40 protein-coding genes and 1 pseudogene are annotated in these 48,775 nt (G+C 42.3%); 8 read left to right on the top strand and 33 right to left on the bottom strand.

Annotated features, from left to right (window positions below):
- Positions 1-180 precede the first annotated feature (180 nt).
- From ABH897_RS26855 to ABH897_RS26815, 9 genes are all read right to left on the bottom strand, one after another.
- Complete coding sequence (locus ABH897_RS26855; RefSeq protein ID WP_283656229.1) at positions 181-1,305, bottom strand: glycoside hydrolase family 32 protein; 1,125 nt, start codon at positions 1,303-1,305, stop codon at positions 181-183.
- Positions 1,302-1,589 (bottom strand): glycoside hydrolase family protein, encoded by a 288-nt coding sequence (locus ABH897_RS26850; protein ID WP_283656228.1) that lies wholly within the window; start codon positions 1,587-1,589, stop codon positions 1,302-1,304. Before ABH897_RS26850 ends, ABH897_RS26855 begins: the two co-directional genes overlap by 4 nt.
- A 261-nt stretch (positions 1,590-1,850) precedes the next feature.
- A complete protein-coding gene (locus ABH897_RS26845) occupies positions 1,851-4,319 on the bottom strand; it encodes a glycoside hydrolase family 3 N-terminal domain-containing protein (protein ID WP_283655301.1) in 2,469 nt (822 codons plus the stop codon).
- Positions 4,316-6,868: a beta-glucosidase BglX gene (gene bglX / locus ABH897_RS26840; RefSeq protein WP_404520712.1), complete on the bottom strand. Its 2,553-nt coding sequence runs from the start codon at positions 6,866-6,868 to the stop codon at positions 4,316-4,318. Before bglX ends, ABH897_RS26845 begins: the two co-directional genes overlap by 4 nt.
- A gap of 322 nt (positions 6,869-7,190) precedes the next feature.
- Positions 7,191-8,783, bottom strand: coding sequence for a DUF3502 domain-containing protein (locus ABH897_RS26835; protein ID WP_283655299.1), 1,593 nt, complete (start codon positions 8,781-8,783; stop codon positions 7,191-7,193).
- Positions 8,784-8,874: 91 nt separating this feature from the next.
- The gene (locus ABH897_RS26830; RefSeq protein ID WP_283655298.1) at positions 8,875-9,759 is read right to left on the bottom strand and encodes a carbohydrate ABC transporter permease; all 885 of its coding nucleotides are present in this window, start codon (positions 9,757-9,759) and stop codon (positions 8,875-8,877) included.
- 28 nt (positions 9,760-9,787) lie between these two features.
- The gene (locus tag ABH897_RS26825; protein ID WP_283655297.1) at positions 9,788-10,753 is read right to left on the bottom strand and encodes an ABC transporter permease; all 966 of its coding nucleotides are present in this window, start codon (positions 10,751-10,753) and stop codon (positions 9,788-9,790) included.
- A gap of 111 nt (positions 10,754-10,864) precedes the next feature.
- Positions 10,865-12,655, bottom strand: a complete 1,791-nt coding sequence (locus ABH897_RS26820) for a sensor histidine kinase (protein WP_404592932.1) — start codon at positions 12,653-12,655, stop codon at positions 10,865-10,867.
- The gene (locus ABH897_RS26815) at positions 12,652-14,247 is read right to left on the bottom strand and encodes a response regulator transcription factor (protein WP_404592931.1); all 1,596 of its coding nucleotides are present in this window, start codon (positions 14,245-14,247) and stop codon (positions 12,652-12,654) included. Before ABH897_RS26815 ends, ABH897_RS26820 begins: the two co-directional genes overlap by 4 nt.
- 524 nt (positions 14,248-14,771) lie before the next feature.
- Here ABH897_RS26815 and ABH897_RS26810 point away from each other — a divergent pair.
- On the top strand, positions 14,772-17,084 hold the full coding sequence (locus ABH897_RS26810; protein WP_404592930.1) for a GH36-type glycosyl hydrolase domain-containing protein: 2,313 nt from the start codon (positions 14,772-14,774) through the stop codon (positions 17,082-17,084).
- Between the two features lie 252 nt (positions 17,085-17,336).
- On the opposite strand, the gene ABH897_RS26805 is transcribed toward ABH897_RS26810, so the two are convergent.
- The 8 genes from ABH897_RS26805 to ABH897_RS26770 all read right to left on the bottom strand — a co-directional run bounded on the left by ABH897_RS26805 (position 17,337) and on the right by ABH897_RS26770 (position 24,545).
- Positions 17,337-17,594: a hypothetical protein gene (locus tag ABH897_RS26805; protein ID WP_283655293.1), complete on the bottom strand. Its 258-nt coding sequence runs from the start codon at positions 17,592-17,594 to the stop codon at positions 17,337-17,339.
- 327 nt (positions 17,595-17,921) lie between these two features.
- Positions 17,922-18,395 carry a PTS sugar transporter subunit IIA gene (locus ABH897_RS26800; protein ID WP_044647955.1) on the bottom strand — a complete coding sequence of 158 codons (474 nt, stop codon included), beginning with the start codon at positions 18,393-18,395 and terminating at the stop codon, positions 17,922-17,924.
- A gap of 48 nt (positions 18,396-18,443) precedes the next feature.
- Positions 18,444-20,501: a BglG family transcription antiterminator gene (locus ABH897_RS26795; protein ID WP_404520717.1), complete on the bottom strand. Its 2,058-nt coding sequence runs from the start codon at positions 20,499-20,501 to the stop codon at positions 18,444-18,446.
- Positions 20,502-20,663: 162 nt separating this feature from the next.
- Positions 20,664-21,227 carry a 6-phospho-3-hexuloisomerase gene (gene hxlB, locus ABH897_RS26790; RefSeq protein ID WP_025722481.1) on the bottom strand — a complete coding sequence of 188 codons (564 nt, stop codon included), beginning with the start codon at positions 21,225-21,227 and terminating at the stop codon, positions 20,664-20,666.
- Positions 21,228-21,237: 10 nt separating this feature from the next.
- Entirely contained in the window at positions 21,238-22,290 is a 1,053-nt protein-coding gene (locus ABH897_RS26785) for a galactitol-1-phosphate 5-dehydrogenase (protein WP_023988788.1), read from the bottom strand.
- A complete protein-coding gene (rpe, locus tag ABH897_RS26780) occupies positions 22,287-22,952 on the bottom strand; it encodes a ribulose-phosphate 3-epimerase (protein WP_023988789.1) in 666 nt (221 codons plus the stop codon). Before rpe ends, ABH897_RS26785 begins: the two co-directional genes overlap by 4 nt.
- Positions 22,953-22,974: 22 nt before the next feature.
- On the bottom strand, positions 22,975-24,228 hold the full coding sequence (locus tag ABH897_RS26775; RefSeq protein WP_044647959.1) for a PTS transporter subunit IIC: 1,254 nt from the start codon (positions 24,226-24,228) through the stop codon (positions 22,975-22,977).
- 14 nt (positions 24,229-24,242) lie between these two features.
- Positions 24,243-24,545: a PTS sugar transporter subunit IIB gene (locus ABH897_RS26770; RefSeq protein ID WP_049828419.1), complete on the bottom strand. Its 303-nt coding sequence runs from the start codon at positions 24,543-24,545 to the stop codon at positions 24,243-24,245.
- 270 nt (positions 24,546-24,815) lie between these two features.
- Here ABH897_RS26770 and ABH897_RS26765 point away from each other — a divergent pair, with 270 nt between their 5' ends.
- The 3 genes from ABH897_RS26765 to ABH897_RS26755 all read left to right on the top strand — a co-directional run bounded on the left by ABH897_RS26765 (position 24,816) and on the right by ABH897_RS26755 (position 27,764).
- Positions 24,816-25,091: a hypothetical protein gene (locus tag ABH897_RS26765; RefSeq protein ID WP_404529596.1), complete on the top strand. Its 276-nt coding sequence runs from the start codon at positions 24,816-24,818 to the stop codon at positions 25,089-25,091.
- A 1,027-nt stretch (positions 25,092-26,118) separates the two neighbouring features.
- Positions 26,119-27,027, top strand: coding sequence for an arginase family protein (locus tag ABH897_RS26760; protein WP_283655289.1), 909 nt, complete (start codon positions 26,119-26,121; stop codon positions 27,025-27,027).
- Positions 27,028-27,173: 146 nt separating this feature from the next.
- The gene (locus ABH897_RS26755; protein ID WP_283655288.1) at positions 27,174-27,764 is read left to right on the top strand and encodes a TetR/AcrR family transcriptional regulator; all 591 of its coding nucleotides are present in this window, start codon (positions 27,174-27,176) and stop codon (positions 27,762-27,764) included.
- Positions 27,765-27,843: 79 nt separating this feature from the next.
- Here the strand turns inward: ABH897_RS26755 and ABH897_RS26750 are convergent, their stop codons facing one another.
- Entirely contained in the window at positions 27,844-28,566 is a 723-nt protein-coding gene (locus tag ABH897_RS26750) for a DsbA family oxidoreductase (RefSeq protein ID WP_044647961.1), read from the bottom strand.
- 43 nt (positions 28,567-28,609) lie between these two features.
- A complete protein-coding gene (locus ABH897_RS26745; RefSeq protein WP_283655287.1) occupies positions 28,610-29,257 on the bottom strand; it encodes an NAD(P)-dependent oxidoreductase in 648 nt (215 codons plus the stop codon).
- Between the two features lie 126 nt (positions 29,258-29,383).
- Here ABH897_RS26745 and ABH897_RS26740 point away from each other — a divergent pair, with 126 nt between their 5' ends.
- From ABH897_RS26740 to ABH897_RS26730, 3 genes and pseudogenes are all read left to right on the top strand, one after another.
- The gene (locus ABH897_RS26740) at positions 29,384-30,040 is read left to right on the top strand and encodes a TetR/AcrR family transcriptional regulator (RefSeq protein ID WP_404559640.1); all 657 of its coding nucleotides are present in this window, start codon (positions 29,384-29,386) and stop codon (positions 30,038-30,040) included.
- Positions 30,041-30,207: 167 nt separating this feature from the next.
- Positions 30,208-30,426, top strand: coding sequence for a hypothetical protein (locus tag ABH897_RS26735; RefSeq protein ID WP_283655285.1), 219 nt, complete (start codon positions 30,208-30,210; stop codon positions 30,424-30,426).
- Positions 30,375-30,500: pseudogene (locus ABH897_RS26730) on the top strand (transposase); the annotation flags it as partial. The gene ABH897_RS26735 and the pseudogene ABH897_RS26730, both read left to right, overlap by 52 nt.
- Positions 30,501-30,996: 496 nt before the next feature.
- Here ABH897_RS26730 and ABH897_RS27575 read toward each other — a convergent pair.
- The 7 genes from ABH897_RS27575 to ABH897_RS26690 all read right to left on the bottom strand — a co-directional run bounded on the left by ABH897_RS27575 (position 30,997) and on the right by ABH897_RS26690 (position 41,189).
- A complete protein-coding gene (locus ABH897_RS27575) occupies positions 30,997-34,590 on the bottom strand; it encodes a GH32 C-terminal domain-containing protein (RefSeq protein ID WP_483874961.1) in 3,594 nt (1,197 codons plus the stop codon).
- Positions 34,591-34,770: 180 nt separating this feature from the next.
- On the bottom strand, positions 34,771-35,595 hold the full coding sequence (gene manZ, locus ABH897_RS26715) for a PTS mannose transporter subunit IID (RefSeq protein ID WP_283655284.1): 825 nt from the start codon (positions 35,593-35,595) through the stop codon (positions 34,771-34,773).
- A 28-nt stretch (positions 35,596-35,623) separates the two neighbouring features.
- Positions 35,624-36,394: a PTS mannose/fructose/sorbose transporter subunit IIC gene (locus ABH897_RS26710; RefSeq protein WP_044647965.1), complete on the bottom strand. Its 771-nt coding sequence runs from the start codon at positions 36,392-36,394 to the stop codon at positions 35,624-35,626.
- Positions 36,395-36,433: 39 nt separating this feature from the next.
- Entirely contained in the window at positions 36,434-36,916 is a 483-nt protein-coding gene (locus ABH897_RS26705) for a mannose/fructose/sorbose PTS transporter subunit IIB (protein ID WP_044647966.1), read from the bottom strand.
- A 1-nt stretch (position 36,917) separates the two neighbouring features.
- Complete coding sequence (locus ABH897_RS26700) at positions 36,918-37,337, bottom strand: PTS sugar transporter subunit IIA (protein WP_404592929.1); 420 nt, start codon at positions 37,335-37,337, stop codon at positions 36,918-36,920.
- 200 nt (positions 37,338-37,537) lie between these two features.
- Positions 37,538-40,318, bottom strand: a complete 2,781-nt coding sequence (locus ABH897_RS26695; RefSeq protein WP_404581462.1) for a sigma-54-dependent transcriptional regulator — start codon at positions 40,316-40,318, stop codon at positions 37,538-37,540.
- Positions 40,319-40,367: 49 nt separating this feature from the next.
- The gene (locus tag ABH897_RS26690; RefSeq protein ID WP_404581463.1) at positions 40,368-41,189 is read right to left on the bottom strand and encodes a Cof-type HAD-IIB family hydrolase; all 822 of its coding nucleotides are present in this window, start codon (positions 41,187-41,189) and stop codon (positions 40,368-40,370) included.
- A gap of 277 nt (positions 41,190-41,466) precedes the next feature.
- Here ABH897_RS26690 and rpoN point away from each other — a divergent pair, with 277 nt between their 5' ends.
- Positions 41,467-42,849 (top strand): RNA polymerase factor sigma-54, encoded by a 1,383-nt coding sequence (rpoN, locus tag ABH897_RS26685; protein ID WP_404581464.1) that lies wholly within the window; start codon positions 41,467-41,469, stop codon positions 42,847-42,849.
- A gap of 555 nt (positions 42,850-43,404) precedes the next feature.
- Here the strand turns inward: rpoN and ABH897_RS26680 are convergent.
- The 7 genes from ABH897_RS26680 to ABH897_RS26650 form a co-directional block, all read right to left on the bottom strand.
- The gene (locus tag ABH897_RS26680; protein ID WP_404581465.1) at positions 43,405-44,373 is read right to left on the bottom strand and encodes a LacI family DNA-binding transcriptional regulator; all 969 of its coding nucleotides are present in this window, start codon (positions 44,371-44,373) and stop codon (positions 43,405-43,407) included.
- Positions 44,374-45,255: 882 nt separating this feature from the next.
- Positions 45,256-45,906 (bottom strand): FMN-dependent NADH-azoreductase, encoded by a 651-nt coding sequence (locus ABH897_RS26675; protein ID WP_404520729.1) that lies wholly within the window; start codon positions 45,904-45,906, stop codon positions 45,256-45,258.
- Positions 45,907-46,466: 560 nt separating this feature from the next.
- Entirely contained in the window at positions 46,467-46,898 is a 432-nt protein-coding gene (locus ABH897_RS26670; protein WP_044647973.1) for an RrF2 family transcriptional regulator, read from the bottom strand.
- 202 nt (positions 46,899-47,100) lie between these two features.
- Entirely contained in the window at positions 47,101-47,256 is a 156-nt protein-coding gene (locus ABH897_RS26665; protein ID WP_404529598.1) for a hypothetical protein, read from the bottom strand.
- A gap of 133 nt (positions 47,257-47,389) precedes the next feature.
- Complete coding sequence (locus ABH897_RS26660) at positions 47,390-47,707, bottom strand: integrase core domain-containing protein (protein WP_404575685.1); 318 nt, start codon at positions 47,705-47,707, stop codon at positions 47,390-47,392.
- 122 nt (positions 47,708-47,829) lie between these two features.
- Positions 47,830-48,273, bottom strand: coding sequence for an IS3 family transposase (locus ABH897_RS26655; RefSeq protein WP_404529599.1), 444 nt, complete (start codon positions 48,271-48,273; stop codon positions 47,830-47,832).
- The gene (locus ABH897_RS26650) at positions 48,270-48,584 is read right to left on the bottom strand and encodes a transposase (protein WP_404581467.1); all 315 of its coding nucleotides are present in this window, start codon (positions 48,582-48,584) and stop codon (positions 48,270-48,272) included. The genes ABH897_RS26655 and ABH897_RS26650 overlap by 4 nt, the downstream gene beginning before the upstream one ends.
- Between the last annotated feature and the right edge of the window lie 191 nt (positions 48,585-48,775).

Genomic DNA, 48,775 nt, shown 5'->3' with positions numbered 1-48,775 from the left:
GGTGTGAACCGATCGGGTGTTACGTGTCAAGGCAGAAAAATGTTACTTTAATTAGTTTTGGGGACCAAGTTCAGATATTGATGCACGCAGCCGGGCTGTAACACTTCGTCAAATCAAGCCGCTGCTTAACGAGTTCTGTCGTGAGATAATTTTAATTTGAATGATAACGGTAACTAAAGTCTAAACAGTCTCATTTCCCCAAATGCTTACTAGATCATTGATCTGAAGCGACTCGACCCTTAGTTCTCCACCAATGGCGTAGAGTTCTAGACCCTTACTTTCGAAATCCGGGAAAATCATGTCTGAAATGATTGTTTTTCCATGATTTCCGAAGACTTCAACACTTGACCAATCCAGATAAATGCTCAACTGTATCCTCTCATGCTCTGGCTTCATAGTGGCCTTGTGTATTGCTGTGAAATCGGAATGAAAATCAGTGGCGCTCGACTTCGTCCGATCGACGAACAATTCCTCATTCGAGATATTATATCCGATAATCGTCTCCTGATTGGCGGACTTCCGTACTTTAAACCCGAATTCCACAGCAGTACCGATTTCAAATTCTACAATAATTTCTGCCTTGGCTGCGGAAATATCAGACAACACGTTCATACCTGGCTTAATCATCAAATCTTGCAGAGACAAAATCGGTTTTCTTAGCTGACTTAATTCATTTATGGGTGTTTGGATTAATTGAAGTCCCTCTGGATAAGTCCTAAGCTGTAGCTCACGAGGAATTGACATCTTGCCACGCCATTCCTCTGAAGGTAGCGTGGTACCATAACGCCAATTGTTCATCCAGCCGATCCAAATCTTTCGTCCGTCCTCGTTCGGAATGCCATTCCAGGTCACAGCCGCGTAAAAGTCTGATCCGTAGTCTACCCATTTAATAGCATCGAAAGTTTCCAGCGCTTCATCCAGAGTAAATGTCTTACCGTCAAAGTTGCCAATGAAATACATCATGCCAGAACCCCCTGCCGGTGGTTCCGGATCGTCTGGATTCACACCATTTCTATCCCCCACGCTTAGCATTAGTATCCACTTCGTGGTATTCTCATCCCCATCTACTCGGATTCGAAATACATCAGGACATTCAAATATCCCTCGGTGTATACACGGAATGTCGGAACCGAACTCGCTTGCAAACGACCATTCTTTCAGGTTTGGAGATGTGTAAAATTCTACACGTTCTCTTACAGCAAGGACCATGATCCACATCGACGATTCATCATGCCAAAACACCTTCGGATCACGAAAATCTAGCGTTTCCGTTGGGAATAAGACCGGATTACCTTCATATTTTATCCAGGTTCGACCTTTGTCCTTGCTATAAGCAATGGCTTGCCGGGTTGAGCCCTGTTGCCCTCATTCGTATAAATTGCAACCAATCCTGATCCTTCTTCGTTGAAAAATCCGCTTGTATTGTTCTTACCCACCACCGCACTTCCCGAGAAGATCGCTCCGTCCTCTCCAGGCGGAATTGTCGGTGGGAGTTCGTCCCAATGTACTAGATCCTTGCTTACCGCATGCCCCCAATGCATGCGGCCAAAGTCAGGCTGCGTATCATGGGGCGTATGCTGGTAGAACAGGTGGTACTCTCCTTCATATTAAACCAAGCCGTTGGGATCGTTCATCCAATTTTTCTCAGGTGAATAATGGAATTGAGGCCTGTATGTCTCCCTATAATAACTGTTTCGTGATCCTTTTCTGCTGCTACTGTCGTCCGTTAGGTACATGTCTTTAATGGTATCAACTCTCCTCTGAATATCTGTTTCAGCCTTGATCTATAAGATATCGGTCGTAATAGGAAGCATTCGTGCAATCGCCGGCCTCCATTATCTTCAGACGTATTAATTAATAATTACTTGCGAGGCAAATGCCTTTCTGTCTACAATAAGTTTTTCTCCGGCAATTTCAAAGGATCCTTGTAAGCGAATATCCTGGGAGGAAGCCCCGATAAACACTTCCATCATCCCTGGTTCAACCACTTGCTCCATGTTCAGGTCATGGAATGCCAGTTGTTTCATATTTACCTTGAAGGTAATATCCTTCGTTTCATTAGGATCTAGGGTTACTTTTACAAATCCAACAAGCTGCTTAACGGGTCGGGCGACACTGCCAACACTATCTCTTATATAGACTTGAACCACCTCGTCTCCCGCATATGAACCTGTATTCTGCAGCTTGAAACTCAGATTCAATTCTCCATTGGGCTGAACGGTGCGGTTCCAATTCAATTCACTGTATTCAAATTTCGTATAACTCAAACCGTGTCCAAACGGATATAGCGGGGTAGTCTTATCGTGCCCGATATATTCCGCCCAATCATTAATGTCGACATAGAGCGGCAATCTGCTGTTGTACATCGGAATCTGCCCGACCTCTCTTACAATGGTCACCGGCAGCTTTCCACTCGGGTTCCTTCGACCGGCAAGGATATTCACAATGGCTTTCGCACCGAACTGTGCCGGCAGCCAGGAATATAGCACCGCCTTACTGTGCTCGCTAATCGAAGGCGTGGCCAGAGGCCGACCATCTACGATAATTGAGATAACAGGTTTGTTCAGCTTAAATACTTCGTCCATCATTTCCAATTGCGGTTGCTCAAGCTGGATATTGATATTATCCCTGTTTTCTCCGCAGGTCGCCTGAGGATCAATCATGCTTTCCTTGCCGCCTAATACAGCAATCACAATATCTGCTTCCTGAACAGCTGCCTTTACGGCTTCGATTCCCCCATCTATAGCCTCAAAAATAGTGCAGCCTTTGGCATACAGGATCTGATCCAACCCAAACTCTTCTTCCATGACTTCCTTTATCGATTTGCAATCCGGATAGTATTTCCGGGCAAATTCTTCTGTCGTGTCATATACTTTGTTGGCGTTGCTGCCTGAGCTCAAGCTTTGCTTGATCATATTGATAATTTTCACTTTTTGCTCTGGAGTGGGCTTATCATCAAATTCTAGTCCTAAAGCTTTATAGGTCTCCTTGTGTTCGGAAATCGCGCCGGCATAAATCATTTTCAAAAAATTATCCTCTTCGGATTTGTCGAAGTCACTGCTTTGAGTACTCGCCGAATTCACAGAGGAATATCCTCCGAAAAAGTTCGTTCTTTCGTCTGCGGTAGGGCCGATAAGCGCGATTTTCAGCTTCTTTTGGAGCGGTAAAAAGTTGTCTTCATTTTTAACCAGTACGATGGATTTCTCAGCAATTTCCTGTGATAATTCCGCAGGTTCAACTTTGGAAATTTCCGCAAAGAAATCACCGATTTCAAAAGGATTCTCAAATAGACCCATTTTGAACTTGGTTTCCAGCACCCGTCTGACAGAACGGTCAATATAGAACTCTTCCAATTCTCCGGATTCGACCGCTTCCACTAAGTACTTATAACAATTGTTATTTGGCTGCTCCACATCCATGCCGGCACGAAGGGCCAGAACTGCAGTTTCTTTCTGATCCTTGGCCACCCGATATCGTGAAAACGCATGGTTTATGCTGCCATAATCCGCGACCACCAAGCCATCGAAACCCATTTTGTCTCTTAGTACGTCTGTCAGCAGCCATTTTGAAGTGGACACGGCCTGCTCATTCAAGATGCCGTAGCTGTTCATCACAGCCAGCAACCGGGCATCATGGATGGCCGCCTCAAAAGGAAAACAATAGGTATCGAATAATTTTCTGTCCGCGATTTGCTGTTCTCCACCGTTTCTTCCTCCTTCGGCGTTGCCATACCCGACAAAGTGCTTGGCGGCCGCCATTACTTCATGGTCACCCTGTATCCCCTTGACGTATGCTACGCCCATCTGCGCAACTAAATAAGGATCTTCACCATAGGTTTCGCCAATTCTTCCCCACCTTGGATCTCTGCCCAAGTCAAACAGTGGAGAATGTACTGCCCTGAATCCATAGGCAATTAGTTGTTTTTTTACAGCTTCACCCATTTTTAGCGCTAATTCGGGCTCCCAGGTGGACGCAAGGTTCAGCGACTGCGGAAAAGTCGTCGCTCCCGGGATCTGCGCTCCAGCGATCCCTTCGTTATGAATAATTACCGGAATCCCTAATCTGGTTTCCTCCAAAAGATATTTCTGAAGGCTTTTTAATTTTTCGATATCCTTCTTGTTGTCCCCGGTTAACGAAGAGTTCAGACAACTCAACGTCCCGATACCGTCTTTCATCGCTTCTTTCAGCGGTGCTACACTATCGTCGGCATCTGAAACGGAAGCACAATATAACTGGGCTACCTTTTCCTTGAGGGTCATTCTTCCAAGTAAATCCTCGACTCTTTCCGGAATAGATTTGCTTGCATCTTTATAAGTCATTTTTCTGCCTCCTGCCAATTTATATTTGAGTTTGGGCTAAGCTCGAAAGATGCTTCCTTCACATCACAGGAGCTCGATCCGATATATACCTTGAACTCCCCCGGCTCTGCTTCGTTCTTCTTCTCCAGGTTCCAATACTCCAAATCAGCTTCAGTAATGCTGAAATGAACGTCCTGTGCTTCGCCTGCAGCCAGAATCACCTTTTGAAATCCTTTCAGTTCTTTTACTGGACGAACCACACGGCCATACAGATCCTGAATGTACAGCTGAACGGTCTCCTCTCCCGAAACCTTTCCTGTATTGGTTACCGTGACGCTGGCAATGAGCGTTTCCGAAGCCGTCATTTGGGTGTGAGACAACTGGATATCCGAATACTCAAACGTTGTATAGCTTAATCCGTAACCGAACGGATACAGCGGCTCATTTGGCCCATCGATATACCGCGAGAAGAATTTCTGTCCTTGATTGTTCTCTGTTACAGGTCTTCCGGTGTGGAAATGATTATAATATACCGGCACTTGCCCAGAATGGGCCGGGAAACTCATCGTCAGCTTGCCGGACGGATTATAATCGCCGAAGAGTACATCGGCGATGGCATGCCCGGCCTCAGATCCCAAGAACCAGGTTTCAATGATCGCATCAACCTGGCGTGCGAACCCGTCCAGTACCAGTGGGCGGCCATTGGTTAATACCAGAATGGTCGGTTTCCCTACCCGAACAACGGCCTCTGCAAGCTCCTGCTGTACCTTAGGTAAATGAATGTCCAAGCGGGAAGCCGCTTCTCCGGACATTTCACTGCTCTCTCCTAGCGCCAGAAGAACGATATCCGCTTGCTCCGCTGCGGCAACCGCCCGCTCTACTCCCCCATCCACTGCTTCTTCAACCTTACAACCTTCTTCAAGCAATAGATGTGTTTCTGAAACCCCTTTTTCTTCCATACCTTCTCTGAGCGTAACGGTCTCCTTTGTGAACCGGGACCACTGCCATGGTCCTAGAAGATCTTTGCTGTCACCAAAAGGTCCGATAATGGCTATCTTCTGTGCCTTGCTTGCCAGCGGGAGAACACCGTTATTCTTCAGCAGCACAATCGATTTCCGTGCCAAACTCCGGCTGACTTCCAGATGCTGCGTATGGAAATGATACTCCTTTTCTTTCTCTGGACGCACATAACGGAACGGGTCGTCCATAATGCCGATCTTGTATTTTAGAGTCAGGATGCGCCGCACGGATTCATCGAGTTGTTTCTCCGCCACCAGACCTTCTTCAATCAATTCCTGCAGCTGATCGTAAGATCGGGTTACCATCTCAATATCCATCGTGGCATCCAGAGCCTTTCTCGCCGCTTCCTTACTGTCCTTGGCATTCCCATGTGCAACAATTTCATCTATGGAACCATAATCAGAAATCAGGACCCCGTCGAAGCCCAGTTCCATCCGCAGTACATCATTAAGGAGGTAACGATTTCCTGCCACCGGCACACCCTGATAAGTATTAAAAGCATTCATGACCGACCCTGCGCCAGCTTCAATCCCCGCCTGGAACGGCGGCAAGTACACATTGCGAAGCGTGCCTTCTGAAATGTCCACCGTATTGTAATCCCGGCCGGCTTCAGCGGCTCCATAAGCGACGAAATGCTTCAAGCAAGCAATAAGCGTCTCTGGATCAAATAAGTTGTCCCCCTGCAAGCCTTCGACCTGGGCTTTGGCGATCAGACTTCCCAAATATGGGTCTTCGCCGGCGCCTTCCACAACCCGGCCCCAACGCGGGTCTCGCGTAATATCGACCATCGGGCCATGGTTATACGTATTGCCAGAGGCACTAGCTTCTTTCGCCGCGATCGCACTGGCTTCTCGAATGGCCGCTATATCCCAGCTACAGGACCCCGCAAGCGGTACCGGAAACACCGTTTGAAACCCGTGAATGACGTCAAAGTTAAAAAGTAAGGGAATCCCGTGTGGAGACTGCTCGACCGCAATTTTTTGCAATTCGAACACACGCCGACTGGTAATAGCCGAGAGGACCGAGCCTACCCGGCCTGCTGCAATTAACTTCTCCGGCGAGTCAGACGCCACCTCTGATCCGAGAGAAATGTTAGTCGACATACACTGGCTCATTTGGCCGATCTTATCGGCAACGGACATCTTCGCCAGAAGTATCTCCACCGCTTGACGGATTTCTTCCTCGTTTCGCTGCCTCACCTCATGCTTGCGGTAGGGTTGAAGCTCGGTAATCAGCATATCCTGAAGGGAAGGGCCAGGCCCTTTGGCACCTTGCACGAAGAAGGCTTCCTGATAGGGCAGCTTCACTCTGCCGTGGAATTCATCGTCTTCGAAGGTCAAATCAAATTCAATCGGTTCATCCGCTACGTAACGGGATGAGCCTTTGGCTTGCAGCATATCCCCGTCCACTGTCACGGTGTGAATCTCAATAGGAAATGGAAAAGGCTCCGCAATGACGGACAATGCATAAGCTTCCATTTTTTCAATGATGAACTGCAATTTAATCGTGGATTCAGGCGTTTGCAGTAGGAAATGCCAAGTGCCTATCATTACTCTTCATCTCACTTTCATTACTATTTGTTTAATCCTTTACATTACGTATGGTCCTTGTAAGCGCATCGGACCAACTTATCATTTACTTAGAATTTGAAGACTTGAAAGAAGTTTCTTTATCCCATCCAATCATTATAGCTTTGGAACCTAATGATGAAGCTCCTCTTAATAATGCCCAGCAGATTGGTGGGAGTTGGGTTGTCTACCATACGTCAACTCGGAATAAATAGAATGCTCAGCAGCATATGCTGCTGAGCTTCTGGGTGCTTTATCCTTTACAGCTTTAACGGTCAGTCCAACTATTTTGATCGGAAGTATCTTATTTTTTCTTTGCTAAGAACGCCTCAGCCTGGGCCTGCACTTCCCCTTTCACCTTATCAAGACCAGCGCTTTTCAAGTTTTCAGCTAATTCTTCAAATGCTTTGTCGACATTCTTGACTGCACCGATATAGATTGGATTGGCATATTGCGTTGAAGCATTAGCCAGATTGGCGATCTGTGTCTTGACTTTGTCTGAGTCGAAAGTGAACCCGTTGTATACAAAGTCATCAGTTACATAATCCTTCACCTTCTCCCGGTGGTCAATATAAGACTGCGGCCAGGTGCTCATTGGCTTGAACAAATCCTTGTTCAGGAACCAGAAGCCCGCAGCATCCGGCGGATAGGTATTGTTAGCAGCCGTTACACCTTTCGGCAGGCCGATTTTACCATCTCCAGTGATGATGTAGTTTTGTCCTTCAATACCATAATAAGCTAGATACGCATAAGATGGATCTTCCATGATAAGGTCGAAGGCCTGCATGACACGATCGGGATTTTTTGAATTAGCCGCGATGGAGATCCCTTGAGTAACCCAGGGGCTAAAAGGTGCTTTACCGTTTGTCATCAATGATGGGACCAAATAGGTTTCAATCCCTTTCGATTCAGCAGCTTCCATGGTGGCAGCAATATCTATGGTGTTACCAAATGCTACCGCAGATTTGCCTTCCACAAAATTATCCTTGGAGCGGATTTTATTCGAATACGGATTTTTATTGATATAACCTTTGTCGTACCAATCCTTCATAATACCTGCAGCATATTTCTGCGCGCTGAGGTAAGGCTCATCCACCATACTGTAGATCTTGCCGGTCGGATCTCCGAAATCGTAAGCTACGCCCTGGGCCAGAGGACCACCGCCAAAAGGAGTGCCCGTGTAGCCAATTTTATCGCGCATCAGTTGTTGATAAGGCGTCGGCAGGTCAACCTGTGAGTCCAAGTTCAGGCCGATCATATCCGGATGGTTTTTCTTCACGGCTTCCAGATAAGGGCCAAGCTCGGAGAACCGTTTCACCTCGGTCAGGCCCGCTTCCGCCATAATATCCTTGCGGAGCACAGCTACAAAAACCGAACGATCCGCGGAGGAGCCCGGGATCATAAAGATTTTATCCTCAATCTTGACGGCATCCCAGGCAGTTGGATCGAGGATAGCCGATTTCTTCGGCATATTTTTGGCAATATCCTCAGCTTTCAGCTCATAAAACGCCCCTTTATTCGCCTGTTCAGCATAATAATTCCATTCAGCAGAAAAGATAAAATCCACATCTTCGCCTGCAGCCAACAAAAGCGGGTATTTTGACTGCACGTCGCCCCAGCCGATGTAATTCAACTCAATGGTGGTATTGATGTCCTTTTTTAGCTTTTTATTGAGTGCCGCAAGCACCTCCGGCATCCCTTTCGGCGCTTCGCCAAGCAGATATCCCTTCAACACAACCTCTTTCTGATTGGCCGGCGAACTGGTGTTGCCTCCATCCGGCTTGTTTCCGTTTGCGTTATCCGTTTGGTTGTTGCTGCCGGCACAGGCAGACAATAGCATGGCCAGAGACAGAAGCAGCGTCAAGATGAACATAGATTTTTCCTTTGGTTTTCTCACTCTTTTTCCCCCTTTGGTAATGGAAATTTTATATAAATCCTCCATCTTGCAGGATTTATAACGAAACGGTTCTACATCTGCACAGAAGGGTTTAACCCTTTACTGCACCAATAGTGATGCCTTTGACGAAGTACTGCTGGAGAAATGGAAACAGAATTACAATGGGTCCGGTGGCAATCACTGTCATAGCGAGTTTGAATGTTTCCTTCGGTGTGTCGAGAGACGTCATATGCTGGGCCATTGCCGCAGACATGTTCATCGAGGACAGCATTTTATAGAGCAAGTACTGCAGCGGTACATACTGCTCCTTGTCGGTGAACATCATCGGGGTCCACCAGTCATTCCAATAGGCCAAAATAGTGAACAAACCGATGGAAGCGAGCGCGGGCTTGCAGAGTGGCAAAACCATCTGCCAGAAGATCCGGAAATCCCCTGCTCCATCAATTTTGGCGGATTCCACCAGCGGCTCAGGCACGGAGCCCTGTATGAAGCTGCGCAGAATCAGCACGTACATCACATTGAACATGGGGAGCAGAATCAGCACCGCAAGCGTGTTCTTCAGATGCAAATAGCTGGTAATCCAAATGAAATACGGGGCAAGTCCACCGTTGAACAATGTGGTAAAGAACAGGAAGAATGCCAATTGGTTACGGTATTTCACTTCCTTACGGTACATGACATAAGCAGCCATCGTGGAAATCAGCAGTGAGAGTACCGTTCCAACCGCTGCCACAATCACCGACACGCGATAGCCAGAGAGAATATCGCCGGGATTTCGAAAAATAAAGGTGTAGGCATCCAACGAGAATCCTCGTGGCAGAAAGGAATAACCCTTCGCCAGAACCTGCCCTTCATCCGAGACAGAGCCGGATATCAGGAAAATAAAAGGAAGCAGACATAAAATAGCAATCAGCGATACCACAATATACGAGAAAGCCTGAAAGACAGGCGCTGAGTTCAACTTATTTTTCTCCATGGTTAAATTCCCCTTTCATGCAATCAAGTTAGAACAGCGCGTTGCCCTTGTCATAACGGCGGACTAAATAGTTTGCGAACAAGACGATTATCAGCGTCAAAACGGATTGATAAAGTCCCACTGAGGAAGCCATGCCAAAGTCCTGTGTACCAACTAGCGAGCGGAACACTAGTGTATCAATGATATCCGTGGCATTCATCAGCGCGCCGTTGTTGCCAATCAATTGGTAGAACATATCGAATTCGCCGCGCATGATTCTTCCCAGCCCCAACAAAATCAGTACCACTACTGTCGGCTTGAGTAAGGGCAGGGTGATTCTCATGATCTTTTGAAAACGGGTAGCACCGTCAATCGTCGCCGCTTCATAAATTTCCTGGTCGATCCCGACAATCGCCGCCAGATAAAGGACACAGCCAAACCCGACCCACTTCCACACATAGAGCAGCGGAAGCAGAAGATACCAGTAGCTGCTGGTCGAGTAGATATCAATGGCCTCAAGCCCCATATTCCGTAGGAACACGTTTACAATTCCGAACTCATAATTCAGAAAATTGTAGACGAACGCGGACACTGTAACCCAGGAAATGAAGTAAGGCAGGAACATAAACGTCTGAGCGGTTTTTTTGAAAAATTTGTTATACGTTTCCGAGATCAGCACCGCAGCCAGTATCGAGAAAAAAGTATATGCTCCCAGAAACACCAGATTGTACAGGATGGTATTCTTCGTCACAAGCCATGCCTTCCCAGACTGAAAAAAATATTCAAAATTTTCAATACCGTTCCATGGACTCATAAAAATACCATCTCTGTAGTTAAACTCTTTAAATGCCATAACGACACCCGTCATCGGAATATAGGCAAAGATGATGAAATAAATAGCAATCGGCACAAACATCGCATACAGCACCCAGTTCCTCCTAAGCTCCCGCAGCAGCGACAGACTTTTGGCCGGTTTATGCTTGTGATCCGCGACTTGCTCTACCTTGGTACCCATAAGTAGCCTCCTTCAGTATCTTTTCTCTTTCTCCTCATTTATTGTAATTGGCTTTAAAGCCTATACCTACGGGGCAAAGTTTCGTTCTTCTTTGAAAGTTTGTGATAACGCTTACATTTTTACTGATTTGGGAAGACGTATCCGGACACTGGTCCCTTCACCTGGGCGACTTGTAAAAGACAATCCATACTTCAGTCCATAATTCAGCTGTAACCGCTCTTGAATATTCCGGATGCCGAAGCCGCCCGTCCGTTTGCTTATGGCCTTAGTCAGTAAAGTCGACAACACCTCTTCCTCCATGCCGATACCGTCATCGCTAATATCCACGACCAGATCACCCTTTTCCTCCATAGCAGATACATGAATTATCCCCGTCTCCACTTCCTTCTCCATAATGCCATGCAGAATCGCGTTCTCAATCAGGGGTTGCAGCATAATTTTCGGCACCTCGCAGCTCAGCAGAATTGGCGATACTTCGAGGATTAATGTAATCACATTGCTGAAACGCATATTCTGAATTGACACATAGGATTCAATATGCCGCAGTTCACTCTCCAGGGTGACAATCTCACTCCCGTTCGACAAGCTCAAGCGGTAGAATAACGCCAACTGACCTACTACTTTGGATATTTCCCCATTACCGGATTCAATAGCCATAATATTGATCAGATCCAGCGTGTTGTACAGAAAATGCGGGTTGATTTGAGCCTGCAACGCCTTTAGTTCCTTGTTTTTCACTTCCCGCCCAAGAGTATACGTCTCCTCAATTAACCTTGATATATTCTCTACCATCACATTAAAGTTCGTGGTCAGTTCACCGATTTCATCCTGGTTACTCGGAAGAGGGGAGATTTGAAAATTTCCGTTTTTCACCTTACTCACATGCTGAATGAGCTGACGCAGACGTTTGGTTGCGGAACCGGCAACGATATAGGACAGAATGAAGGTGAGCGGGATGATAAGTGAAAAAATAAGGATCAGCCGGTTACGCATCTTATTGCTGGATTTCTGAATGTCGGAGTAGGGTACAATCATCGCTATATTCATATCTGTGTCAGGGATAGCCTGCAGTCCGAGCAGAATTCGTTTTCCATTGAACTCCAAATTATCCGCCCAGTAGTTATCCTGCTCTCTACCAGTTGAAGCCTGTGACAACATATCTAGAAACTCTCTGGAGTTATGTTGAAATCTGCCTGCAGTGCTGAGAATATCTCCGTGGTCATTGAACAAGACCACAGAGGTATATGGAGTAGCAATGGCATGGTCCAGCACGGAGCGCATTGTGCTCTGGGAGATCTGGGCGCGAACAATACCATCGTTCTCCTGTATATTGTGAGCATTTGGAATGAGGCGCAGAACCGATACCTCGTCGCCCTCTTCTTTCTCTCCAAAGGCGGAAGAGGGTAGCCAGGTGAGAACAGAATGGGAAGCGATAAACTCCTTGAACCAGTGGCTCTGCTCTACCTTGCCCATGTTTAAATAGTCGAAATTTTCTGTAGCTGAAGCAAGACCCTTCTTCATGTAGAGCTGAACAGTTTCAATATCTGAATTGTAACGAAATTTCCCCAGTACCTTGGCCAGTCTATTAGCGTCGGTTCCCCAAAGATTGACATCTTCATATCTACTTGGGTCTTCTGCTACCATCGTCTGCACTGTATCATTGAAGGCAATAAAGTTCAGTACCTCTCTGACTGTTTCTGCACGGTACTGCAAGTAGGATTTCGTTTCCTCCAGCATCTTTTGGGCCGTATACAATGCCTGCTTCTCATTTTCATTAGCGGTTAGATGTAAATGCAGAAAGAGCAGCACGACAAAGGGAATAATTATTACCATCATATAGGAAGCAAACAGCTTGTGGCGGATGCTGAAATCAGCGAACGGCTTTGGGGGTTTTAATCTCATTTGGCCATCTTCTCCCGATACTCCGAAGGCGTACAGCCCGCATATTTTTTGAAAAAGGTAGTGAAGTAATTGGCGTCCGTAAAGCCTGTCCGATCCGCAACCTCGTACAGTTTCAGTTCCTTGTCTAGCAGCAGCTCCTTGGCCTTTTCCACTCGCAGCGAAGAAATATATTCCTTAATCGTGCCTCCACTTTGCTTCTTAAACAGGGAACAGAGATAGGTCTCACTCAGCGACACATGATTCGCAATGTCTAGAATTGTGAACCCCTTTTCTCGATAGTTTTTGTGAATATAATGAATAATATCCCTCATCTTGGGTGTTATTCCGCTTGGATCCTGCGAAATCTGAAACAATTCAAGAAAGGAAAGAATATATTTCTCTATACTTGCCAGATCTTGAATACGGTCAATCTCCTTCAAAATATAGCGTCTCTCCGTGTCTTCATCCGTATCTGTGAATCCAAGTTGTACCGCTACATCCAGAATCACAAACAAAAACTGGAAATAGCAATTCTTGAGCCGGGAAATATCCAGATCGCGTGCTGCCCTGGCCTCTTCCGTCCAATTCACAATAAGACTGCGAGCATCCTCCAGTTCGCCCTGCTTTAGCAGTCCGCGCAGACTGCGAACCACGTTCCAATCAGTAGCAAGCTCCCGGTTACCGCCAATGGCACCAGCAAAGATCAATTGGCTACCTTCGCTGTAATAATGCAGATTGCACGCATCCAAGGCAGATCTGTACGAATCAGGAATCTGCATCCTTTCTACCACTGGCTCACCGACCCCCATGCGAAAACGGATATCATCTCCTATGGTCTTAGCTAACTCCGAATACAGTTCTTCCAGCACGTTGCGATGTTCCCGGTAGCTGCTGCCGAAGGCTCCTGGCAGAATGAAGATCAAAAACTGATGGTAATCAAAACCGCAAATGCCCTGTAGTGAAGCCAGTCTGCTGCTCATATTTATCTTCTGAAGCACTTCTTCCTGCACGACCTTCGGATTCTCCGGATATTGCGTCGGATACCAGTACAAGGAAGATGCGATTACGGTGAAGGGTCCTTCTAAAGGCAGAAGAAAAGTTTCCCTGCTCTCTAGAGCTTTTGTCACATTGGGAGAACCGGGAAGCGAGATCAGCTTGCGGATCATCTCTTGTCTCAGGTAAGGCAGACCTTCATCATAGGCATCCTGCAGTTGGCGTTCCTCCATACGTTTCTTCTCATCATGCTTTCTGGACTCCACTGCAGCTTGAACGGCCTTTCGGACCTGATCTGGATTGATCGGTTTCTCGATATAGTCCAAAGCGTTCAACCGGATCGCTGACATCAGATATTCTTTGTCTGAGAATCCGCTCAGAAACAACAGCTTGCATGAAACTTCGCTTTCACGTAGTCGTTGTGCAAATTCTATACCGTCCATCTTCGGCATCCGGATATCACAGAGCACAACATCGGGACGAAAGCTCCGGCAAAGTTCCAGGGCAATTATGCCATTACGTGCTGTTTCAACCTCATGAATACCTATTTCCTCCCAAGCAATATGCTTGCGAAGCATTTCTCTGGTTCTCTCTTCATCATCTACGATCAGCAATTTCATGATGCCCCCCCTTTGAGATGTTTAGTGCTGGGATCTTCTTGAAAACAACAAAAGCAGACCGTTTAATCGGACTACGATTAATCTTCAATATACAGTAATTGTACAGGTGACTTTAAGCTACATAATAAACTGCAGGAGGCAGTTCATCAACATGTATTGATAACGGTTTCATAATAAATAATATTCAATTAAGAATCCACTGGTATGAATCCCCCTCTTATATCATAGAGCATTCCCTTTCCCAGACCTACCAGAGAAACTTGTGATTTTTCTTTGAAAGTTTGTGATTGTGGTATACCTTATACTTCAAGTTATTCTTTCAATAAGCAAGCAGCACCTAAAATGAAGAAAGAGCATAGAAGATTATCCTACAAAATCGAAAGATTGACTGGTATCATCTCCTAACAAATGAAGTTAATATTATTCTGTAAAAAATGTACATCAAGATGAACGTTGCATTTTCAGCAGGTGACGGCTAGAACTCATCTCATAAAGGACATTAATTTATAATGGAGGGATTAATCATGGAAACAGGCAAAATTCATTATTTCAAAGATCAAGGAAACTCATGCGTTATCACAGACCCTCGGCCCCCGCGGTACTGGTACAATTATTTGTGGAGTGAACAAGGATATTGTACACAGGTGTCTCAAATTGGACACGGCCGCAGCTACTACATCAACTCCAAAGCAGATATGTGTATGATTAATAACCAGGATGCAAAATATATTTATCTGAGAGATGATGACACGAACACATACTGGAACATCGGTGAAGGGCCGCTCAATGAGGCTATAGATGACTTTACTTGTGAACACAGTATTGGCTATTCTGTTGTTCAGTCCCAGAAGAATGGTATTCACGCTTCCTGGAAACTGTTTGTACCGCATCAGGGCTATAATGAGGTATGGGTGGTAAAAGTCAAAAACTCCACAAATCGCGTGAAAAATATCAGTCTTTTTTCCGCAGTGAGCTTTGAACTCGAAGGTTTTAAATACCCCCGCTATTATGAAATGTATAGAAGCTGCGAAACAATATTTGATTCCGATCTCAACGGTGTTTACTGTCAGTCCAAGCATCCTTTTGCACCACATGCCCGTTATAACGGCTATATCTCCTGTTCAGAAACCGTACATGCCTACGATGGTGACCTTGGAGAATTTTTGGGTCCATTGGGATCCATCACCAAGCTCGACTCCATACCTGCTCCCTTATTCCAGCGGCCTGATGTTGTTATCAAAGGCCGGGACTGTACAAATTCCACAACTACACTTTCCAATTTGGGAGGCGTGCTGCAGAATAAACTATCTTTGGCACCTGGTGAGGAGAAAGAGCTCTATTTTGTTATGGGAGTCAGTGAGACCCTGAAGGAAGCTGTTCAGACTGCGGACAAATATTTCGATAAGAACCGACTCGCGAAATCATTGCTTGAGACCCAGGCACATTATAAATCCAAGTATAAAAGCTTGAGTGTAAATACACCTGATGATAAGCTCAACATCATTATGAACGAATGGGTAAAGAAGCAGATTGATTTTTGCATAGTCGGCAAGAAAGGAGTTCGGGATAATCTTCAAATAGCTGTTGCTCTGCTGAATTATCGACAGGATCGGGCCAAAGAAGAAATTATCGAATGCTTGAGACATCAGTTCAAGGAAGGCCATGCAGTACTTACTTGGTTCCCCTATGACGACACTCGCTACTCGGACCAACCCTTCTGGATTATATGGGCGGTAATTGAGCTGATTAAGGAAACTGGAGATTATTCGCTCCTTGATCTAGAGATCGAATATCAGGATGGTGGCTCTGGAACGATACTTGAGCATATGAAGGCAGCTGTCAATCGCTTGATTGAGGATAAAGGGACAAATGGCTTGGTACGTATCATGTTTGCAGATTGGAATGATGCTCTGAATATTACAACTGACCCTGAAGCAGAGTCAGTCATGCTCTCAGAGCAGTTCTGCTACGGCCTGCGAGAATTGAGCCAACTGATGCAAATTGTCGGAGATAGTGACTATGCCAGTTACTTAACAGAACAGTACGATCTGCTCCGTCGGGCGATTAATGAGTCAGCCTGGGATGGAAACTGGTATATGCGTGCGCTGAGCAAAATAGAAAATATCGGTTCCAAAGACAGTGAAGGCAGCAAAATTTATATCAATGCCCAATCATGGGCTATTCTTGCGGACATTCCGAATGAGGAAAAGCTTCCAAAAGTGTTGGAGTCGATTGACAGTATGGAGCATGAATTTGGTTTCCCAATCAACATGCCTCCTTATCCGGAATACTCCCCTAATGTTGGGAGAATGTCTGGTATGCTACCGGGGTTATTTGAGAATGGTGGGGTTTACTGTCATGCCACAGGCTTCAAGATAATTGCAGATTGTAAGGTGGGACGTGGAGAATCAGCGATTCGTACGTTGAAGAAAATCATCCCTGACAGTGAAGCAAACCCTTCCACTCGATCTGGGGCAGAGCCGTATGTCTTTACCAATTGTTATTCCATACATCCTAAGTTTTACGGAAAATCCTATCAATCCTGGACAACCGGAACTTCTGCCTGGGGACTCATGAGCCTGTACGAAGGCATACTGGGTATTAAGCGGGATTACGCTGGATTGCGAATAGATCCTTGTTTCCCTCCGGAATGGGATTCAGCTGAAGTGTACCGCGAATTCCGCGGCAATCAATATCAGATTTCCATTAATAACCCTTCCCATCTATCCAAAGGAAATGTAGAAATCCATGTAGATGGTCGCTTGATTTCTGGTAACATACTGCCGTTATTTGATGACGGGCTGCTGCACCAAGTTGAGATAACGTTAATACCTTAAATGGATAGGATGAGAAAGTGCGGAATTTTTTAAAAACCTAATTTATAAAGTGAGCTGACACCCACCTCAGAACAATAACTCCGTGCAGTGCTTGTTGTTTATTCATGCACTGCACGGAGTTTTATCGTCATGGTCTTTTGTTAAAATGCCTCTTCCCTTAAGCCAATATCCAAGGTAATCGTCCCAATCTCCAGTTCCGATACCCACATTACATACTTGGATTTCATAAAAATATCGAATCGTAATCTCTTGTCACCAACTGTGTGTGAATGCACTGTGAAGAGGAGTTCCATCCCTCGCATTCGGACCTTTGAGTTCCAGATAATATTGCAGTAATTTCTCCTCATCCTTATTCATTGATAATGCCCCCATCATTAAGGTATGTTTGGTTTGTTCAATTCGATTAAATACAAACAAAAATTGCTCTTCCAACTTTATGCCTTTCCCACTTGATATTTTGCTTATAATGTATTCTTCACCCCATATATAGAAGGTATCGTCTTCAATCATAACCGCCTCTGCAAATTTCCTGCTTAAGCTTGGATTTTATAAAGGTAGTTTTGATTGGAAACTTTGTGTCGATGTACATTGAACCAAACAGGATTAAGTATTCTGTCTCTGAAAATGGACCAAATAATTAAAAAAAGCCGTTGTATCCCATACATTGAGCCCAAAGTATCCTTCTTTATAAGTTTATCTTTTGTGTCAATAACTAATTTATTGTTCAAACTATTTGGCTGTAAATCCAGTTTTCCATCATTGTTACATGTTGCAATTTCATATCCGGTCCCATCAACAAATTTAATTAATTTTACAACATTATTTTATGTGTCTCTATTAAAGCAACTTCAAGAGTATTTCCTCGATCTCGTCAGGATTAGTTGCATTTTGAAAACGTTTAACGAATTTTTCTTCTTGAAACAAACTTGTTAAGTTCTTTAAAAATGAGATGTGCATCTTAGGATTTTTCACTACAAGTACCATCACGATTTCTGCGTTGACAGTTTCATCTGATCCCCCCATATCCTCGAACTCTATGCTATTATCTAAAACTGCAACGGCAATAGCAGTTTCGTTAACGAATTCTTTATTTGTATGTGGAATTGCTATACCAATTGTCCCCATGTTGATTCCGGTCGGATATTCGATTTCACGTTGAAGCAATGATTCTGTATATCCTTTTTTGGCATAATTTTTCTCTTCTATCATTTTTCCAAAGCTTTTGATAAGCTCTTCCCTCGAATCGTAACGTGCGTGCAGTTGAATTAAATCCTGATCAAACACGAGTCCATTTATCGTTTTTGCGCTCATAATAATTACTCCCTTTTATAAAAATCGGAAAACATAGATATCTTTTTATTAATCCGTACCATATTTTTTGATGATACTATGGATATCCATTGCACTTTGGGCTTGAATGATAGCTTCACAATCGTCTTTACTTTCAACAAGTTTCATTAACTGAACCAATGCCCTTAAGTGCTGTTGTTTATCGACAGCGGCTATAATAATAACGATGTTTATCGGCCTATTTCTTGCAAATTCAACGCCTTGCTCTAAACGGAGCAAGCTCATAGCTACTTCGTTTACGCCACTTTCGGGACTATCATGAGGAATTGCCACATTTGGGCTAATAATGATATACGGATCTTCCACATCGTAATGTTGGATCATAGCTTCTACATAAGAAGGTTGGATACTCCCTTGAAGCAGCAGCGGTAGCGCCCCTAATCGTATAGCCTCTTCCCAAGATGATACTGAAGGAAGCAATGTAATATTCTCCGGCGTTATCAGGTCATGCAAATTTGTCTTTTGTAATTCGGGTTGTGTTTTGAAAGACAACGAGTGATGGCTTGTAAAGTATTGTTGTAATTCCTTTGCAAGAAGTTGCCTGTTCTGAACGGTTGCATATTTCTCAACGATCTCTAGAATATTTTTCAAACTTAATTCAGATGGAGTGAATCCATGCAATAATTCCATCACTTGTTTTCGTAGAGAGATTTTTTCTTCCTTTTGTAATATTGGCTTGACTATAAATAGTCGTTTGTTCGTTTGCAGATATACGGAAGAAAAAACAATGTCATATTCCAAATCATACATCTTGAATTCTCTCACAGATAAGGAATCCAGAAAAATGAATTCAGGAAATAAATCATTCAAGGTAATGAGTAAAAGCTTAGAAACGGATACTCCGTTAGCGCAAACCACTACTGCTTTTGTTTTACTCAGAATGCTGTCTCCTTGCTTTGTTAACCAACCGCCTATCAGCATCGTTAAATAAGTGCATTCACTATCTGGAATATCACAGCCAATGTAATCAGCTAAAGGTTTTGCTGACTTTTTTACAAGGTGGTGCAGTTCTATGAATTCACTGTTAATTGTTTCTTGTAGTGGATTAGTAATAGTAAGTTTATATTTAATGCGATAATATGCAGGTTTTATATGCAGCATGATCATATGCAACAACTGCTTTTTGTCTTGTAAGAGGATGCAGGACATTTTCTCGAATCGCTCCAGCATCTTTTTCAATGCCTGATTTAAATCTGATACGATATCTTCCCCAAGGAGCTCAGATGAGGAAACATTCGTCGTAAGAATTTGCAATGTTATGAATAATCTTTCCTCGGTCGGTATATGCTCCAAATCCGATAGTAGTTCTTGAACCGCTTGGTACTCCTTGGTATCCGATAATTCTTCATAGCTAATATGAAAGGAATTTATTGTTTTCCCAAGTTTGATTCTTCGCAGCAAGATCAGTAGGATATGCGGCAAAGTTTTCATCTTATCGTCTGTAAATTTCAAGCTCAGATGGCTTTCAATCTTTTCAAGACGTTCATGAATCTGTTGCACTTCTTTTTCAGTGATCTCTGCTAACTGTTGAACCCATTTTTCCCCATTGTACATGTGATGAATTTTGTTAACGACATCAATCAATAACTTTCTTTTTTGAAATTCAACACCCTCAATTGAGTAACCAGATAACCGAGAATAACGGATACTAAGATCATAAGGTTCGACTAATTCTTGTGCTGCTTTTAGATCATTTAGTATGGTATTCTTGCTTACATAAATGGAACTGGTAAAATGAAATAAAGATAATTCTTCACTACGACTCAGTAGGATCAGAATAATAAGTTCCACTCGCTCTGCTTCAGAAAAAGTATACTTTTTTGTCGAAGGCTTGTTTACTTCATTAGGCACAGCAGAGAAGAGAGTAGCATCAACAATAAAAACACCCTGTTTATTCCGTTCAATTTTTGGTAGGCGTTGGCCCTCTAACCAGTCATTGATTTTTTCAAGGCTGTAACTGATTTGCCTACGGCTTAAACCATACTTATGTTCCAAGTTCTTACTCTTCACACTTGGATTTGATAACAATTCTTGCAGCAAGCTGCTGCTTCTATCATCAAGCTGCATGGCTCTCTCTCCTCCTTCCTTGTTAATAATAATATTGACAGCTCCAGAGGATTATATAAGAGGCTTCAAGTTTAGGTCATATTCAAATTACTCAATTTAATCTTTGCTCTTGGAGGCGCTCTGTGAAGAATCGAAATTTTGTTCTGCCTCCAAATCAAACGTTTATTCCAAATTAGCATGTCTTAATTTCATGTCATCATAGGTTTCATTAAAATTAGCTACCCATTCCAAAACAATCGCATCATACAAGAGAAGACTTAATTGCTCAAATGCCGATCCCATGGGTTGAATAGAAGATTCCATTAAATCAGTATCCGTTTCTTTATTGTCAACATTAATTAAAAGCATGTAATCAGCTAGTTTCCCCAAAGTCGACTGCGAATTCGTTGTATTAAGAATTACCTTTGCTCCTGATTGCTTTGCTTTTTTTGCATTTACTATTAGACCAGCGGTTTCTCCTGAACCAGAACCAATAAATAAAATATCCTCTGCTTGAATGCTTGGAGTAGTAATATCACCAACAATATAAACCGTTTTACCTAAGTGCAACAGTCGATTAGCGAAAGCACGGATCGCTAAACCTGATCTCCCTGAACCAGCAAGGAAAATCCGCTTTGTATTATACAAGACTTGCAGAATTTGTTCACTTTCACCAACATTCATTAAGGAAATACTTCTTTCTAATTCTTTCATAATGACTTCCATTTGTTTAATTAATTTGTCCATAAGTTCACCTTCAGCTTTCTGGATACATGATTACCTTGCCGATAAGTTCTTTTCTTTCCATTAATCGTTCAAACATTTCTGAACCTTCTTCAAGCGGTATACGATGTGTAATCATTTTTTTAGTATTTAATCTGTTATTGTGCATAAAGTGAACAGTCGTTGCCCATTCCTTACCTGGGAATGGTGCGGATACACAACTCCATGATCCCCACACGGTTAACTCACTTCTTAGGATTTTTTCAAAATAAAATCTTTCCATCGCAACGTCTGCATAAGGGATACCTAGGAACACAACTCCGCCGCCTTTTTTGGCGTAACCAAACACAGTTGCTGCTGTATGGGGCGTTCCAGCTGCTTCAACTACAATATCTGCATTCATGCCATCCGTATATTCAGCGACCTTTGTCAGAACATCTTCATTCAGAGAATTTATCGTATAATCGGCGCCTAATTCCTTCGCAATTTGAAGTTTTTCATCATCAATATCAACCGCAATTACTTTTTTCGCGCCAAATATTTTTGCCCATTGAACAGCAAACAACCCAATGGTTCCCCCTGCTCCAACAATGACCACATCGTCGCCCACCGATAGATTGGTTCGATAATACCCATGTAAAACTACAGTAGAAGGTTCTACCATAGAAGCTGATTCGAAATCCAAATCATCAGGTACTTTAACTAAATTCTTCTCTGGGAGTTTAATGTATTCGGCGAATCCACCAGGTTCCTTAGCACCTATTGCATGCAATGAATTCGCTCTAGCTGGTTGACCTGCTCGATAATAATAATCATCTTCTTCAATTAGTGCTGGACATCCAGCAACATGGTCTCCAACTTTTAGATCTGTTACTTGATCGCCAACTTGTTCTACAACACCTGCAAATTCATGTCCCCATACCTGACCAGGTGTGACTGCACCCAATTTTTTATATCGAGAGATATCAGATCCACAAATGCCACATGCTTTTATTTTTACAATGACATCTTTTCCATCCAGTATTTGAGGTTTTTCCGCTCCTCCAAAACGTATGTCTCTGGCACCATACAGTTTTAATGATTTCATTTTCTCTCATCCTTTCTCTCTCCATGTTCTAGACTTTTCAAATTCTTCACATGTGCTTTGTTATTCGAAAATAAATATGATCCGATGACAACCAAAGATGCTCCAGCTTCGATACATTGACTAGCTATACTCTCATCGACTCCACCATCAACTTCGATCTGAATATCTCGTTGACCTATCATTACTTTCAGTTCTCTTATTCTATCAATCGTTTCTTCCATAAAAACTTGATTAGGTCTTCCTGGATTGATCGACATAACTAGAACATAGTCAATGATGTTTAGAAAAGGTTTCAATATAAAGGTGTCCGTCCCAGGATTAATGACGATCCCTGCTTTCCTTCCATGTTGCTTAATCTGATCAATGACAAAACGAATATGAGGAGTTGATTCATAGTGAACTGATATCATTTCTGCTCCAGTGTCCAACACACTCGCTATATGCTGCTCTGGGGCTGATACCATCATGTGAACATCTAATTTCATATTCACTTGTTTTTTTATATTTTTAATTTGTTCTGGTCCAAATGCGATATGAGGGACGAAGTTTCCGTCCATCATATCTACATGAAGTACTTGAAATCCTTCTTCATATAAAACATCGCATTCACTTTTTAAGTTCATTAAATCTGCTGCAAATATTGAAGGTAAAATCAGATTCATTATTTTTCCTCTTCTCTAGTCTTTATTTAACTAAAGTGCTTGCCCAATAAATTAATAAGTTCCATATCTCAGAAAAAGTAACATCTGTCCCTAAACCTTTTAACTCGACACCTGCACTGTTAAGCATCTGTGTTGCACCTGGTGCAACAAATCCTGCCAAATAAAATGTGATAATACAAAATACTACTGTCGACACAATAGAACGGAATAGATTTCCTTTACTTGTTAACGTACACATTACAGAAATATAGGTAACAGACATTAACAGTCCTATTGGAAAGAACTGAACTCCAGGTAAAATGAGTGCCAATAACATAACAATTGGAATAGAAACGACTGTAGTTGTAATAGTAGTCGGATCGCCTAAGCCTAGCGCAATATCCATCCCCACATTTAGATTGGAGTTATTCCCCATGCGTTTAATCATAAAGTCTTTTGCCGATTTCCCAATTGGAGATAGCCCATCCATCATCACTCCAACAACTTTAGGCATTAATACCATAACTCCAGCTATCCCTGTGGCCATAGTCACTATCTCTGTAACAGGTCTTTTAGTAATTGCCCCTAAAACTAACCCAACAATAAATCCAATAATAACTGGGTCCCCGAGAACGCCTATTTTTTTATTAATTTTACTCAGAGAAAACTCCAATTTATTTAAACCAGGAATGAAATCAATGATTCTATTTACCAGCCAGGCAATCGGATAACCCCAAGCTGAATAAATAATAGTTGTGCAGGTTGTACCTTCTAAACCAAAGTATTCTTGCCATTTTGAAGCAATTAAATCACCAACGAATAGAGCAATAACAGACATCACCAATGTTACTACCAACCCTAACCAGAAACTGTCAAAAAGAAAGTAAGCCAAAGCTCCTGGGATTAGAAAATGCATGTAATTCCATATATCCACATTTAACGTTTTTGTCCATCTAAGTCGAACTAATACTAGATTAATAATTAAACCAAGAGGGATTGCTAATGCTGCAAAAGGAGGCACCCAAGATGCCGCCCCTACAGCTGGCCATCCAATATCTGCAATTGTAAATCCAGAACCGATTTTTGCATAATAATCAACTGCCGGTTTTAGGGAGGAATTGAGCAAGCCAACAACTAATGTTAAACCTAAGAAGCCTACCCCAACTAAAAGACCGGATTTGATAGCGTTTCCAATTTTCATTCGAAAAACTAGACCTAATACGGTGATTATTATTGGTAAAATCGCTGTTGCTCCCATATCAGTAATAGATTTAATAATATTATGCACAGTATCCATTATGATCTACCACCTTAACTATTTTTTAAATCTAGCAGTTTTTCAGCCAATTGATTTTTCAATTTTTCTTCATTAAGCCCTGTTACAAATCCCATGATGTTCATATATGGCTTTTCATCGGTTTTAAAATTATTAGTTGTCAGAACAATATCGACGTTGTCAATAATATTCGGTAATTCCGCCATACTCGTTTTAATGATATCGTAATGTTCAATTCCTGCTTCTTTTAATACCTCTTTCACTCCATCTGCTGCGATAGTAGAAGTTGCTACTCCGCTTCCACAAGCTACGGCGATTTTAATTTTTGAATTTGACATGTTAATTCCTCCTGGTATGTTAGTTTTCGAAGCTAGGTTTAAATCCATTTCCAATCCCATAGGGTTGAAAAAATCCTCCTTGCAAATTGTTTTATATTTCCTTTTACTCAGCAGGATTAACTTCTTTCTTGCTGTGGATTCATAATAACATGATGAATTCAATTGTTGTATTCGTTTACATCCCACTTTATAGACAACCGGTTGTACAATATAGTGATGAAAAAAATGATTTCCCCTCGATATTTTTCAGGTTAAAATCCATCTATTCCAATGAATTCAATCGTATCAACGAGTTCCGGTACGGGTACAACGGTAGATGAGGCTGAGCTGCAACATGTAGACGTGAGAGATGATGAATCCTGGTACATGACGTCCTATGGAGAGGAACCCACATCTGCCACAACGGAGGAAATGACACTTAGCAGCGCAGATTTGGTATTGCCCGGGTTGATTCCATTTTGTCTCACTCGTATATATGACAGCTCCAGGTTTGCTGAACTACCTCGGTTTTTCTTTTCTTCATTAATTCCTGTCCGTCCACGCTAGGATTTCTGTACCTCGCCAGTTCTGGTATTGGAATCGTATCCATTGGGGGGGGAATCTCCATGCTAATGTGGGCAGTACGAGTATATCCGCTTGCTGGATATCCCCTCTCTGCAGCTCCTTGCGAAATAACTGAAAATGTGCTGAGAATTGTCCGCGTTCGTTGCGTACCCGTACTTGATGCTCTATATCAGTAAAACCTCGTTACTAAAATTCTTAGGAAAAGTCTCACTCGGATTTCCCACTTCCCGTCCTATGTATATCGCTGCTGAAAGCAATCATGATTATCCCACATTTTCCCACATTCTACTGTGGTTAGATAACGATCAAATCAGTTAGTATAATTCCTTCGATGAAATAATGCTGCCAGATGAAATATACGATAATGGAAGGAAACAAAACAAAGTATTCTCTCATGTGTTTTAGTTCATCATGTTTACATCAAGTCTTTACTTATTTTCCTTTACTCAAAAGCATGAAATTTTAATTAAAAATCGATCATACATGCGGCGATCTTTCGTATTTTTCATCGCTTGCATGACTTCATTCCACTCTAATGATTTGTTCATCCTCATTCCCTACCTATCCAAATATGGTTTCTTAACTATTCGACAAGCAGGGTTGAAATTCCTGATCCTAGTTTTCTAATCTTTAGTTCAACTTATATAAATTACACAAACTTATTATCTTATCCAATATAAAAAAGTGTCAAATTGCCTTTAGTATATGAGTGTTTCTATCTTTCCTTTACTCTTTGTCTTAACTGCCATCGGCTTGCTCCTTCTTTATCAAAAAGAATTTTTCTCATTTGCTATACACTTCTTTTTGTTATCTTTATAGTATTGACCAAGAGTGTCAAAAATAATAAAAGATAAAAAGCTTCCTTTAGAATTTCATGATTTTCATTGTATAATCAGCATAATTTCAAATAGGCATTCCCTGTTATTTAGGGTTTGCAATATAAAAAGTAATCTTGTATCATTTTAAGTGAATGAACGTTCACTAACTTAAATAAAAGGAGAAATTTCTTATGAATGAAATGGATACAAGCCGTACACTGCGTTTGTTATTCCCTCAATGGCAAGGAGGGAACAACCCTCCTTACGTTCTGGGAGCTCACTTGTTAAACTGGCTTGCTCCCAAGTCTAATGGTCCTTTTGAAGAAGTACCCGTCGATCTGAACCCTAATGTAGAAAAAGAACAAGGTATAATTGCCAAAAGTACCGTATTGCAACAAGCTAGATCAGCCAAAAGTCTAATTCATAAACATAACCCTGAACGTATCGTTGTCCTTGGAGGGGATTGCAGTGTAGAACTTGCTCCTTTTTCTTATTTGAATGAGAAATATGATGGAGATGTTGCTCTGTTATGGGTAGATGCTCACCCTGATGTCTCGATCCCTGAAGACTTTGAAAATCATCATGCTCATGTTCTTGCCAATTTGCTTGGTGTAGGTGATCAGGAATTTGTTGCAGAGGTTCCTCATCTTTTTAAACCTGAACAAATCCTATATGTAGGATTGAACGACATGATCGATGCTCTTCACTCAGAGCCCATGAAAAACATGAAATTAGATATTGTAGGTCCCGATGAAATTAAGCAGGATAGTTCTAAAGTGCTCCAATGGCTAGCTGAGAAAAAACCGTCCAAGATTATTATTCATTTTGATCTGGATGTACTGGATATGAAAGAATTCCGTTCTCTTCTGGTTGCTTATCCGGGAACATACGAAGAATACACCAAGAGCTTCCCACAAGGACCAAGTATGGAAACCATTATCCGAGTTTTGCAAGATGTAGCCAAATCCTATGATGTAGTCGGTCTAGGGATCACTGAACATTTCCCTTGGGACTCTTATTTCTTGGCGAACATGCTGTCTCGTTTACCTCTGCTTGGAGATATTGATAACAAAGAGCGTCCAGTCTTTAATACACTTTAATCCAAATGCAGACTATGGTAATGTACATGGTATGATGGATGTACATTATTTCGCGAAACAAGGAGGTTGCAGGGATAAGAGCCAAGAAGGTATCCCTGTACATTTGAAATACAATGAATAACTCTGAACCGCCTAAATCGAAACGAATGAAACAAAAAGACGATAGCAGACGCTTGCTCATCGAGGCTGCTGTTCGATGTTTTTCACGCAATGGATTTCACAAAACAGGCATTGTCGAAATTGCAAAAGAAGCAGGAATGAGTGCAGGGAATCTGTACCGCCACTTTCCAAGTAAAGATGCATTTATTATTGCACTGGTGGAAGAAGAACAGCGCCATGCCTTGTCCAAAATGGAATTTAAAGAAACCGAAAAAGATCCTCTCGGACAGATTCTGACGATTATAACTAGTTGTGTCAGTAATCCCGTATATCCTATGGACCAGAGATTATGGATCGAAATTTTGGCTGAAGCTTCACGCAATAAGGGTGTGCGACATGTCTTCAATCAAAGTGATATCATCATGCGTGAATCATTCAAAAATCTGCTTACAAGTGCTATTCATGAAAAACAAGTAGATCCAGATTATGATGTGGAGACCCTTTCTCTCTGGTTGTATGCGCTGATTGACGGCCTTATTGCACGTACAGCCACTGACGAACAATTCAGTTTTGATCACCATATGAGTCAATTCAATCAACTGATTCGCCAAGCATTAAAACCCAAAGAGTTCCAATAAAAGAAACAGCGGCAGCTATGGACGAGAAAATAAAGTCCTGGACTGCCGCTGTTTTACGATTACTTTAATGGCGCCTCCGTCAACTGTTTTTTGGCGTACAATAACCATCCTCGCAAACATTGCCTGATTCTTGGTTTAGAGTCGTATCTAACGTCATCAGCGGATGTTCCTCGTCCCATGCTTTTTGCAGCGCCTCCAGAAATACTTCGCTTGATTGTGCTGCGCCTGAAATCGTATATTTGCGGTTGATGACAAAGAAAGGTACACCTTTAGCTCCAAGGTTGCTTGCTTCGCGCCCATCTGCACGAACTTCATCCGCATATTGCGTGCTTTCCAGCACGTTGATCGTTTTCTCGCGATCCATACCGGCTTCCGCCGCTATGTCGGCCAGTGTGTCCGCGTCGCCGATATGCTTGGAATCTGTGAAATACGCTTTATACAAAAGCTCCAACACTTCCGCACTCTTGCCATAGGTACCCGCAAACTTGATCAATCGATGCGCATCGAGCGAATTAGTAGGGATTATTCGGTCAAATCGAAAATCCACTCCATCGCTCTTCGCTTGTTGGGCAAATTGTTTATGCATGGCCTTGGCTTCTTCTCTGCTGCCACCATGCTTTGAAACGTACAAGTCATGTACATCGTAAGCAGGGTATTTCTCGGCATAAGGATCTAGCTGGAAGCTCCGGTACTCCACATTCACTTTATCTTTGGATGCAAACCGCCCCAGCCCATCCTCGAAACGCTGTTTTCCGATATAACAAAATGGGCAGCCAATGTCCGACCAAATCTCTACTTTCATTTCGTTCCTCTCCCTTCACTTGATAAACAGATCGAATCATTTCTCAACTGTTGTATACAATCGGCATTTGATGAATTAAGGATGGCTCGGAAGCTGCATGATACATAAATTTAGCGATATTTTCTCGGGATACCCCCATCTTGGCTGGCTGATCGCCTAGCGAGTAAGCATAATGAACGTTTTCCTTATGCCTTACATTTGGATTAATAATCCGAACTACTGTCCAGTCTAAAGAAGATCGCTTGATGATTTTCTCAAGCTTTTTCATTTCGTGATAACCATTCGGAAACATCACCTTGGCCATAATTCCTGGTACAACTGTGGCAATCGAATTCCGATCCTTATCAGATTTCAAGGTTGGAGTAGCAAGTGTAATGAGTCGTTTCTTATTTAACTTCCTCATCGCATTTACAATAACCTCATGACCATCTGCAACAGGGGTACCTTTTAATTTTCTGGACGTATCGAGTGCGGGTCCCAATGTGCTAATGACGACATCAGCATTCGATATTGCTTGTTCCACCAAGTCTTGATTAGATAATTGACCCTCGACAACATTTAGCTTCTCATGTTTCTGTCCAATTTTCCCCGCATTTCTAGCATAAAGGGTAACGTTATCCCCGTTTTGAATTGCTACCTCAGTCAAAATTTTCCCAATTGCACCACTACCACCAAAAAGCGTTATGTTCATTAGTCGATCACCTCGATATTATATTGCAAGAATGTGCTGATAACTCAATGAGCATTTAGGTTATAACAAAACTTAATCGAACTTTCGTTGAATATATAACGTTCGTTGGTTATTATTATATGGATTATGTTGATTTCTTCAATCGCTAAAAAAGTGATTTTTGTTTTATATTCAACGGATTCAAATAATTTGTTAAATATCTTCTGGAGGCTATACATTATGGGAGTTAAAATTGATCGTAGAATCCTAAAAACAAAGGCAGCCATATTTAATGCATTTATAGGTTTGATCTCGGAGAAGGATTTTGAAGAAATAACTATTAATGAGATTGCGGATCGGGCGAATGTTAACAGGGGAACCATTTATTTTCACTACACCGATAAATACGATCTTCTTAACAAATGCATCGATGAGCATTTGAGCAGAATGATCTCCGTTTGCATCGATCCAAATCAGGGAAAGGTTGATTTTATTCATTCTTTGTTACCTGTTTTTCAATACTTTGAGCAGAACCATACGTTTTTCGCTTCCATGCTTTCGAATAAAGGAATCCCTGCATTTCGGGAGCATATGTTAGAGATCGTGACAGGGAACATAAAAGACCAAGTCAATATGGAGGACCTTAATAAGGGGTATGACAAGCTATTGATCACGCACTTTATGGCCTTTGCATTCATTGGGGTAATCGAATGGTGGATTATAAATAACATGCCACATTCACCGAAATACATGGCCGAACAGGTATGGGGATTGTTTAAAAGGAATCAGGTATCCCCTTCATAAGCGAGATAACCCGTTCTTTAACTTATAGATTAGCGAAAACAAGTTATTTGAGAACATCATGTATTACACGATGTTCTCAACGAGTATGAAAAATTGAGTCTGTAAAATAGATTGTGTAAACTCCCCAAACCATTAAACTGGTAATCAAGAAAGGTTGGGGAGCGCACATGGGACTTTGGACGAAACAGCAACTGAGAGCGTTCATCAAAGAGAATAAGCTGGTGACGGCTCAAGATGCACAGAAGGCTTTAAAAGAGTTATTTGCTGAAACTTTGCAAGAGATGTTGGAGGCCGAGCTGGATACCCATCTGGGCTATGAGAAACATGAAGTCCAAGCCAAAACGACCGCAACAGCCGTAACGGAAAAAGCAAGAAAACGGTGGTGAGTGAATACGGCGAACAGGAGCTCAGCGTCCCTCGGGACCGGTTGGGTGAATTGGAGCCGCTGGTCGTGACAAAAATATCGAATGTCTTCTCTACGAAATCCCTTGTCACCAACTGTGTGTGAATGCACTGTGGAGAGGAGTTCCATTCTCCCGCATTCGGACCTTTGAGTTCCAGATAATATTGCAGTAATTTCTCATCATCCTTATTCATTGATAATGCCCCCATCATTAAGTTATAAAATCCAAGCTTAAGCAGGAAATTTGCAGAAGCGGTTATGATTGAAGACGATACCTTCTATATATGGGTTGAAGAATACATTGTAAGCAAAATATCAAGTGGGAAAGGCATAAAGTTGGAAGAGCAATTTTTGTTCGTATTTAATCGAATTGAACAAACCAAACATAGGGTAGTTTTGATTGGAAACTTTGTGTCGATGTACATTGAACCAAACAGGATTAAGTATTCTGTCTCTGAAAATGGACCAAATAATTAAAAAAAGTTTGTATCGCTGTGCGGCGACACAAACTAAATCCATAGAGATACAAATATCATTATTTAACTTTTCTTAATCATTCATCTTTATGTTTTAGTTTCACTTTAACTTCATTAAAAAAAGCCGTTGTATCCCATACATTGAGACCAAAGTATCCTTCTTTATAAGTTTGATCTTTTGTGTCGATAACTAATTTATTGTTCAAATAAACCTTAGTGATATTGCCTTGCGCTTCTACTTTGAGATGATAATCTGTATTTGGCTGTAAATCCAGTTTTCCATCATTGTTATATGTCGCAATTTCATATCCGGTCCCATCAACAAATTTAATTAATTTTACAATATTATTTTTTATATCAACATTTGCTGCATACGAATTCTTTGCTGTTAAGTCAGAACGAAAAACCAATGAACCCGCTCCAATGGAGTTATCTATCAAATCTTTTTCAGAATTACCAGGGTGGGAATCTGTATCTGGCACGTTTATATTGGCTTCATATACAAAATTCCTGCCGGTCACTTTTGATACTATAAAAGCATCTCCCTTACTCTGTCCCTGTTTTCCATGAATGGTGTCCGCCCATTTCCCGTTAACGGTGGTCCAACCTGATAAGTTGGATTTAAAAGAAGAGTTCTTTTCTTTCCATACACTCTTTAGAGGATATAGGTCCAAAGATTTCAGCTTTACATTTCCGCCCTTACTATAGATCTTTAGTCCTTTGCTTGCAGAATCCGCGAATATCTGATCGGTAATCACTGTCGTACCATCATTGCCGAACACCTCTACAGCTGATCTATCAACAATAACCTGCAATTTAACCGTGCCGTTTTTAGCATGTAATGGTCCCTCATGCTTACCAACTACACTACTTCCGTAATCGAAATCTCCTGAATGAGTCCGGTCTACGAATAATTGTTCGTTGTAGACATCATAACCGACAGTTGTATTTCCCTCACTTCCTTTACGGATTTCAAAGCCAAATTCTGTTGCTTCCGTATTTGATACATCAAACAAAGCGATCAGTTCAAATGTATCTTCTGATAAATTAGAAAGAAGATGGCTGTTACCCGATATCATTTTATTGGTATACGATATACGATCCCCTCTGTCACGAATGCTTTTTAGCGAAATAGGGGTTTGTTTTAAACGTAGACCCTTTGCGGTTTGAGTGAGCTCCATCTTCCGCGGCAGTGTTGTTGAACTTCTCCACGTTGAGGTGGGTGTATCGTTGGCATACTGCCAATTACTCATCCAGCCGAGCCAATATTTCTCACCCTTCTTCCCTTCTACTCCACCCCAATCCACAGCAGCATAAAAATCAGCTCCATAGTCAGTCCATAATACTTTATCGGAAGTATTTTCATTTTTAAACGTTTTACCGTCAAAACTGCCTACAAAATACTGCATGCCCGATCCGCCTGCCGGAGCACCATCATTTATACTTACCTGTAGGACCCACTTTCTTTTTGAAGGGTCGCCATCAACCGGCAATTCGACTAACGTAGGACATTCCCATACTCCTCCGATGCTGCCGTTTGTGGAAGGAACCCACTGTCCAGAAACAGCGGACCAATCTGTGAGGAGTCCGCTTTGTTTCATATCTGTTTTCTCCGGCTCTTTTGCAACCTGGTCAACTTTATCCGATATGATCCCTTCATTATAAACATTAACATCATCAACATTTATATGACCGTAACCATCTTTTGCATGGTCTACTACCTTGATATATAACACTTCACCAATATATTTGGACGCGTCCCATACGTATTTTGAATATTTTTCCTCATTAAATCTTGTATTGGCCTGGCGGATCAATTCTTGATCGTCGGCTGCTCTGACCAATGATACATAGGTATTGTCGCCATCATCGCCTGCTCCTAATAATAGATTGATTTCACCGGAACCGCCTAGTTTAAAATAGGAGGAATGCAGTTTACCCGTTGCTTCATCTCCCTCGTGAAGCTTGGAATATCCCCACAAGTGATAATTCCCTTCATGTCCGAAGGATCCCCCCCAATAAGTCGCTTCACTGGATACATGATCATCCGAAAAAGTATCACCCTGGGTCACAGTCCATCCGGTTAAATCGCCTGTTTCAAAATCATGATTGGTGATTTCTTTCTCATCGGTCATGATATTTCTACCCAATTGAACATCCTGAAATATCGCAGAAGAGTGCAAAAGATGTAATCCAAAATGGCCGGACAGGAAGGTTGCATCATCGATATCATGAATGAGATTTCCGTCCAGATACATCTTTATATTTGTTCCTAATGTGCTCACTTTTAAATCATGGCTTTGATAAGTATCCAGCGTTACTGTGGTTTCGGCCAGAACCGTTCTATTCCCGTCTTCCATTTTCACGATTTTCACTTTATCGTTTAAAGCATCGATATTCGCCATATATCCATTTTCCGCATCAGCATCCGCTCGGAAAATAAGTGATCCTGTTTCATCTCCTCCCTCTGACAAATCAATAATCGCATTATATATAAAGTTATCCCCAGTCTTACCACTTATGATAAAAGCATCATCTGCTGATGTACCGCTTTTCCCCTCCAAGGTATCTTCCCACCGGCCGGTTACAGCCGCCCAATTAGATAGGTTGGTTGCAAAGTTAGAGGTGTTCTTGAAATTTACATTTCGGAAGGAAGCTGTTGAATTCCAGGCGGTCAGACCGTAATAACCATAATCAAATTCAGTATCCGTTTCTTTAATTACAGACTGATTATCTACAAACACATGAATGTCATGACCATATACGTCCACCTGCACGTTGTAAGTTGATGAGGTTCTCAGGGTTAAAGACTTGCTTGCAATTTCTGTTATCGATCCATCGACATTCTTATTTAAAGTAACGACATCATTTTTGGCGTCCAGGCTGACGACATAACCGTTTTTCGCATTCTTGTCAGCACGAAAAACCAGACCTCCTGAGCCTTCCCTGCCATTCTTTTTATTAAGGGTAATATCTCCCTCATAGGTGAATGAACCGCCTTCCTGTGAAGACATAGCGTACGAAGTGGTATCCAGACTGTTGGCCTGTATTCCGTTATCTTCACCAAATTCACTTGCATAGGTCCACTGTTTTAAATTGGGGGAAGTATAAAACATTACTTTATTCGCTGCGGCCAAAGACATCACCCATTGTCTGGAGTCTTCATGCCAGAATACTTTAGGGTCTCGCCAATCCGATATCGGGGGATCCGGCATTACCGGATTTCCTTCATACTTAGTCCAGGTTCTGCCTCTATCTAAGCTGTACGCAATGCTTTGAACCTGGCCGTTATCCCCGGAATGAGTAAAGATCGCAACCATCGCTTCTTTTCCGAACCCTGCTGTATTGTTCCAATCGATCACGGCACTTCCCGAGAAAATCTGACCGTTTTCATCTGGATATAATGCAATCGGTAAATGTTCCCAGTGAATAAGATCTTTGCTCACCGCATGCCCCCAATGAATCGGTCCCCATTTCGTTCCATAAGGATGATACTGGTAAAAAAGATGATATTCACCCTTATAATAAACCATTCCATTCGGGTCGTTCATCCAGTTAGCCTCAGGCGAAAAATGAATCTGATTACGGTAAGTTTCATCGTAATAACCAAGATCCGCTGCAAAGGCGGGAGTTAACGGTAAACTAAATACCATAAAGCAAATAAGCAGCATACTTAACTTCCTCTTCACCATCTTTCACATCCTCTTTTAATATTTTGAACACCAAGTGTTATTTCTTAACATTACAAATAAAGCGTTTACATTTATCTCTTTAGCTCAATATGTTTACGCTGTTTTGGTCACAAAAATCCGACAAAGTCCGGCCAAGGATGACTCCCTGACCGGCACGTTTTAGGCCAAAACACCAAATGCGTACCCAATAATGCCTACTGCGAATAAAGCAAAAATCAGAGCGATTGCGTTCACTTTCTTTTTCAGTAGCCTCATACATAAAAAGGTCAATAATAGTGGTAAAAGTCCGGGCATCAATTGATCCAAAATCATCTGAACGGTCGTAATAACCTCTTTTCCATCCGTCCCCACATATCTTGATACCACCAGCGGCACATTCAGGGTGGTCCATTTGGAAACAAGTGCGCCCATAACGAAAAGCCCCAGTATGGAGGCTGACTCCGTGAGTTTTTGCAACCGGTTTCCCGACATATCGGAGACAATCTCCGTACCTTTGTGATAACCGTATTTCAGACCGTACCATTTCGTTGCCAAGCGTACAATGTTAAAGAGCAGGAAGAAAATAAACGGTCCGATAAGGCTGCCGGATAAGGCGATTGAGGCTCCCAGCGCAGCCAGAACCGGACGTAAAGTCCCCCAGTAAATTGGGTCACCCACTCCCGCAAGAGGTCCCATTAGACCGACTTTGACTCCACTGATGGTAGCATTGTCAATCGGCTGGCCGCTCGCTTTCTGTTCTTCCATCGCAGCCGTTACACCCATAATAGGCGCCGAGATAAACGGTTGAGTATTGAAAAATTCCAGATGTCTTTTCAATGCCTCTTTTTGATCTTCTTTCTTGCTGTACAGCCGCTTAATCGCCGGGATCAAGGTGACACAGAAACCAATCGACTGCATTCGCTCAAAATTGAACGAGCCTAACAGGAAGCATGAACGTACAAACATTTTATTTAAATCACTTTTAGTCAGCTTCTTTTCTTTCATAATGCTCTCCTCTTCCGTCAGGTATTTACTATAACTCTTCAATTTCTTCCATATTCTCATTACGTTGGTTGTATTTTGGACTCAACTGGATGTAAAGCAGAGCCAGAACCGCGCCAATGACCCCAAAACCAACCAGATTAATGTTTGTAAAAGCTGCAATGACAAAGCCCAGAAAGAAGAATGGCATCAGGTATTTGGCTGCCATCATATTAATGACCATCGCATACCCTACGACTACGATAAAGCCGCCCGCAATTTGTAGTCCTCTTGTGATAACCTCCGGAATTGCGTCAAGCATTGCAGTCACCAGACCCGTTTCTGCAGCAACTGCCACCAGAACAGCGGGCAGAGCGACGCGCAGACCTTGCAAAAGTAAGGCAGTAAAGTGACATAGCTCAATTCCTTTGAAATTTGCAGATTCCGCATACTTATCAGCTAAATGCTGGAAGAAGACAGTAATCGTCCTGACAAAAATGGTAAGCACTTGTCCGGCGGCTGCAATTGGAATCGCAACGGCAATTCCGGCGCCGATCGATTGATGGCCGACGATGACCAAAATGGTGGAAACTACGCTGGCTAGAGCAGCGTCTGGTGCTATGGATGCTCCTACATTCATCCATCCCAAAGCCATTAATTCCAGAGTACCGCCAAGTATAATGCCAGTTTTGAGATCGCCAAGGACAAGGCCAATCAACGTACACGCAATCAGAGGACGATGGGTTTGCCCTTCATCCAGAACGCTGCCCATGCCACATATGGCCGCTACCAGTGTTACCATCACAATTTGAAAAACAGTCATTTCTATAACTCCTCTCTTGTTGCCGCCTGGTATTTACGATCATAGATCCTGCAGTTTGGTAATTAAGTTGATTTTCGGATCACTGGCTACTTTTCTGATTTCCAGCTCAATGCCTTTTTCATGCAGCTTACGAAATGCGTGTACATCCTGTTGGTTTACGGAGACCGCCCCGGTAATCTGTGTCTTCCCTTCCTTAAAACACATTCCGCCTACATTCACCGAGCGGATGGGTACTCCCCCTTCCACAACCCGCAGTACATCCGTAGGGTTGGTAAAGAGGAACAATGTTTTAAAATCACTGTATTTGGGGTTATTATAAGCCTCTATCGCTTTGTTAATCGTTACGACATACGCCTTAATTCCAGGCGGCGACACCTGAAGCAATAAGGTTTTGCGTAGTGTATCCGCTGCGACTTCATCGCTAACGGCGATGATCTTGTTGCACTTCGCTTCTTTCACCCAAACGGTCGCCACCTGACCGTGAATCAGACGGTCATCAACACGAACTAATGCAATTTGCATTCTATAATTCCTCCTCTGATTGACTGTTTCGAATAGCACGAAAAGACATCATGGAATCGTGCCCCGCATGGATCGCTAGATTTACCAAATTCTCCACTTGTTCAGTCCCTCTGTTTGCAAGAAGGTCAACGATCATTGGCAGGTTGACTCCTGTCACAATATCCATTTTTTCATGGTTAACCACAATTCGGCTGGCAGCATTATAAGGACTGCCACCGAATAGATCAACAAGGAAGATAACACCGTCCGTCCAATCCAGCGATGCCAACGCAGCCTTATATTTCTCTACAAGTCCGCTGACACTTTCACCTGGTTCAAACGTAACACCTGCCACATTATCCAATTGGCCGAAAACCATTTCCGTTGACCTCAGTATTTCTTCAGAAAATTTCCCATGTGTCCCAACAATTACACCGATCATCTGTCTCACCCCCTTTGTTTCTCTCCACATATATCTATAATGCAAGTTCTGTGCCAAACATCTGTATAGATCAGAGGAAATTTTGTAAACAACAAAAAACCCCCGTTGCGTCGGAGGTTTTTTCCAGTCTGAACAGATCATTATTTATCAATCCTCGCTACTTTCATACACATATGAAAGCGTTTTATACTCTTTGGCCATTACTGTGGAATAAAGTTATATACTTCGCTCAACATTTCGCAAATATAATATTTTTCGTCATCAGAAAGTATAAGATTCATACCAGAAACAAATATGCTGCATGAACGGTTTACCACCTCGAATATGCGCTGGTCGAGCTGTTTCACTTCCCCCTGATAAACAAGTCCATCGCGAATAACCATGCGTTCCAGCGCATAAGCTGTGTGAGTAGAAATTTGGACTTTTGTTGCATAATCAAATTTGACTTCCAATCCAAGTTCCAGCTCTTGCACAAATCTCATCACCATTCCCAGAATTTTGTGGGGATTCAAATAAGTCATAAATTCTTTCAGACTTTCCTCGCATAACTCCCTGACGACTACGCTTTGATCCACAGCAGGGATCTGTTTGTTATTCAGCAGTAGCTCTCTCAATGTCTGCTCACCGCTTGCTTCAATCAGCTTTTCCAAGGGAATAAACGGGATTTCCGGCTCGCTTGGCCGTTTTACTCCAATCACGGCAAGAATTGTTCGCTTAGACCGCATATCCTGGACCACTTTATCCAACTCTCTTACGTTTACCGGGACAACCAGTATTTTCTCATCCGTCAAATCGCAGACAATTTTCTCCACAAACTCTTTCAATTTGACCGCTGCACCTTTGCCGGAGGAGCAAACCGTCACAATTGCCTTATGAACTACTTTCACTGCGGCGCTGCTATTGTTATATCCCCTGAAATCCTTTAGCGATTGGTATATCTCCTCTATCCCCATGTCAAAAACACTGGCCTTTCGGACAGCCTCCAGCGTGAGCGGAGTTGAAACCATATCAATGGTCTTTACATTGATTCCAACACGTTCCATAATAGTTTCTTCAAGATTGAGCAAAGAGCCCATATCAACCAGCAGCAGCACGCCTCTACCACGGTCAATGCTCTTTACTTTATCGATAATAAGCTCCAAAATTTCCCTAGGACTGACATCGAGAGGCATATCAACAGCGCAAAGATTAGAACTGCCCAGCAAGCTGTCTACGACGCCGACGATGCTGCTCGCTGTACTGGTGCCGTGTGCTGCCACGATAATTCCCACACTACCCTGTCGTTCCTCCTCAACAGATTTCAGAAGAATCGCCATATAAGTTATTTCGGCCTCTGGTACATGTACACCGAACTTAGACTCGATCAAACTTTTGATAGTCTGGGCCAGTCTGTACTCTTCATCATGGTCATTCATCGGTTCATAGATTCGTGCATCACCGTATTTTTTCTCTCTGGTGCGCTTGAAAAAGGCGCTTAAATGAAGACTGAAAGCATACACGAATCTCTCGCTGTAAATTCGGTTTAGTTCTTTTTTGGCCATTTCCTTAATCTGCTCGGAGAATTCAAGGATGTCTTTGTCCACAATTTTCAGAATTCGTTCCCTGCTCCCCTTGGTGTTATAAAAACGGTTATAAAAGCTTTTAATATGGATATTGACATCCGTAGCAATAAATCTGTGGATGTAGACGTCGTCGAGCCCTTCTTCCTTCAGCATGCCAATCTTGTCTTCAATTAGTTTGTAAAGGTTAAACGGCAGCTCGGAAACAACCTCTTCATCCAAAGCTTTTCTTCCTTCTGGAGTAATGTATAGGCACGAGGAAATACATCCCATTTCCTTCATCTTATATTGCGTTTTATCAATATTAAACAAACCATCTCGGATATTTCCCGGCAGGTTTTTAAAATCAAGTCCTATTTCTTCTTTGTTTTCATGTATGCTGTTTAAAAACCCTTTAGCGCATACCAGCTGGATGTTCGACTTTAACTGGCCGATATTGCCGTAAGTGACGCTGCCGATCAGTGCTCTTACTACCTCTGGTTCAATCCTAATCGGCTTGTTTACCCTATTGGCCTCGTTAGCAAACAAATGCTTCAAAATCAGCATTTGCTCCTCAATAGCACGTTCCTGAAGGGAAGGGATATTGATCGTGATGGGTATGCGCCTAATGAAGGTTTTCAGCATGGATGATCCGGGATCCTCCGTCGTAGCTCCAATCAATAACACACTCGCGTCTCTTTTTCGATCCGTTTCGCCCAATTTGTTATAGGTGTGAGTATCCATGAAATAGAAAATCATTTCCTGGCCTTCCGGGGGTAAACGGTGAATCTCATCCAAAAACAGGATGCCTCCGTCAGCTTTCTCCACCAGCCCTGCTTTTTCATGATCAGCGCCTGTAAACGCCCCTTTAACGTGACCAAAGATGTGGGAAAGTAGCAAGTGGGGGTTATTGAAATAATCAGCGCAGTTAAAAACGATAAATGGCGCATGCTCTGAAAACCGCTTCATATACTTGCCATAATGGTACATCAACCTGGCAAACATAGTTTTTCCAACACCAGTCTGCCCGACTATCAGTGTATGCAGACCTCTAGGAGGATACAGAATCGCTGCCTTCCCCTGCTCAACCTGGTTACGCATGCTGCCCCTGAAACCGATCAAGGCATGGAACGGATCGACCTGTTCGTCAGGCAGCAGTACCTCTTTGATGCTTTTGACCTCAATTTGTTTCTCTTTCAGCCGAACCCGAAAGGTGTCCTCGATAATCTGCTTGTGCAGAAACCTGACCGGTCTTCCTTTGATTTTAAGGATTAGATCGTCACGCAGCAGATTATTCAACTCTTTGCTCACATTGTTTCTCAGCATCTTTTGATCATCAGCAATTTCCGCAACCGTAATCCCTTTCCCCCCAAGTAAAGCCTCTTTGGAAATTTTCTTGGTGCTTTCGGCAATATACTCTAAAATCTTATCTATTCGTTTCATCTGTATTCCTCCAGCCAGAATCAGTCATTGGAAATTGATTTCAACCTGCTTATTTAGGGAACAGAATATTGTTTTTCAGCGCATAAGCTACTCCATCCTCGTCATTCGAAAGAGTAACGGTGTTGGCAGCAGCTTTGACCTCAAGGGGAGCATTTTCCATGGCAATGCCAAGTCCCGCAAAGGCCAGCATGTCCATATCATTGTAGTTGTCACCAATAGCCAGACAAGCGCTTTGTTTCAGTTGGTACTCTTTTAGCAGAATTTGAATGGCTGCGGTTTTGGAAGCCTTTTTTGACATGATTTCCAGATACGTAGGCTTGGATAAGTAGAGATTTACTTCTTCGCCGTATACGGGTCGCAATACTTGAAGGACGCGGCTGATCTCTTCGGGATCACCCATGCACAAAATTTTACTGGTTCCATCAGTCTCTTCCCTCCAACCATTGGTAAGTTTAGAAAAACTATAAATGCGAGGCTCGATATTGGTGATGTCACGTTCTTGAAGCGCCCATGCATCCAATTGCTCAATATACCACTCATCATCCTTATACAGGCTTACATGAAGATCATATGCAGCCAGGCTGTCAAGCAAACACTGTGTCATTTTCGTATCTATATAACGGGTGTTCAGCTTGTTCCCGTGCCTATCTATAACAAGTGCCCCACTGTAGCATATGAGAGGCTCAGAAATACCAAGATGCTTCTGCAATGGAATAATTCCTTTTGGCATTCGCGCAGAGACAAGAACCACTGGAATCTGCTTATCATTTATAACCTGGAGAATGGTTTCTTTGGTCGCTTCCGTGATTTGATGCGCCGAGTTAAGCAGCGTCCCGTCAATGTCAATGCAGACAATTTTATAAGTTTCCATAAATGATTCCTCCAACCCCAGTGTAATTTTGTTATTCAATGAATGAATATACAAGAAAGATAGTGTATATAACCAAAAATGTAACACACATAATAACTGTTACTCATTACTACAAGCTTTGACCTTGTGTATGAATCGTTTCTTATCAGAGAAAATTACTCGGTAACGTTAACATCTAGGCAGGAGAATTGCATAGGCTTAGAGAAGTAGATCTTTCATAAATGACAGACTGTGAAGTTGTACCGGAAATGTACGGGAAAGGAGTTTGAATAAGTCAATGATACGATATGGATTACAACAGGAACAAGGATTCAAGCTGGTTATGACGCCCGAATTGCGACAAGCAATCACGATCTTGCAATATTCTTCGGCTGATTTAATATCCTATCTGCATGAACAGGCGAACGATAATCCAGTCATTGATTTGCCGGAGTTTAATATGTCCATAGGCAGTATCAAAGAAGCAGCAGAGCGGTTTTCACAGAAAGATCGAGGTGAGCTGCTTGAACATTATCGTGGCGGAGAAAAATATCCATCGGTCCAGCGTGCAAACCCCGTTACTTTTCTGGATTTTGTTGCCAATCCAAATGATACCCTGTTTGAACATCTGAACAGGCAGCTTGGACTGGTAAGTGGGCTTACAAATTCACAGCGTATGGTGGCATGGTACCTCATTGGCAATTTGAACGAAATGGGATATTTAGAACTTGATGTTCCAACAGTCGCATCACTATTGGACGTTCCCTTAGCCGAAATTGAGGATATGCTCTTGGTGATACAGAGTTTTGATCCACCGGGGATCGCCTCTTACAGCTTGGAAGAGTGTCTTCTTCTCCAGCTCCAGCTTGCTGGCATGGATGATGAATGCATAGTCAGAATGGTGAGCAACCATCTGGCCGATCTGGCGAACAATCGGATACAAAAAATTGCGGATGCTCTTGAAATTGGTAGGCGAGAGGTTATACAGATGGCCGATCGAATTCGCAAGCTAAATCCATGCCCGGGCGCAGCATTTGCTCATAAAGAGCAGCAATACATCATAGCAGATATAACGGTCGAAAAAGCCAACGGTGAATATCTTGTCCTGATTAATGACATTAGTGCGTCGCGGGTTGAGATCAACCCTTTTTACCGACAAATGATGCAGGATCTACCGAATAGTGAAACCAAACGTTTTATCCATGAGAAGATGAATACGGCAAAATGGCTGATCAATAGCCTGAAGCAACGTCGGCTGACCCTTCTACGGGTTGCCAAGGCCATTGTGGAAAAGCAGCAGGATTTTTTTGAGCATGGCGTGTATTTCCTCAAACCAATCACCCAAAAGGAGATTGCCGAAAAGACGGGCTTACACGAATCCACGGTCAGCAGAGCGGTCAGTAATAAATTTATACAGACGCCTCGCGGATTGTTCGAACTCAAATTCTTCTTCACTTCCTCCTTGACGTCAGCGGACGGAGAAGCTGCTTCATCGGAGAGTGCAAAAAAGCGAGTTAAAAAGTTGATAGATGATGAGGACAAGCGAAAGCCGTTATCGGATCTGGCTATTACCACCCTGCTGGGAAAGGAAGGTCTGCATCTATCACGCAGAACCGTGGCGAAATATCGGGAAGAACTGAGATATCTTTCTTCTGCCAAAAGAAAAAAGTTTGAAGTTTAAATGTCTAAGGGCAGCGCTCACATATCGAAAAAAATTATAGGTAGCCAATCTTTTGGTGCTCATTTCGGCCGCCTTCCTCTTTTAATCAGTTTAAACGTACGTTAAAAAGCCGGGCGCTCTCTTTCACAGATAGTGGTAGGTGCAGCAAGACAGGCAACGTCTCAGGAAAGCTTTTATGCAACTCCCGCTGATACCAGTAAGCGACCGACAAATAGTGGTTCGATTGGGAGTTCCCATAACCATGTTCTTGGCAGCGGTCTGTTCCGCTCCGCTGTTCACTCCTTTGAAATCAGGCTGGAATGTTGGTGTTCATTTCATCCAGCGATAGCAAAAACAGATACAGTTAATAGTCGCGTTTGATCCGGTTCCATATTTTTCGATTTGGCTTGATCCAGAATGATCCGACTCGCTAGTTCTTGAATTCACCATTACACCCCCTTTCTTGAACTAGGATGTTTTCACTTTTGAAACGTTTCCAATTTGCTGTAAGAAAAACGTCATTCATTAGATCCATACTATGAATCGACCGAATGAGCTGATATTTTTACAATAAAATCATGTAGTTTCGCCTTGCTTGAAGACAACGGGGAGACGATACACTTGCTGATCTAAAGTTTCACCTTCGATTTTCTTATAAAGCAGTCTGATTGTCATACGTGCCATCTCCTCCAGTGGCTGCCTGATTGTAGACAATATCGGATGAAAATAAGGATGATCCTGAATGCCGTCGTAGCCGATAACCTTTACATCTTTTGGAACACGAATACCCTGCCTACCTGCTCTTTCTATGTATTTGGCGGCAAACATATCGGTAATAGCGAAAATGCCGTCCACATCCTGATGCTTAGATAGAAATTCGCCAAAATAGGCTTCGTCGTCCACAATAGGATCTGGTTTCTCGTATACAACATAGTCTACACCTAATTTTTTCGCCTCATCAATGAAACCTTTTCTTCGATTCATGGTTTCACTAAAAACAGAAGTTACACTTCCCATAAAAGCCGGTTTCTGGGCCCCTGCTTTAACAAGTTCCCTCAAAGCTAGACGGCCTCCCTCATAATTATCTGAGGTCACACAGGTAATTTTTTTGTTGAAGTGCCTATCAATACTTAGAATCGGAATGTCATTGCTTACGCTATTCTCTATATCATTGTAAGTAATGCCGACAATACCAGCCACTTTGTTTTGCCGTAGCATATCCAGATAATACAGTTCCTTTTCGGGCTTGCCGCCGCTATTACATAACATGAGCTTAAAGCCTTCCCGATCCAACTCATCCTCAATGTAATAAGCCAGTTCAGAAAAAAAAGGATGCCAGATACTTGGAAGCAGCAAGGCTACCATCTTGGATTTCCTCATCTTGAAATTTCGAGCGACTTCATTAGGAAAATAATTCAGTTCTTGTATAGCTTCCTCCACTTTTCTGCGTGTATCTGGTTTTACAGAGCCCGAGTTGTTAATAACTCGGGATACAGTTCCTACAGCTACGCCAGCTAAGTTAGCTACATCTTTAATACTTGGCATCTCACTCCCCCTATCTCTCTTTATGAAAATTATAATAACACTGAGATGGAAACGTTTCAATTTTTTTGATGCTCTTTTTTCGCTGACCGTTTTCATGCTTCCTAAAGAATGTCGTCGCTTTAATGAAGCTCTATTGTCAGTTGTATGCGGATCTTGAAAAAACAAGGCTTGTGATGAAAATTATCATTAGAGAGAACGGTTATAATCTGTATCAATTTTTGTTCCGGAAATATCCCTACGCTTGCTCAAGCGTTCTCTCCAGTACATCCGTCAGAAAAATGATTTGCTCCTCGATCTTGCCCTTTTCATGCCAACCCTGCATATGAATTTTGTGCCTCCAGCTTCAATAATACTTATTCATATTTTCAGATTATTCATCAATGGAAAGTGTTTTTGTTGTTACTTTATTTTTTCGACAAACGTTTTACTAATTGGTTGAGGGGTCTTGGTATGTGGCGTTCTTTTCGTGTTCTATCGTTCCGTAAGTAAGCGTGCAGCCTTATAAACGTTCATGACCACAAATGCCCACGGCCTTTATAAAAGCTTTTTATCTTCCCTGTCAGGCTGAAGCGCCAGCGCGGATTCCATTAGATATACGTCCTTGTCCTCTACATCTGTTCATATTCATCTCTATCTTTCTTGTTTTAGTGGTTAATCCCAAATTTCCTCAGAGATCACGTTAAATTTGTAAAGGCAGCCGATAATCAGCTGCCTTTACGTTTAAATAGTGTTTGCAAAATTATAATTCTTATTTTCTAGAATAGGCTTGCAGATTTGCGTACATAGGCCTTACAAGAGCACATTTCTCAAGTGCTTGCCGTATCAACATCTGCCCAATAGAGCCGCTGGCGCCAAACAGGTGAAGCCCTCCTGGAAAGTGTCTTAGAACGTTGATGCTACTTTGGCCACTTCTTGAAGTCCTTCTTTTACAATCACCTCTGCACGATCCTTGTACTGATTATGTCCTTCAATAATAACATCGATAGTTTGAATTCCGAAAAGGCCAAGATTCATCTTCACTGGTTTAACCGCTGATTCGAAGGACACCATCGGCTCTATGGAGTACATTCCTCCACGTGCGCTTAGCAATGCGACTTTTTTATCACCGGCAAGACCAACAGGACCTTCAGCAGTAAATTTAAATGTTTTGCCAACCTGGGAGATATGAGCGATGTAGTTGACCAACGGTGCAGGTGCCATGGTGTTCCAGAGTGGAAAGGCAATGATTACTTTATCTGCGGCAAGGAATTGATCCAGATAACGATTGGACGTTGTTGTGGCTTCCAACTCTTCTGCCGTAATTTCATAACCTTGACTTAATTTATAGATGCCTGTGATCACAGTATTCCCATAAGTAGGAAGGTTCTCTACGAACAAATCAAGTTCAGTAATTACATCAGAAGAATGGGTATCTTTATAAGTCTTGAGAAAAGTCTCATACATCTGAACACTTACTGCTTGATCTGCTGGACGATCATTCGCTTTAATAAAAAGTACATTGGACATAGTAATTTCTCCCTTATAGTAAGATATTTATCTCAGTCCATTTCATATTGCGCCTTTTTAAAGCACACTTAAAACTTTTAAATGCAACTGTTATAAGCACATTATAATTCGTTTATTCCTTAATCTCAAGTTTTATTTCTGTACGAATGTTAGGTTACAAAATATGCTTTCTTCTGAATACAACAATAGACGACTAACTATGATCGATGAAGAGGTATACTTTTAATCACTTTTCTTACAACTAGGGTTTTAAAAAGCTTACTTTCGTCTATTGATTGAACTTACCATCAAAATTTATATGATTATCTAAAAGATATTTGGAACGGGTCTATTCTGGTAGTATCCTTTAATACTTTAACCGGTATTACCATACCAGTGCTGTTCTCTATATACATTAGTTACAAGTATGCGCAATTGGGGGGATGAGCGATCAGTGTACTGTTATAACAAAATTCAGCAAGAAAATAAAAAGTCGCCAATATGGCGACATCTTATAACTTTTAACCACTAAGGCAGCATCATTGGTTAAAGCTTTTGAGATGCATCTTTGAATCAGCACATTATAATTTTTTTTAAATTTTTACCAATTAAAAGAAATCTATACGATTAGCGACATCATCGATTGTAAACTGACTCAAATATTTTATAGTGTGCTGTTCAGTTTCATACAGAATTTTTTCCAATTCAAGATCAAGCTGTTTAGCGGCATCTCCACAATCAATATCAAAATCAGATTCTGATATATCCGTATTTACTGCATAATAAATATCACCTAAAGTAATTAGACCGGGAGCTTTTCGTAAAATGTAGCCCCCCTCACGTCCACCTTTTGACTCCACGATACCTGCAATGGTTAAAGACTGCATGACTCTTCTCATGAATGTAGCATGCGATTTAACTTGACTCGCAATCATTGCACTAGATAAAACGCTGTTACTTTTTGCTAGCCATACGACAGAATGAACGGCTATTTTAAAACGGGGAGGACCAATGTGGATTCCACGATTTGCTGTACTCATATGAACACACCTTTTCTCTGTTTAGTTATTATTGGTTATTTAAACTGAATTGGAACTGATAATAAGCTTTAAATATTCTCAATTCGTTCTGCTAAAGAATATATTCCTTCATTAACGCACCAGTCGAGTATAACACCTCTAATCTATATTAGCAGGTACGAGACGTGCTCACACTAAAATCAATGAAAATTCCTGATCTCTCCTACTGGTCCGGCGGGATGGAGAAAACCACATAAGCACGCAAGCCCTCAATGTTACAAACCATCCAGCGAACGATATAAACAGGCCCAAATTTATGAATCAGGATGAACCCCAGCACAGCGGGCCAGTTAGTCTGGCCGGGAAAGGTTTTTCTCAACCCTCGGAAAGGTACAAAATCCATTCAGAGTCCCAGCCCCGCCAATAACAGCGGTAAATAGACAAAAACTATGATCCAGCCATTTGGCTTAAAGGTCCCTTTAATGTGTTAACTCCGCTAATGATTAGGAATCCTAATACAACCAAGGAATACGTAGTTCTCGGATTAACCCCCTAAGTTTGGACACTAACTCTCTCTTGCTCATCGAGATTTCGTTTTTGAAATTATACACGAACTTCTCGGATCGGAATCGGTTTTGTCTGGTTTTTCTCATAAAACTGAGACGGCGACAAATCGCGAATGCCGGAATGAATTCAGTGACGGCTTCATAAGCTTCGCTGTACGTTTCAAAGTCGTAGCGAACTAAGCATTCATCCTGCAATAACCTATGAAAAGATTCAATATGTGCGTTCATATTCGGTGTTCGTGGAGGAATGCGTTCATGCTCCACTCCAAAGCTTTCACAGGCAGTTACAAACCCATGAGAAATAAACTGAGGGCCATTGTCTGAACGAATCACAGGTTGGTTTGCACCTTAAATAATTGTCTCTTAAGCAAGGCCGTTTGTAGCGTTCAGATCACATCTTTGGCCTCGCACCGCAATCCTATGTGGTAAGCGACCACAGAACGGTCGTAAACATCGAGGCAGGACTGAATGAAGAAGAATCGGTCTTCTCCTGCAATATAACCGTACTTAATGTCCGTCTCAAACAGTTGGTTCGAATTCGTAATGATCCGATTTCGTGCCAGTTTCCGTGGGTAAGACGAGTTCACTTTTCGCTGTGGTCGCAGGATGTTCAGTTCTCTGAACAATCGGTAAACCTTCTTTTTGTTAATGATTAGGCCATAATCTCGGCGTAAAACGACGGTTAATTTTCGGTATCCATACGCATTGCCGTCTGCAGAAACCAGCTCCATAATCCGTTCCATAATCTGAGCATCCGGTACTTTTACGCCGTCCGAACGCAGCGAATATCCTGGCTTTTGTCGTCCCTCACTTGCTGTTTTCTCGATCACTTTTCCATTTTTATGGTAGTAGTAGCTAGATCTCGGGATGTTGGCCAATCGTAGCACAAGCGTGACGGCATATCCTTCATGGATGGTTTCTTCAATTGATCATTTTCTTGGGAAAGCACTTTGGAATCCAGTCCATGTATGGTTTCCAGTGAAGTTTCACCATATTTACCTTCTTCAAATTCCTTTACCCAACGTTGAAGCATATTGACGGCAATTTCATATCTCCGGGCTACAGCCGCCTTATTCCCGGTTTCGATGGCTTCCTTGACGATTTGGCGTTTAAATTCTCTAGAATGTTTATTTCGTGTCATTTCCTCAGCCACTTATCACTAGTAGTGTAATCCATATACACTCTTAGTGTCCAAGTTCACTAGGGGGCTAAAGAGTTTTGCTATCTACACAAACTTATTATCTTATCCAATATAAAAAAGTGTCAAATTGAAAAATCAATTTGACACTTTTTCTACACGTCGTGAATTACCAGAGTAATCCCTGTGGTTAA

The sequence above is a fragment of the Paenibacillus sp. RC73 genome (genome assembly GCF_044908085.1).
Taxonomy (GTDB): domain Bacteria; phylum Bacillota; class Bacilli; order Paenibacillales; family Paenibacillaceae; genus Paenibacillus; species Paenibacillus terrae_A.
The sequence above is the reverse complement of the archived record's forward strand: the minus strand, read 5'-3'. Positions and strand labels throughout refer to the sequence as shown.

What these genes read in the sequence shown, in the direction of transcription:
- ABH897_RS26845 (WP_283655301.1), bottom strand. Translation starts at nt 4,319, where the DNA reads ATGACTTATAAAGATGCAAGCAAATCTATTCCGGAAAGAGTCGAGGAT.
- bglX (WP_404520712.1), bottom strand. Translation starts at nt 6,868, where the DNA reads ATGATAGGCACTTGGCATTTCCTACTGCAAACGCCTGAATCCACGATT.
- ABH897_RS26830 (WP_283655298.1), bottom strand. Translation starts at nt 9,759, where the DNA reads ATGGAGAAAAATAAGTTGAACTCAGCGCCTGTCTTTCAGGCTTTCTCG.
- ABH897_RS26825 (WP_283655297.1), bottom strand. Translation starts at nt 10,753, where the DNA reads ATGGGTACCAAGGTAGAGCAAGTCGCGGATCACAAGCATAAACCGGCC.
- ABH897_RS26820 (WP_404592932.1), bottom strand. Translation starts at nt 12,655, where the DNA reads ATGAGATTAAAACCCCCAAAGCCGTTCGCTGATTTCAGCATCCGCCAC.
- ABH897_RS26815 (WP_404592931.1), bottom strand. Translation starts at nt 14,247, where the DNA reads ATGAAATTGCTGATCGTAGATGATGAAGAGAGAACCAGAGAAATGCTT.
- ABH897_RS26810 (WP_404592930.1), top strand. Translation starts at nt 14,772, where the DNA reads ATGGAAACAGGCAAAATTCATTATTTCAAAGATCAAGGAAACTCATGC.
- ABH897_RS26805 (WP_283655293.1), bottom strand. Translation starts at nt 17,594, where the DNA reads ATGATTGAAGACGATACCTTCTATATATGGGGTGAAGAATACATTATA.
- ABH897_RS26800 (WP_044647955.1), bottom strand. Translation starts at nt 18,395, where the DNA reads ATGAGCGCAAAAACGATAAATGGACTCGTGTTTGATCAGGATTTAATT.
- ABH897_RS26795 (WP_404520717.1), bottom strand. Translation starts at nt 20,501, where the DNA reads ATGCAGCTTGATGATAGAAGCAGCAGCTTGCTGCAAGAATTGTTATCA.
- hxlB (WP_025722481.1), bottom strand. Translation starts at nt 21,227, where the DNA reads ATGGACAAATTAATTAAACAAATGGAAGTCATTATGAAAGAATTAGAA.
- ABH897_RS26785 (WP_023988788.1), bottom strand. Translation starts at nt 22,290, where the DNA reads ATGAAATCATTAAAACTGTATGGTGCCAGAGACATACGTTTTGGAGGA.
- rpe (WP_023988789.1), bottom strand. Translation starts at nt 22,952, where the DNA reads ATGAATCTGATTTTACCTTCAATATTTGCAGCAGATTTAATGAACTTA.
- ABH897_RS26775 (WP_044647959.1), bottom strand. Translation starts at nt 24,228, where the DNA reads ATGGATACTGTGCATAATATTATTAAATCTATTACTGATATGGGAGCA.
- ABH897_RS26770 (WP_049828419.1), bottom strand. Translation starts at nt 24,545, where the DNA reads ATGTCAAATTCAAAAATTAAAATCGCCGTAGCTTGTGGAAGCGGAGTA.
- ABH897_RS26765 (WP_404529596.1), top strand. Translation starts at nt 24,816, where the DNA reads ATGAATTCAATCGTATCAACGAGTTCCGGTACGGGTACAACGGTAGAT.
- ABH897_RS26760 (WP_283655289.1), top strand. Translation starts at nt 26,119, where the DNA reads ATGAATGAAATGGATACAAGCCGTACACTGCGTTTGTTATTCCCTCAA.
- ABH897_RS26755 (WP_283655288.1), top strand. Translation starts at nt 27,174, where the DNA reads ATGAAACAAAAAGACGATAGCAGACGCTTGCTCATCGAGGCTGCTGTT.
- ABH897_RS26750 (WP_044647961.1), bottom strand. Translation starts at nt 28,566, where the DNA reads ATGAAAGTAGAGATTTGGTCGGACATTGGCTGCCCATTTTGTTATATC.
- ABH897_RS26745 (WP_283655287.1), bottom strand. Translation starts at nt 29,257, where the DNA reads ATGAACATAACGCTTTTTGGTGGTAGTGGTGCAATTGGGAAAATTTTG.
- ABH897_RS26740 (WP_404559640.1), top strand. Translation starts at nt 29,384, where the DNA reads ATGTTGATTTCTTCAATCGCTAAAAAAGTGATTTTTGTTTTATATTCA.
- ABH897_RS26735 (WP_283655285.1), top strand. Translation starts at nt 30,208, where the DNA reads ATGGGACTTTGGACGAAACAGCAACTGAGAGCGTTCATCAAAGAGAAT.
- ABH897_RS27575 (WP_483874961.1), bottom strand. Translation starts at nt 34,590, where the DNA reads ATGCTGCTTATTTGCTTTATGGTATTTAGTTTACCGTTAACTCCCGCC.
- manZ (WP_283655284.1), bottom strand. Translation starts at nt 35,595, where the DNA reads ATGAAAGAAAAGAAGCTGACTAAAAGTGATTTAAATAAAATGTTTGTA.
- ABH897_RS26710 (WP_044647965.1), bottom strand. Translation starts at nt 36,394, where the DNA reads ATGACTGTTTTTCAAATTGTGATGGTAACACTGGTAGCGGCCATATGT.
- ABH897_RS26705 (WP_044647966.1), bottom strand. Translation starts at nt 36,916, where the DNA reads ATGCAAATTGCATTAGTTCGTGTTGATGACCGTCTGATTCACGGTCAG.
- ABH897_RS26700 (WP_404592929.1), bottom strand. Translation starts at nt 37,337, where the DNA reads ATGATCGGTGTAATTGTTGGGACACATGGGAAATTTTCTGAAGAAATA.
- ABH897_RS26695 (WP_404581462.1), bottom strand. Translation starts at nt 40,318, where the DNA reads ATGAAACGAATAGATAAGATTTTAGAGTATATTGCCGAAAGCACCAAG.
- ABH897_RS26690 (WP_404581463.1), bottom strand. Translation starts at nt 41,189, where the DNA reads ATGGAAACTTATAAAATTGTCTGCATTGACATTGACGGGACGCTGCTT.
- rpoN (WP_404581464.1), top strand. Translation starts at nt 41,467, where the DNA reads ATGATACGATATGGATTACAACAGGAACAAGGATTCAAGCTGGTTATG.
- ABH897_RS26680 (WP_404581465.1), bottom strand. Translation starts at nt 44,373, where the DNA reads ATGCCAAGTATTAAAGATGTAGCTAACTTAGCTGGCGTAGCTGTAGGA.
- ABH897_RS26670 (WP_044647973.1), bottom strand. Translation starts at nt 46,898, where the DNA reads ATGAGTACAGCAAATCGTGGAATCCACATTGGTCCTCCCCGTTTTAAA.
- ABH897_RS26650 (WP_404581467.1), bottom strand. Translation starts at nt 48,584, where the DNA reads ATGACACGAAATAAACATTCTAGAGAATTTAAACGCCAAATCGTCAAG.